Raw genomic sequence first — 57,671 nt, 5'->3', positions numbered from 1 at the left:
TGTTTACAAATCCAAACTCATCAGCTAAGTGATTTATATATTTTTTAAAGTCAAATGATATATCACTGTTTTTTTTTGAAAAAATATGAGCTGAGATTCAAGTACTAAAGTCAACTGCCCAAATCATTAGTAACAAGTGTTGGCAGATCGTTCTTGTTTTTAAGTTACTTTTCAATTCCTAGTATATTTTTTTTATTGTCAATAACAATAATTTCATTGTCAAACATTCTATTTCCTGTTATTCCGTAAATTATTGATGAAGGAATGTAATCTATAAAATTTAGTCTAAAAAATCCATAAACATATTCCTCTTTTTTGATGTTATTTCCGATTTGAATATTTTCAGTTATTTGTTTTCTGTAAATTTCATAATCTTTTCCACCGCTACTTATACAACAGAGTTTTTCTATCTTCTTCTTACTTTGTAGTTTTGCTAACCTTTTTTCACTTGTTAGTAGAGAAAACATACTTGAACCTGAATCAAAAAATAATCTTGTGTTTTCTTCTCCGATTTTTGCAGGAATTAATAATGGAAATTTGTCTACGCTTGAATTTGCAATAAAATCAAATGATTTTCCTAATTGATTTATATTTTTTTCAGTTATCGCAATTTTATTTTTTTTGAAATCTAAAATTAAAGTTCTACCAACTATTGCATCTAACCCAATACTTCCGATAATAATAAATGAACTATCAATTTTTTCAGAACCTCGTTTTAACATTTCTATTTTATCAGCCTTGAGTTTCATTTCTCCAATATTTAATACTGGATTTTTAAGAAATTGAATACTATCTTTTGAATATTCCGTTTTCATAGATGTATTACTTTCAAGCAATTTATTTAATGTTATTCCGTAAAAGCAAGTTTCAGGAATTCCAGTGTCAAATTGCATATATAAGTTTTCTCTAATTCCTTCAATTTTTACAGGAACAAAGAAAAATGCTTTTTCAACCAGCATGTTTTGAATACTATCGCTTTTCCAAATTATTTCACTTTAAACAATTTCTTTCGGTTCGCTGAAAACTTTAAACGTTTTTATTGTTTTACTATTTCTCCAATAATTGTAATATATTGGGATTGAAATCGAGATTATGAGAATTAAAATCAAGAGTGTTTTGAGAGATATTTTTAAAATTTTCTTCATATATATTTTCTTCTGATATTCTTTTTTTTCTTTTTTTTTTCATAAACTTCCGCTAACGTTAATTCGTCTAAAACCTCTAAACGAAATCTATCCCTTAATTCGTGAGCAAGTATTTTTGATTTAAACTATAACAAAATTCTTTTTGAGAAAATCGTTTTTTAAATCCCTCTCAAAACTTTACGATAGGTTCATCAAAATTACCGGACTTGCAAGCGGCTCCGTTCAATACTAGTTTAATTGTTCGTGCTGCGTACGCAATGAAACAAAAGCTGTTAGCGTAGTTTTAGTTTGATTTTTTATAATTCTTATTAATTAAATTCCAATATATCATATCACTTTCTATTCTTATCTGTCTAAAATTAATTTTATTCAGAAGATTTATGGAACTAATATTTTGAGTTAAACAATTTGCTGTAATTTCCTTTATTATTTCATTTGATAAAGCCCATTTTATTATTTCACTTACAGCTTCTTCTGCATAACCTTTTCGCCTTTCTTCTTTAATTATACCGTATCCTAGATCGATATTTTCCTCTTTATCATTAAATCCCTTAAATCCTAAGTCTCCAATTATTTCCAAAGGGTCTTTTTTGATTATCATCCAAGATTCATAACCCGTTGGAGAATCAACTTTAGTTAGGTTATTAATTATTTTCGGTAAGGTTTCTAATACATCAATATCTGGCCAACTTTTTCCTTTTTTAAAGTTCCATATTTCTAAATCACTAAAATCATTATTTAAGAGATTTCGACAAACTTGACTTGTAAAAGGTTTAAGTATTAATCTTTCAGTTACAAGAATCTCAATTTCCAGTTTTTTAATTTTCATTATTTAAGTAATTAATTTTTATTCATAGTTGATTTTATGATTTCAGAAAATTACCGGTAATAGCAGTTCATCTAAAAACCTCTGAACGAACTCTATTTGGTTTATTAGTCAGCAAAAATTTGTTTTAAACTACAGTTTAAATTCTTTTTGACAAGAGTATCATCATGATTTTAAAAAAAACGGCGAAATTAATTTCAAAACTTCGCTCATAAGGGATGGGGTATATTTATTCTTCTAGAATTTACACATTCCAGATCTGTTTTTTATTTTATTTTTAAGATTTTCTCTTTCATTGAAAATACAAATCTAACTTCCATTTAATTTCTTACCCATATCAACTGCAGTAACTGTTGACAGCTGACTTTACAATTTAATTGTTAAGTAGTATTCTGTAATTCTCAATATCACAAAACAAATAAAAGCAATAACTAATTTAATCATAAATTTATATTTTGGTTGTTGAAATTTGTTGGTATTTATTAAAGCCTTAATGCTTTGAACAACTTTATCTTTATTTAACCATACAATCATTAAAACTAAAAATTGATATAGAATCGCTGCTTTGAGAGCGCCAAGATGCACTTCGAAATATATATCTTGTAAAATAACATTTACTAATATTGTCGATGTGAATAGACAACCAATAATTCTCGTTTTTTTAATTAACATCAATGTTCCTCCAATTATCTCAAAAAGACCTAAAGTCATAGCATACGCTTTGGAATAACCATAGAAAGCCCACATCAATTCCATACCACTCATTTCTGAAACTGTTTTGTTGATTTCAGAAGCTCTATCAAATTGTACTATTTTTCCTCCTCCATAAATAAACATTGCAAATACAACAATCCAAGTAATGGCATTTTCAAAAATTTCTATTTTATCTTCTCTATCGAATTTCATTCTTTATGTTTTTTCTTTTTCTTGCCAAACGACACTTCGCGGTTCGTTGTCTTTACTTAAATAATCTTTCTCTTTTATTTATTTTATAATCATTATTCCATGTTACAATTAAGACAATTAATATACTAGCACAAATCAAAGTCGCATAATTTGTTTTACAGAAAAGAGCATGAATAGATGCAGCTACTAAAACAGAATTAGTCCTATCTGTTGCGTACGCAATTATTACAGATAAAATAATACAGAGCAAAATAAAAATATGTAATCCCCCAAATTGATTGAAGTTTTCAAATACAAAAAGATGCCAAAGACCCCAAAAAACCCCTGTAATAATGCCTTTTAACCAAAAAGGAATAGAATTTAAGTTATCATTTAAAAATCCTCTCCATGCTGTTTCTTCAAATATGTTATATATTAAAGTTAATAAACAGAATATAAACGCCCATAAATGTTGGTTAATACCATACTCATTTGAAATCCCATATAGCGTGTATGTAATTAAAAATATTAGACTAAAAAGAATACTTTTCTTCAAATTATTTCCAAAAAAACTAGTTTTTAGTTGAAATTTGAATGCCTGATATCCAAATAAACTTGTGATTAATATTGCAATACCATGATTCCAGTTAAATGGAATATTGAAATTAAAAAGATTGATGCTAATTATTTTGAGAACGTTTGGAAACTTAAGTACTAAATAAGTAAAACTGCACGCTAAAAAATAAAATAGTAAAATGTTAATCCATTTTATATTTTTTAATTTCTTAAATAATTTCATCAATTCTGTTTTATTTTTTTCCTTGAGTACCAATGTATTCTCGCTGGGCGAAGTTATTGGACTGCCTTTCAAAGTAGGAAACAAATTTGTAATAAAGCGAAAACCTTAATCTTGCGAAACTGCTTTTGTGCTATCGCCATGTTATTTATAGGTATAGAATTCAATTTCTTTTGAAACTTTTTCTAACGTCAAACCGTATTCTCCAATATCTTTCATTAGCTGCTCCAAATTAGCTTTTCTAATAATTAAATCTAAATTTTTATTTAAACTCGTTTCGTTAAATATTATTATTTCATGATAATCACCAATTTCTTTAATCAGTGTTTCAATTCTAGAATTAGAAAAGATAAAATGAGTATCATTATTCCCATTATGACTTTCTCCATCTTGATCTATTGAAATATTTAGTTTATGAGCATTTTTGATTTTCAAGTTATAAACTTGTACTTTTTTTATTTCAATATTTTCGGTCAAATTTAGCGAATTTAGCAAATTGCTTTTCAAGCTTTTAGTATGAAAATCAACGTTAACTTTATTTGAGTTTTTATATATCAGATTATACTTGTTTTCAGTTAATTCTTCGGGAATAATTATTTGAGATTCAGGCTTTTTAATAATCTTTGAAAGAATTGTTTTTATATTATTATTTAGATCAATGTATCTTCCTTTCCACAAAGCTTCCATTGCCATTCTATCGTCGTCTTTTTTTGCATTAATTAAACTAAAAAAATATTGAGTATTTTTATCATTTAAAAAAGTTAATGCAGCATCTGCATTGTGAGTAGATTCTTTATTTTCTGCTACTATTTCCCCTTTTCCTTCCAATTTTGATCCAATGCTATCAGCTAAAATATTTTCACCTATTAAAAACTTTTCAATTATAGTACTATTTAATTCATATGGTTTCCCAATCCATTTAATGACTCCTTTATTATCTATTAAAACAGTATGAGGAATTCCATCAACATTAAAATTAGTTTCAGTTTCTTTTTTTTGGTCCGAAACAACTATTGTTTTAAATAACACTTTTTCCAGAGTCCTTTTTGTCTTCTCAGGTTTTTCGTAGGTCAACGAAAGAAAAATTAAATCCTTCCTATTTTTAAATTTGTTCACTAAGTCATTTAAGTGAGGAACAGACCCCAAACAAGGTGCACACCAAGTAGCCCAAAATTCAAGAATTACAAATTTGCTTTCAATTTTTTTATCTTTTGGTGCATTTAAAAGATAATCAGTGATGTTTATTTTTGGAGCTTTATCTCCAACCCTTAAAGTATCTTGTGAAGATAAAATTCCAGTCAAAAAAATAAAGAGAATTAAAAAATTGATTTTTTTCATAAAAATAAGTTTTAGTATTTAGGTTTTAGTATCTCAATGTTCTTGCACAAAGCAAGTAGTTTCTCAAATAAGTTTTCATCTATAATTATTGGTTAGTGGGTACTTTAAATTGAGTTCTTTTACGAAACTCTAAATGTCATTTGCCGTTTTTCTTTTGGTCAATATATTTGTCATCAAACAAACGATTTGGTTTTAAGTAAATAACATTGTTTTTAAAATCCAGGAACATGTTAAATCTTTTTAAAACTTCATTACCCAAAATATGAATTTTTTTGTTTTTCAAAGGTTTGCTTATCGTTAACTGTTGAATAGGAATATTTTTTAGTTTATACTTTCCAATTTTCAGTACCTTTAAATTTGAAGTAATCACAGGAATATCATTTCCTTGAGCGCCTTTCAGTATTGCCTTGTTTATGACTTCCATTTTTTCGGTTGGAAATTTTCCTTCTTTTAATAAATCGTTATCCAACATTGCTGTTCTTTGATAACCGGTATCAAATAGAAAAAGATCTTTATTTTTAACACCATATTGTTTGATTTCACTTTCAACCAAAAAGAGATCTTCGAAAAACTCCATTTTAAGTTTTGTGAATTTTTCGTTTGTAGCTACGCTTTTAGGCAACATGTTATGAACGATCATTATGCTTTTGTCATAATTTAGTTCAACAATTTTGTTTTTGAAAAAGTCCCAGCCAAACCTACCATCTGTTCCGTGTCCTGATAATTCTGCATCATAAACTTTGGTTTTATAATTTGTGCTTCCAATTTTTAATCCGTAAAATGTATTATATAATTTAGGTGAAGATTTTAGTTTGTTCTTTAGAACATAATTAGTTAATACCAATTCAGTTGTTCCCGTATCAAAATTTAGATTTAGCGTGTCAATTTCATTGAAAATTGCTTTTACAACAATTGTATTTTGACCATTAATTGTCAAATAAATACTATCACTCAATGTTATGTTTTGAGCAAAAACATTAATTGACATAAGTAAAAAAGTAATAAATAAATTCCGTTTCATAATGTTGGTTGGTGGGGTCTAAAATGGCAACTTATAATTTCCTCGAGCTTTAGCTCGAATTTCGAGATAAAATTCAGATTTATTTTTTCGGTTAAATAGTAATATTTCAGGTGCAAAGCCAACCTTTAAACTGAAACCTAAATCCTGAAAAATTGATTTTATGCTATCGTATTTTCTATTCTGTTGGTTTTGCCCAAAATAAATTTGAATTATTTGTTACATAGTGAATACTTAATATTTCTTTTTGACTGTTGGTGGTTTCTGTTTTGTCTGGTTTTTGCTTAAAATAATGTAGAGGCAACAATTCTATATAAGTCACTGATTTTCCAGTTTCAGTTGTTTCGGAGTTGAATTCACTACTTATGGGACATTGCATTCTATATAAATTTTTCGCCATATAAGTTTCGAGGTAATTTTCTTTTGTCTGTTTTATTTTATTATTCCAATTTGCATCAGGATTTAGTACTAACGGTTTGTTTAACACCAAACTTTCTCGAACTTCCTGAATACTTAACATTTCACCATTTTCGTTCATAACATATGCATTAAAGGTTGGGTCAATCCACAGCCATTTTTTTAAGTCTCTTGAATAAACCATATTAATTACATGACAATCATCAAAATTTTCTTCTCCCGGCATACAAGTAATATGTCTTGATTTTATTCCGATTGCTAAGTAACATTCATTTAAAACTGTCGACATCATTCTACAATTTACGCCCCTATCCTCAATTTTACATATAGATATTATGTTTGTCGCATTTTGTAATTTTGGATTTTCACTTGCACCATCGTGTCTTACGATATTGTGAACCCAATGCATTAAATTTAAAATTTTTGAAGTTTCAGTGCCATTTCCAGCGATTGAATCCAAATTATATTCTTTTCGTAAACTTGCTAAATTTTTATTTTCCTTAGATTGATAAGTGAATTTTGGAAGCTCTCTATTATCTTCAAAATTGTATTTTTCAGCTTTCTTAAGAATTGTTAAATGATATTTTTTTAAAGGTTCTACTAGAGCCTTAAATTTTCTTTTATTGCGGATATTATCTAAATCTGTGTCATTTTTTATATGTTCATAATCAAAATATCCAGCTTTTATTGACTTTTCTAAATATGAAAAAGCCTTTTTATTGATATTTTTTAGTGAGTAAATACGACTTAAATTATATAAATAATTGTATTTATAAGATTTGTAAGATGAAAATGCATTCTTATAATTATTAGGTAATTTTTCATATTTTGTAAAAACTTCATCCAAAAGTTTTGTGTAAGTTGCGGCATCATTCTTTTTTAACGCTACTGATAATAGACTGTCTTGTTTTATGAAAAACGCATTAAATTCTGTTTGGAGTTTTGTTTGTGCTTTAGAGATTGAAACGTAAAAAATTAATAGACAAAGAAGTAATTGTTTTAATTTCATAATTATAAATATATTGTTTATTATATAGACGTAAAAAATTTAGAAATGTTGGTATCAGGTTCGACATAGGTTCATTGGTCGTGCTGAGTACGCCACGAAACTATAGCTACTACCAGCCGTTTATTTCATTTTACTCAATTTTTCTTCCCATTTACTATCTACTAAAAACTTTTTATAGTCTTGTATATTTAGCATTTCTTTAATCGCTTTATTTTTTTCGTTTGCATTTTCGTAATAGGCTTTACAAATTTGATAACCTACCCAATATCCTTGGTCGGGTAAATTGTCTGGAGTTGCTTGGTTACCGTTTGCTATCCAATTACTGTATCGGTTATAATAAATATCCTTTTTAAAATTTTCCCAAATTTTCTTTTCTTTTCCTACAGTCCACTCCATTAATTTTTCATTGACTGTACTACCGCTTATTAATTCTCCTATAAAATCTGCCATTCCCTCTTGAATAGCGTAACTTAATGTAGTTGTATCTTTTTTCATACCACGTTGTTGAAAATGAATTAATTCGTGGGCAACAGTATTTGGAACATATTTAATTTTGGATAATCTTGTTTGGAGTTCGAAATTCAATTCACCAATTGGTGTTTTCTTTGTTTGAGAAGCTTGATTTAAAGCAATTAAAAGTCCTGCATCTGTTGCTGTTCCACCACTTGTAAACGCACCAATTATGAAATAAACATTTGGAAACTTAGCATCAGGATATAAGTTTTTTAGTTTTTTGAAAGAAGTTGTAAAGTCTTTCTTTTTATTATCAATATTTAGAGTAGATGTTCGTATTGACTTATAAAATTTTGGTGCTGATTGGATATGTTTGATAAAATAGTCAATACTACTAACTTTAGCACTCATATAATAACTCATTCCTTTACTTGCTTTTTCAAAATATTCTTTTTTGAAAATTGCTTTAAAATTTACTGTGTCAGCTGTTGCTTTGTCATACGCCTTCCAGAATCTATGTACATCTTCTGTAATGAATTTGGCTTTTGATGGGTTAGCATTTAAACTTTCTTCTTTAATGCTGTTTACTATATTTTGCCATTGTTGGTTACTATGTAGATTTAAAAGGTCTTTGTCAATTAGTAAATTTTTCTTATCATCGTACCCTAATAATACAGCTTTTTCTAATACCCTAATTGCTTCGTCAATTTTATTATCTAATGATAAACAGCACGATGCATTATAATGAAGCTCTGCTTGCTTCACTTTGAACTCAGCAATTGTTGCGGATTTTAAATAGTATGTTGATGCTTCTGAATACTTTTTTGCATAATATAAACTGTCTCCTGCTTTTTCTAATCTTTGCGCGGAAAGAACGGGCTGTCCGTAAACTATCGTAAATACACACAGATTAAAAAATATAATAAATGTAAATTTAATTTTCATGTTTTTGAATTTGTTTAGTTATTGGTTCGTTACATATTCAACTGTGTGCCGGAGCTACATTACAGCAGTGTTTTTTGGGCATAAATTAAGCTTCAATTTTGATTAGAACTTTCAATTTGTAGAAGATTCAGCGCTTTCAATTCCACTATTTTGTTTGATTATTTTTAACAGTTTTTCCAAATCATTAATTTCAATGTTATGGATTTTGAATATTGTTTCGCATCCTGATTTCTGAATTATATTTAAATTATTTTTTTCTAATTTTATGACATTATCATTTTTATTGACTTTGCAACTAATCTATTTATTTTGATATTCATTCCAGTTTTATTCTATTCAACATAATTTTTATACCAAAACATTTTGCTGTAATATATTGTTTTTATTGAAAAACCAATTGAAGCCAAAATTTTATTTGTTTTTATACATTCAAAGTCAATAATTTCAAAAGTACCTATACTCATAAAAACCAATGAGAGTAACAATAAAATTGATGTCCAGTTTTTAAGTGTTAATTGATTGAAGTGTGTTTTTTTCTTGTTTTTTCAATTAATGTTGTTGTTACCGCCACCGCTAAGTAAGGCCGAGACTGAATTAAGATTAATTTTTCATTTTATTGCTAATTTTTAAAAGCAAAACAAACTTTAAATTAAGACTTGAAACCCAAATCATCCCGAACCTGTGTAGGCGGTTCGTTGTTTTTTCTTAGATAATCTTTCCTTTATATTTAAAATAAGAACTAACGCAATAGTACTTTCTTCAACTTAATAAAATATGATTTTTCTGAAGGCAAAACTAACCGAAAGACCGTAGCCACACAAAAGACACCAGTCTAGATTTATAAATATCGACTCACAATTTATAAATCGCTAAAAGTAAATATTGTAACAAACTGATTATTAGAAATATTATGATTTTATTTTTTTTATAAGTTTCGCAAGGGTTTTAATCAAAATAGAAATTTATTTCTAAAATAATTAACTAATTTTGGCGGATACAGTCTCACCAGACACCGTTTTTTATTCTTTCTGTACTAAAATGCAAAATAACTTAATGTTCCTTTACTTACTTGATAATAAAAACCCCTGGAAATCCGATAACCCCCGAGTAATCAATCTTGATAAATGTTAGTTGAAACCTAAAAATAAGACACAATTTGTCTTGGAAGAGTTCTTGTTTCCTTCAAGTAAAGTAGTTATTGGAAAACTGGTTTTTAGGTGAATCAATCTATTGCAGGACTGAAATGAAATAAAGATCAAGTGAAAGATCAAGATGTGAATATTAGACAAAGTGTATAGAAATTAAAGATCTGAAATTTCATTGTTTCGGATAGAAAAAAAGGACCACAATATTTAAAAGGACTTCATGAAATATAAAAAATAAAAGATGAGATTTTGAGATGTTCCCAAAATTAAGAAAACAGCAACTTTATGTACCGTGAATTGATTGACCAAAAATGAAAAACACAATTATCTATTTTTTATTATTGATTACAACAACCCTTTTTTCTCAAAAAAAGGAATATTTTGTTATTCCAGATTCTCTAAAATTGATGAGTTTTGAAACCTTGGAAAAGCGTTTTGACAATTCTCTTATGAATAAAGTAAAACTCCATCTTTATGCTAAAACCTATTATCAGAAATCTAAATTACAAAATGATAAAATAATAAAGGCAAACGGAATGTATATGGCTGCTTATATTGCTGTAAATAATACAATTTCATTACAATATGCCGATTCCATCATAGCATTAACTAAAAATGGTAATGATTTTCAATATCCAGCTAAAGGGTACATCTTTAAGAGTAATGTATTTTTCACTAATGATCAGTTAAATAAAGCATTATCTAACATTTTAGAAGCAGAAAAATATTCTAATAAAACAGGAAATCCGAAACAGAAAATATTGGTAAAACAACAGATTGGTTTGATCAAAATAGAATTAGGTAAACCAAAAGAAGCATTACCTTTAATATTAGAGAATTACAACTATTTTAAATCACAATATATAAACTCTCCTGAATTTATATATTCTGCTTGGATATTATCCGATATATATAATCGACTAAAAAAACCTAACATTGCTTTATTTTACATAGATGTAATCTTAAGAGATATTAAAAAAGATAATCGCTATTATAAATATTTCTTACTGAATAAAGGAGTTTCGTATCATCTAAAGAAAAAATATATAGAAAGCAATTCATTATTAGATAAATCAATACTGCTTTTAAAGAATGATAAATTAAATCTAGCAATCAGTTATTATTACAGAGGAGAAAATGTTTTACACGGAGAAAAAAACATACTTAAATCAAAACAATATTTTGAAAAAGTGGACTCAATATTAGTAACTACTAATGAATTTTCAACTCTTTTGCGAAATAATTATATCAATTTAATTGAAATTTCTAAAAAGTTAAAAGAGGACAAGCAACAGCTGTATTATTTAAATAGGTTGATTGAAATAGATAAGAGATTAAATAGAAATAATATCATCCTGACAGAAAATATAAATCACAATTATGACACTCCGCTTTTATTATCTGAAAAAGAACAAGTAATTGATAAAATAAATCGAGAAAAATTCATTTACATTTTATTAGCATTTACTGTTTTAATTGGTTTGGCGTTTTCACTCTATTATCTATCTAAAACCCGAAAAGAAAAAAAACTTTATGAGAAACGATTTTATACATTGATAAACCAACATACAAGTGAAATAATACTGGAGACTATAAGTGCAGAAGACAACAAAACAAAATCATTCGATTTACCAAAAGATATTGAAAAAGATTTATTGCAAAAGCTAGCAACATTTGAAAAAGAACAAGGCTACTTAGTAATAAATTTAAAACTTACCGATCTTGCAAAACAGTTTGACACAAATAGCAGCTATTTATCAAAAACCATAAACCATTTTAAAGATAAAAATTTTAGCCAATATCTTAATGATTTGCGGATTACATATGTCGTAAAGCATTTAAAAGAGGATAGAAAATATAGAAAATATACTATAAAAGCAATTTCCCAAGAAGTAGGCTTTAGTAATGCAGAATCATTTGCCAAGGCTTTTTATAATCAAACGGGGCTACAACCCTCCTATTTCATTAAAAAATTAGAGGAGAATAATTAATTATTTTTTTTGACGTCATTAAAGTAGCATACATATTGTTATTGCTAATCCCATTACGAAGTTTGGAACTGAATTATGATTTATTTTTCAATTTTTAGCTAATCTTTCTGATATAAAACCTCTTTCCATTAAGCCAATAGTCTAAATCCGTTTTAATAGATTTTATATACCGTCTTATTGTCCGTCATCAAGTTTGTATAATAAAATTCCAATTAATGCTCCGCTTTAAAGTCCACCAATATGAGCTGCATTGTCAATCCCTCCTGTCAAACCCCAAAGTAAATTTATACCTACATAAATCCCAATCATTATTAAAAGACCTTTTTTACCACCCTCTGGAAAAGCGTTAGTTATAAGAAGTCCCAATATTGCTCCATAAAGTCCAAAAATTGCCCCTGATGCTCCAACACTTGTTGTGTTAGAATACCACAAAATACTAGCTAGACTTCCACAAAGTCCAGAAAGAACATATAAGATGAAATACTTTTTTCGACCAAGTACAGGTTCTAGAAAAATTGCTGCAAGTACAAGTCCTGAAATATTCAGAATTAAGTGCATAATACCTCCGTGCAAAAACATACTAGTCAATAATCTCCACCATTCTCCACCGGTAGTTTCAAGTCGTCTATTTCCACCCCATTCGAGTAATTCCATTCCGTTTGGAGATATTATATTAACTCCAGAGAAAACCATTAATAGAAACACAAGAATATTTAAGTCTAAAATTACTGAGGTAGCAAAATGGTCTCCCTTTGGGACAAGGTAATTAAGCATATCAACCAAGTCGTCTTGCTTAGGCTTTTTACCTGATAAAAACCTTTTTCTTTCTGTTTCACTATAACGAGGCCAAATTAAAGAAAATAATAAAACACTTAGACCAATTCCAAATGAGCCAAAAATCCACGCAAATTTGTTTCCATTTCTTTCTTCAAAATTTTCTTTAACTGGCTCTAAGACAATAAAATTTTCATCAGCTTTTTGATTTATTCTCGAATCAATAGCTTTTAAATAATTTATTCGGTCATTAGATGTTGGTATTCTTTCAAAATGATCTAATGAATGAAAATTATATTTATTCATTCTTTCAGTGCATTCAGCATAAAACTCTTCATATTTGGTTTCTTTTTCTTCACTACTGATTTTATTGCTAATTTGTTCGTGAAAATCAACGCCATACCAATATTTTGGAATTGTCTTGATTTTTTCCAGTGTATCTTGAATTATTGGTACAACGAAGAATATGTGAAAATTAAGATTTTGATTTTGTTTTCCACTTTGTCTGAAGTCAGTATATGAACCGCCATAATATTTTGCAACAGAAAATTTTTCAAACTTATAATATCTTGATTTTTCTACTTTACCTATATCGGTAATTGTCGGCAGCTTTTGGAGTTTCCCAGTTGCAGTTGTTAAATAATTTTGTGAAACCATAAGACAAGCAATGATTGTTCCACCTGATAAAAATTGGAAAAAGAAACGCCCATTATCATTGTCTTTTTTAAAGGTTAGGATACGAAATCTAGGTCTTAACCAAATTAAAATTGGAAGCCAAGGTAATCCCATTGGAAGCCATAAACTATGCTGTACCCATTTTTCAAACAGAAATCTCAACGATTTAAGATAGGTTTTTAGTTTAATATTCTATTTTTTTGGTTAAAATTGGAGATAACTTTTTAGGCTCTTTGAAAGCCTAAAAAAAGTTATTCTGATTTTATGCCACTTCTTTTTTGTAATAATTCTCATATGGCGTTCTATAGTCTAGTGACTGATGAAGACGCTTTGTATTATAAAATTCAAAATACTCTTTGAGTCCTTTATAAAGACTGATTCCATCAGTATATGCTTGTAAATATACATTCTCGTATTTCACTGTTCTCCATAATCTTTCTATAAAAATGTTATCAATAGCTCGTCCTTTACCGTTCATAGAGATTTTTATTCCATTGTTTAATAACACATTGGTGTGAACCTCACTGGTGTATTGACTTCCTTGGTCTGTATTGAATATCTCTGGTGCACCATATATCTGGATGGTTTCTTCCAAAATATCCGAACACCAATCAGCACTCATTGTGTTGCTTACGCTCCAGTTCAAAACAAATCTTGTATGCAAATCTATAATCGCAGCCAAATACATAAATCCTTTTGCCATAGGAATATAGGTGATATCTGTTGCCCAAACCTGGTTTTTATGGGTGATTTTCAAACCTTTGAGTAAATAAGGGTATTTCTTATGTTCTTTATTACTCATTGTTGTTTGAGGTTCTCTATAAATGGTTTGCCAATTGATGATTTTCATCAATCGTTTTACCCGTTTTCGATTCACTTTAAAACCTAAATCCTTGAGCCAGAAAGTCAGCTTCCTGCAACCATAAAATGGAGTTTTAAAATACTGTTGGTCCAGTAATCGCATTATTTTCAAGTTCTCTGAACTTTCCTGTTTTGCTTTATAATAGAGTCCGCCACGATGAATTTCTAATAATTGACATTGTTTGACAATGCTCAATTTATTTTGGGCATCGACCATTTTAACTCGCTCGCTGATGGAGACTAACCCAGATTTTTTTTTAGAAAGTCATTCTCCAAAGTCAACTGACCTATTCGAGCGTAGAGTTTCTCTGTTGGAATTTCATCTTTGGCAACAAGCGTTTTTTCTGCAGAAAAAACCGCAGAAAGATTCCTTATGGCCTCCGCCTTCCACATTGAAATTTGGTTGGGCAGCAACTCATATTTTTTTGCTAATACCTCGATGGTATCTTTCTCTTTTAAAGCTTCCAAAACAACTTTGGCTTTGAAGTCTTTCCCGAAGGTTCTTCTTGTTCTTGACATAATAGTGCTAATTTAAGGTTTTTATTCCTATCTAAATTAGTCTTGATTTATTGTCCGAATTTTGGGGGTCAGCATAATATCAGGACGATAATTACACTACATATAATGCTGGCGCAATATTGATGGGAAGGGATTTAAAAAAGCTATTTGCAGGTCACACCGAAACCAAAAATGAAATCCTTACTATTATTGAAAGTGAACTAAAAGAAGCAGAACACAGCACTCTAATTTCACACATTATGAAATCAAACTCCATATTAAATTATGATCAAGTTTATCGCGCATTAGAAAGTATCGTGAATGAACTAAGAAAAGAATAATTTGAAACCAATACCAACAAACATGATCAATATTGAACATTTTAAATTTTCAAGCAAAGGAAAACAAGAAATAAATGAGGATTATATTGGAACTCTTTCAGCTGAAAACCTTGGCCTATATTTCATTTGTGATGGAACCAGCAATTATGGACATGGAGAATTGGCCGCACGAATGATAGCAGCGGAAATCATAAATTATACCAATAAAAATCATAAGGAGATACAACCAGTAAATCTTATTCAAAGTGCTATAAATGCAGCCAATGAATCAGTGTGGAACAAAAGAAAAGAACTTAAATCAAAATTTGGAGCAACACTTGCAGGACTCTACATAAATGACAAAGTAATACATGCATTCTGGATTGGGGATGTACGAGTTTATCAAATACGAAACAGCCAAATTATATTTCAATCTACTGATCATTCCCTCACTAATAAACTAAAACAAGAATTTCCAACTACATCTCAGAAAATAAGCAATTACAGTAACATTATCACCGCTTCATTATCAGGGAAAAGTATAGAAAAATTATCTATCACCGAGCTTCAACCATTGCAAGGAGATATATTTGCAATATGCTCAGATGGTTTATGGAAAAACATTCCCATGAATATAGAAACATTGGCAGGCTTAAATAATCAAGCATTGAAAAATACACTTACTACTTACAATGAACACTTTCCTGATAATTATTCTATCATAAAACTATTGTGTACTAAAATTTAAAGAGGTAGCTAGTGGGATAATACTTTACTCCAAGAAACATGAAATCAATAACCAAGATATAAAATGCTACAATAACATACCTTTTGAACTTACACACTTTACTATGTCAAAAAAAACTTCAAAGTTTATTAACTATTTAATCTTCTAAAACAATTCAACATCGCGGACCACACTATGTAATAATTTAGAAACACTCAAAAAAGAAGGATAATTTGAACGCGAAGATACTTAAGGCGGCATTTGGATTTCACATTATGCAAACCCTAAGGCGGGTGAATAAATTATTGAAATAGTAGAAAATAATTTAATAAGAAGATCTTTTATCTCGTCAATATATTACTTCAAAGCACTTTTTTCAAATATGTCAAGATACATGCATGCAATAACTTATATATGAATCAAAAAAACTATACAGACAATTGACCCCGCCTTAGATCATTCTCTTTTTTAGTTCAGCTGGGTTACTACATCCATAATAAAGCCATAGTTAACAGAAAACTAAAGACAACATGCTCAAATCATCTAAAAAAAGTTCGAAAATTGTACAAACTAGGTCATCATTGAAGACCGGAATTTTCATAAAGTTATCCACAAAAAAATATGCATTTAGTGGGGCGAATACTTGAGAATAGTTAATTAATTAACTATAAATCATAACACACTTTTTATTCTTCAAATCGAATTCTACTCGTTTAAACTTAGTATCAACAATTCTTCCATCATGATATTTTACTTTGACTGTGTCATTTCTGCTAAATTTAGTTTGAATATAACCTTTCTTTATTTGGATTAATTGTTCTTTTATTGAATTAATACCTTTCTCATCTATCACGGATGTATTTGTTTTCGCTGAATTATCAATTAAATTTAATGTAATATCTGCATATTTTATGGCGTTGTCTTTGTCTAATAAATTATGATAAACAATTGCTAGCCAAAAATATATTATTACTGATTCAAATTTTAAATTTTCATCTACAATATTGTTAACTCTTTTCTCAATTATTTTGCATAAATCTAATGCTTCTTTTACTTTACCTTCTTCTACATTTTTTTGAATTCCTAATGTAAAAATGTAAATATCATCACTTTTTAATATTGTGTTTTTATTAAATAAAACCAAGTATTTAAAAAAATATGCATAAAACTTCAGTCTTTCATTTGTACTTATAATTGCTAATTCTTTATAAAGATTCAGTAAAAGGTCGTCACTCATCTCATCTTTATAACCTTCTAAGTACTGTAATAAAGTAGATTTGTTTTCAGTTTTTAGAGAAATAACAGCTAAAATCAATTCAAACTTATTGGAATTTGGCAGTAAATTTAATGTAGAATAAGCTACCAAATTTTCAAAGAGTGCAGTGTCTGATATATCAAATACAAAATCTAAATAAGAGTATAACGATTTCAGATTGAAATTAATTGGATAGCCTATTTTATTATCTAAACTTAAATTATTATCAATTATGGTATTTACAATTAAATTCTTGATTGATTCATCTTTAGCTTCACTAAGTTCATATTTTAAATGATTTAAACCAAGTGAATCTGATAAATCACCAAATTTAATTGCATCATTTATTCTGATTAATGCTTCTTCGTGATTATTGTTTTTTAAACAGATATTGGCTTGGTAGTACAATGAAAGAGTTCTAAGTCGATTTAATTCTCCTTCTTCAACTTCCTCTTGTTCATCAGTAATTTTTAAAGTGGAATCAAATAATTTAGTTAATAGATTAACAGCTTTAACATCATCCTTAGTATTTACTGCAAGATTTAACATTGCATTGCGGAATGCAAAATTATTCCTTTCATGTTTTATAGTTTCCTCTAAAACTTTAATTCCATTTTCTTTTTCACCAATAACTATTTTACATATGCCTAAAAAACATTGTGAATCAAGCAAATAATCTTGTATTGTAAATTTGTTTTCAAAATATTTTATCGCCTCTTCATATTTCTCTAATTTAAAGTAACTTAAACCAATAAAATATATTGAAGCTTCAATATCGTTTTTAGATGAATTTGAATCAATTATTACATTTTCTAATATATCTATTGCGTCATAATATTTTTTACTGTCATATTTTGCTAGACCATAAACAAAGCTTATTTCCTTTTCTTGCTGTACAGATTTAATCCACTCTGGAGAAAGGCTTAATTCAATTATTTTATTTTTTATTTTAGTTTTTTCATCAAATTTAGAATTAATAATTCCATACAAATAAAGTTTATTTTTTATTTCATCACTAATCTCATTACTACTTTTTTTATAAATTAGATTTATAGACTTCCTAATTTCTTGATTAGTTTTTACTAACTCCCTAATATGGTCAACCGGTGCAATATCAAATGTTGTTAAGTACTTTTTTTTAATAATTGAATCTAACATTTCAATATTTACATTTTCATTTTTCATAATTGAATTTTCAATTTCTGAACAGATATCAAATGTGAGTCTCGGATTACCGTTAGCCCAATTAAAAATTTCATTTGAAATTTCTGGAGAAATAATCAGTTTACTTTTGATAATAAAATCATCATGCTCCTTTTTAATAAAATCATCTAAATAAATTTTATCTCCAATATTAAAAGGAGATTTATTTCTGTCTTTTATTAATTCTGAAGGTTCAATAACTCCAGATAATACATATGTTAGTCTTTCGAATACAGGAAAGTTTGTTCGAGAAAAATAATTACTCCTAATCTGAGCAAAAATGTTATCTGAATAATCAGCGCTTTTAAGAGCATCAATTTCATCTAAAATAATAACTAAATCTCCTTTGAAAAAATTTAATATAATTCTGAGACATCTAGAATATTCATTATGAGCAGGGAGATTTTTTTCTCTAATAATTTCAATTTCTGTTTCAATGGAACCTAACAATTCTATATTAGGCTCAATAATATTATTGATGATATTTCTATAACAATCCCTATCATTGTCATATGGATTTGATAAATCTACGTATACAAACAGTCTATTTGGATTTTCCAGAGTTCTTTTAGCATGAAATAATAGATTAGTTTTCCCCATTTGTCTTGCTACTAATACATATCCTGGACGTTGCATTTCTTCAATAATTCCTCTTAATTGAAAGTCTGCTCCTCTTTCTACATATAACTGCTTAGGTATTGTAGTATATTTTTTTAAAACCTTTTCCATTAATTGACTATTTCTGATATTGATATTTTTATTGCAGTTTCAATTGTAGTTGAACTCAAATCATCCAATGCAACAATTTTTCTAAAGATATTTTTTAGAATTCGGGGTGAATATTGAGAAGAATCTAGAATTACTATTTTGTATTTTTCAATCAAGTTGATGTTCAAGGAGATATTTAATATATCATACAATCTTTCTAAATCACTTGACCAATCATCACAATTTAAATATTGAAAATGTTCTGATGCTTTAGATTTGTTTTCAATTATGTCCTTTGGATTTGATATTGTGGAGACGACAAATTTTAAATTATCATGCTCGGAAAAACTACTAAAATGAGTTACGAGATTTAATAAATCCTTAGCAATATTTTTTAAAATAGACTTATCATCTACTGATAATTCATCAATAACAATTATTATTTTTCGCCTACCTGCCAGACGTAAAATCTGTGCTATCTGTTTGATTTTATTTTTTTCATTGCTATTCCTTTCTAAAATGAATTGTTCTTCGATTCGACATAAGATTTCTTCCAAAACATCTTCTGAAGCAGATATCGTAACAGGGCTTAAATCACAATAACAATATTCCACATTATTATTTGTTAAATTTCTATTGACTAATGCCGTCTTACCTAAGCCAGAGCCTCCTGACACCCATAAATTAGATAATTTTAGTGAATTTGTAAATTCAACATCTAATTCCCTTTCTAAATAAAAAGACTCACATTTTTTGGAATAATTATTAAATAATACAATCTGTGGATTTATTTCAGTTGGAAGTGCTATTTTTTTGGGCATTAAAGCTTTGTGAATTTCATCTATTTTTAATGAATCAGCAATATTAAATATTTGATTATATAAATCCTGTTCTTTAAAGAGCGTTATAAGTTCATTTCCGTTTTTTATGGTTATGAATGTTTTTGATTTATTATGTTGTTTTATTTTTTTGTCTTTCCATTTAAACCACCAAGAATGTTCATCAATATCGATAACCCTAGGAATACATAAAATCCATTCCTTTAACTCGTACTTTGTTGAAGTGATTGCGGTATCAAATGAATCTCTAATTTGGCTTTTTTGACTATTTTCAAAAGATTCCAAAAAAAATTTGCATTGAATAACTGTTATGGGTTCAATTCCTAATTCTCCAATAAAAATATCAATTCCTCCATCGCCTAATTTTACTTTTACTTGACTTACAGATTTATCACTATGGATTTTACGAAATAACATTTCACACGCATTTTCAAATGATTCTCTTGCGCCTGCAATATTACTATGCAGTGATTTAAAGTCTATCCAGTCTCTATTCATTAATTTTTTATGAAATTCTATTAAAATTCTATTAGTTTTGTAAACATAATCAAATAAATGTAATTATTTCAAGCTTGTTTTTTAAATACCTTTTTTCTTATTTTTTGAACTTTTTATATGAAATATTTTTTTTTACATATTCCTCTATTTAATTAATAAAAGTTCTGTTATAAGTCTTGCTAAAACAATTTCAGGGCTATCATTTTGTTAATTTAAAAAATATTGGTGCAATTAGCTACTAAATAGTTAATACAACTAACTATCACAAGAACTCTTCTGCATTTGATAGCAACAATTTGAATTATTTGAAAATGATGAAGAAGGTTTCTGAGATGTTAATTAAGATTTAGGAGAATGACCTCTATGGTGATTTCGCTTTCGATAAACTTTAGGAAACTTCATATTGCTGACCAAACCTCAATTCTGAAACAATCAGTTTTGAGGATTTATTTATAGATTTAAAATTTTCTATTTACAAACTTTGAAACAATACAAACATTTCCTTAATCATTAGGTTTATGTTTGTGCGGTTTTAAATCAGGATGTTTTTCCTTATTAGGAGGATTAACTCGGGGTCTTTTATCTGGAGTTCCATCTTCTTTTTTTGGTTTTGGACCAGGTTTAATTGCTTGAATGCTTTCCATAATTAAGTGTTTTTAAATTAAGATTAATTGTCTGCAATATATTGTGATTAATATTACGGAACAATCACTAATTTTAGTGATATTTAATATAACTGAAATAAGTTAAGTGATAAATAATCAATTCTACGATGAAACATATATTATCCTTATTTAGATCATTTTTTAAAACATTTGACTACCCTTTTCTAAATGAACTTAATATGTGCTCATTTTTGGAGTCAAGCTTTACTAATAAAATGTACTTTAATTCCTTATGTTTCTTTAATTTCTAATTTATTTCTTAAAAATACACGTTTAAGATCATTTCCTGTAAATGTTAAGCCACCTTCGATATTAACAATTTCATTACAATTAGTCAATCTTTGACTATCGATAATAGTGAAAATAAGACATTCAAATTGTAGAAATTCACTTATTTAAAGACTATCACTACCCGAAACTATTTTATAATAATCTTCAATAAATTCGATAGATTTTTCAAGATTACTCGCTACAAAGAAAATTCATCAATATTTTGATGATTTTTTCATTTCAGACACCTCCTTTAGCCCTGTAATCATTACGATTGTGTAAAAAAATCTTTCAATTTTTTGAATACAATGTTTTCGGATAAAATGGACAAGCCTTCTGGAAACAATAAATTCTTATTTCTTAGTTACTTTTTTAGTTTTTTCATTTTTTCCGAGTAATTTACTTACTTACCTTCTTAGTCGTCAGCTTGTTGTTACTTAGCAATGACTTACTCTAAAGTATATGTTAAATAATAATTTAAGTACATCCTCTAATACTAATGATTTATAAAACACATATTTTACTCAGTTATTTTCTACAGAAAAAACACTACTTTTATCAAAACCAAGTAAAGAGATAAATAACTTATCATAAAATTTTTATATTAGCTCAATATTTAATTTTTAAAAGATGAAAAAAAAAGAATCCTTACTTTCAGGCTTAAGCGATGAACAGATTCTTAAAGAATTTGTTAAACGTTTTGAATGTGATGGTGCAGTTTTGGTTTATGTTGAAGGTACAACAGAAGCTGGACTAGGAAGATGGAACAGTCCTCTCGGCAGAAAATGGGTTAAGGATACATTTACTAAAATTAAACAAGATAGTATCATTACAACTCCAGAAGAAATCGAAGTCGAAGATGCTGTGGAGCTTTGTGAATTTTAATTAATAAAATTTATACATTATGAAAGGAGGCGGAAAATCTTATTCTAACTACACTCGGGAAATAGGTGGTGATTATGGCTCAGTTCCTGCGTCAGACAACTGTGATCTTATTAATTTCGCTACAGAACTGCAAAACCTTCAACCTGCAATGTCAGAATATGCTTTAGGGGATATTTTGAAAGTTGTTCTACTTCCCAATGACAATGTTGGAACAGAAGGCGATCACGGTTTTTGCGGTTATATTACGGCGATGGAAACCACAAAACTAATTACATGCCTAAAAAAAGGAAAAGAATTTAAGGCTGCTATTCAAAAGATTTCACCAACTCTTTGCGAAGTAAGAGTTAGACCTCTAAAATAACCCTAATATGATTACAATTATAGGCGGAACATATCTAGAAATCTGTATTGACCCACCTTATGAAGAACTTTATGGTAGTGGTCTACGTGCAGCAGCAGCTCTCTCTAAAAAGGGGATAAATATTAATTTTCATACTTTTATTAGTAGTAAGTATAAAAACCTTTCGGAAATTAAGGCTTCAACGTTTGGATATACATTTATACCTCAAGATATTCCTCAAAATGTGACTTTCGAATATTATCATCCCCTATCACCTCCGCTTACTTTTAACAACAATAAAGAGCAAATCTTCCATATGAATGGAATAGAAGCTAACAATGTACTTTATTATGGTATGATTGAAGGAGATGCTTGCGTAAAAGCAGAATATATGGTATATGATCCTCAAAATCACAAAAGCTTAAAAGAAAGTGGATCGACTGCAAAGCACCTCGCCTTAATTCTCAACAAGCGAGAAGCTATTCTATTATCCCAATCGAATTCTGATAATCTTGCCGATATAGGGCGAAGCCTGCTCTTGTCAGAAGGAGCGGAAGTAGTAGTTATAAAAAATGGAGCTCAAGGTGCATTGGTAATTGAATATAACAATGTCTCCGAAATACCTGTATTCAAATCAGATTCTGTATGGCCTATAGGTACAGGAGATATATTTTCTGCCGTTTTTGCATGGAAATGGATGACTGAGAAACTATCAGCTTACGAAGCAGCCTTATCTGCATCTGAATATACTGCAATTTATTGCCAGTCTCGACATTTACCGCTTCCCAAAAAGGAACTAGGATTAGATCCACTCAATATTCAGAAAAAACAGAATAGTATATATCTTGCTGGTCCATTTTTCACAATTTCCGAAAGATGGCTCGTAAACGAACTCAGAAGTGTATTACATGAATTTGGTAATTTAGTATTCTCACCCTATCACGAGATTGGTCTTATTCAAGGAGATATTTTATCTGAATCAAAGGAAATTGCTACAAAAGATCTTGAAAATCTTTTAAATTGTGACACTGTACTTGCTATAGTGGACGGTCTTGATGCAGGCACTCTTTTTGAAATTGGCTATGCTGTATCCAATAAAAAAAAAGTAGTGGTGCTCGCTGAAAATGTAAGCAACGAAGATTTAGTTATGCTCTTTGGAACAAACTGCATTATCACAGATGATTTTTCAACCGCAGTATATAAAGCATCGTGGTAAAAAAAAGTTTAATTGTTATAGGATTAGGTTATGGCGATGAAGGAAAGGGTATTACAACAGATTTTTTATGTCAAAAGTATCCTAACTCGATCGTTGTACGTTTTAATGGCGGACATCAAGCTGGTCACACAGTTTATACTTCCTCAAACACACACCATGTATTTTCAAGTTTCGGATCTGGAACTTTAAGAGGAATTACAACGTATTGGTCTTCTTACTGCACTTTCTCACCTATCCATTTTTTAGATGAGCTAAGGTCACTGATCAAAGAGCCACAAATTTATATCGATAATAATTGTGCCATAACAACACACTATGATGTTTTGTACAATAGAGCATTAGAAAGCAGTCGTGATCTTAATCGAAATGGAAGTTGTGGTGTAGGCTTTGGTGCTACAGTTGACCGTCAGAAATCTGGAACAACATCTCTCAAGTTTTTGGATCTCCTAGGTCCCGAAGAGATCTTAAAGAAAAAATTAGCTCAAATACGGGCATACTATCGGCTTAAAGTTAATATTGAGACAAATTACAATTTCGATAATTTCAATAATGATAGTGAAGATAAAGTTTTTTTTGATGCTATTGCACAAATCAAAAATCTACTAGGGAGGATAATTTACGCGACTGAAGAACATGAAATTTTTCGAAATCACAATCAATGGAATAATTTCATTTTCGAAGGTGCACAGGGCATCTTACTTGATCAGAATTATGGAAAATCTCCCAACATAACCAAAAGCAACACAACTTCCAAAAATGCACTAGAAATGCTAAGGAGACAAGAGGTAACTTGTGACATTGAAATATATTATGTAAGTCGTGCCTACCATACACGCCATGGTGCAGGTAAATTCCGTGATCAAGGTTCATTACAGCTTGTGAAAAATGAAACAGAAACTAATAAATACAATCCTTATCAGCAAGATTTTAAAGTAGCATATCTAGATATTGATTTACTTAACTATGCTCTCGAATGTGACAATAAACATTCTCTAGGTATTAGTAAATATTTAGTTCTGACTTGTGTAGATCATCTTATTGAAAATGTTGTTCTATGCTATTTAGCAGATGAATTAAATCAAATCACTTATGATGAATTGCCTAAGCATTTAAAATGTAATTTTAAAGAAATATTCATCAGTCGTAGTGTTCATTCTGAGAACTTCACTATTTTAAGAAAATAAGACATGAAAGAGTTACTACCATTAACCAAACAATACAAATAAACTTTTACATTTAACTTAAATTGAGTCACTTGCGATAGGATATTCCGATGCAAAGTTGGACTTCACTTTTTTTAAAGATCATCATTATTAACACTAACTATTTTATAATAATCCTCTAGAAATTCGTTAGATTTTTCAAGATTACTCGCTAATAAGAATGACCCATCAACATTTTGATGGGTTATCCACTTTTAATACCTTCCTCACTCCTTACAAAAACTGAGATTAGCTCAAAAATCCCATTCACTTTTTTGGTTAGATACTTCCTATTTTTTGCCCTAATTAACAAACCTTCCGGAAAAACTAAATCTCGAATCCTTGTTTTGTCTTCCACGTCCCCTATCCCCAACAAACTCTGATTATTTATTAACTAAAAATTATAATTATATTAATCACCCGTTCAAATTTAAAGTGAGAAACCTTGAATTTACTTTGTAAACATCATATAGACATTTTAAATGGTTATTATTTTTTAACTAGGCAAGATTCAGTGATTGGGAGCTTTTAAAACTATTGCTTTTTTACAGGGTGAACAGTTACAATTAGTTCATTTATTTTTTTAATTTAGCTTTTTCCAAAACAGCGAGTCATTTTATTTAATGAAAGAAATAAATCATAGTGAATTAAATCAATTCAAAGCCTTTAAGGAAGGTGATGATATTGCTTTCAATTTTTATTTCAACAAGTACTATAATCGTGTTTTAGGTTTTAGTATCCAATTTTTATACGATAAGGACGAAGCTAAAAATGTAACCCAAGAAGCTTTTTTGAAATTATGGATTAATAAAGATAAAATCCAGACTGAAACTGGGATTCAACCTTTTTTGTTCACGTATGCAAAATCGATATGCTTAAACCTTTTAAGACATAATAAAGTAAAAGATAGATTTAAAAATGACTTATTAAATCAAAAAGAGAGACAATTAGATACTCAAATTTTGAATTCAATGCATTTTGATTCCCTAGAATTAACCGAATTAGAAATGTTAATCAATAAAATAATTGCGGAACTTCCTGAAAAAACAAAACAAGTATATCTGAAAAAACGTTTTGAAGATAAGAAAAATGAAGAAATTGCTGCAGAAATGGGTGTAAGCCAAAAAGCAGTTGAAGCCCATATGACAAAGGCTTTGAAGATTCTTAAAGAACAATTGTCAGACTATTTACCTTCCATACTTATTATCACTTTACTAAATAGTTAAAAAATAATTAAATTTTAACATAGGGTATTTCAATTGTTAAGTGTACTTACTTAGACGATTGAAGTATTGCTTGCGAATTTTTTTGATTCTTTTCTCTACAATAATGATTATCGCAGTTTCTAAAAGTTACTTACAATAGTATTTGATTAAATAAAAAAAATATGATTTCTGAATTGATTTATAAATATTTAGATAATGAAGCTTCTGAAGAAGAGGTTCTCATTGTCTTTAAATGGATTGAAAGTTCCGAAGAGAATAAAAAACAATTTATAGCTTTAAAAAAAGCGTGGGCTTTCACTGAAAATTCAATCGACTCTCCAGCAATGGCGCTTCATGAATTTTACAAGAAAAAACAAAAGAAAAGTAGCGGTAAATGGTATAGATTTTTACGTTATGCAGCTATTGTTCTTGTATTTATTGGTTTGGGAAAGACAGGTACACAGCTGTTTGTACCAAATTCAAATCCTTCCAAAGAAATTGTTCTGGAGTTAAGCAATGGAACTATAGAATATATTTCGATGGATAAAACGAAAAACGTTATCGATGAGAAAGGCAATGCAATAGCGAAACAAAGTCAGGATTCTATTGTTTATTACGGTCATGCAACCAATAATGAATTGGTTTACAACACACTTAAGGTGTCTTATGGCAAAACGTTCAAAGTAACTCTTTCAGATGGGACTATGATTCATTTGAATGCGGGAAGTACACTGAAATATCCGCAACAATTTAGATTAAATACCTCCAGAGAAGTGTATTTGACCGGAGAAGCTTTTTTTGATGTCACCAAAGATAAATTGCATCCATTCATAGTGAATGCTAATCAGGTAAGTATCGAAGTTCTGGGCACAAAGTTTAATCTTTCGGCATATCCGGATGAAAAACAAATTCAAACTGTTTTAGTGGAAGGCAGCGTGAGATTTTCAGAAAACGCAAATCCTAAAAATAGTACCGTCTTATCACCAAACCATCTAGCAACTTGGTATGATTCCTCTAATAAGTTTGTAACTGAACCAGTAGATGTCGCTTTATTTACAGCCTGGGTTCACGGCGAACTAATTTTCAAGGATGCTTCTTTTGGTTCAATTTGCAAAAGAATGGAACGCGCCTTCGATGTCACGATTGTAAACTCAAATAGCAATTTAGTCGCACAGAAATTCACAGGAACAATTAAAATTAAAGAATCTAAGGTGGAAGATATTCTGGACTTACTAAAGCTGGATACTCCTTTTAAATATTCCAAAAAAGATGGCATTATAAAAATTACGAATTAATCAACAACTAACACTAACCAACCAAAAACCAAAATTAAATGACGTTTACAGAACACCCTTATTGGCAAAAACTCTTACTGACTTTTGGGATATTCTTATTGAGTATCAATACTTTTTCCCAGTCAAAAGATAAAACGATTACTTTAAGTTTTAAAGAACAACCACTAAGTCAAGTATTAAAATCTATTGAACAACAAACCAATTTCCGAATTATTTACAATGCTAATAAAATTGACGTAAATCAAAAAGTTACTTTATCTGTTAAAAACAGTACACTGGAAAATGCGTTGACGAAACTCTTAAAAGACAGGAAAATATCGTTTTTTATACAAAAAGAACAAATATTATTATTGGAGATTTCAGATAAAACGGTTTCACAGGAAAAAGAGCGATTCATAAAAGGTGTAGTTTTAGACAGCAAAGGCAAACTTCCTATTCCTGGAGCAACCATTTTGATAAAAGGAACTTCAGCTGGAGCTATCAGTGACAGTAACGGAAAATTTGTTTATTTACTGAAAGGCAACGACATACAAAATACGGTTTTAAAAGTTTCTTATTTAGGGATGAAAGCGCAATCCGTTCGTGTGGGAAACTCTTTTGATTTTATTTTCAATATGGAGCAAGTCACAGATGAATTAGAGCAAGTTGTGATTACTTCCTCTTACGGAACTAAAAAATTAAAAGAGGAAATCGTAGGGAGTATCGCTACTTTGAACGCTAAAGATATTGCCGTGGAGCAAGCCTCTGAAAGTATCGATAAAATTGTGGGCGGTCAAATAGCAGGAGTATTGATTGAAAATACTTCCGGGATTGGAGGTCCTGTTAAAATTAATATTCGTGGACAAGGAAGTCTGAGTTCGCTGACTAATTCTAATTTAGGAACGTCTACACAGCCTTTAATCATTGTAGATGGAGTAATAATGAGTGAAGAAGTAGGTATTGATAGTCAGTTTTTTGATGCAAATGGTACTTTTTCTGAAAATTTGTCCAATCCTCTTGCCCAAATTTCACCGGAGAATATTGAAAGTTTTACGGTACTAAAAGATGCTGCTGCAGTAAGTATTTATGGCGCTGACGGTGCAAATGGTGTCATTCTTATCACAACCAAAAAAGGAAAAAAAGGAAAAGTAAAATTCGGATTTTCTAACCAACTGGGGATTTCCTCAGCTATCAATCCTATTAAATATTTAAGTGGTTCCAAATACAATGATTTGAGGAATGAATACTTAAAAAATAGTCAAACAAATTACACAACGGTTCCGTATAATGGTATAAATACGGATTGGTTTGATTTGCTGAACGTTGCAGGAATTTATAACAAATATAATTTTAATGTTTCAGGAGCCAACTCTAAATTGTCGTATCGCACTAGTTTGAGTTACCTTACCATTGATGAGCCGCAAAAAGGGAATAAGACAAAACAATTAAACGCCGGTATAAATCTGGGTTACCGCTTGGATAAATTTGATTTTGGCCTGTCATTGAACCCTAGTTACATTCAGAAGGATGCACCAAATATTTATTACAGTTATGCTTTTGTTCCTACTATATCGCCCTATAATGCGGATGGAACGTTTGCAACTGTGGGTGTTTTAGGTTTAGGAAATCCATTGGCAGCCATCGAACAAAATAAAAATATTACCGATAGTTACGGTCTTTTAGGAAGTTTGAATGCCTCTTATGAATTCAGCGATTTTTTACGTTTTTCTACGCTTTTCGGAATAGATTACAAAGACAAAACGCAGGACAGGTACTTTTCCGGTGCCAATGAAAGCGGACAATACAACGGTTCATTTACCTTGGAGGGGATGCAATACCCAAACTGGGGAAGACGTCTTTTAAACGAAAGAAACTCTACTAAATGGAACTGGCAAGGACAAGCTTTATTCAATAAAACATTGAATTTAGACCATAACATTGATGGGATTTTGGGTTTCGAATTGTCCAATGACAAAGCTAATTTCAGTTATTCCTCCGGTAGAGGTTTTGTCAATCCAAATGGGATAAATAATGTTCAAGATGCAATTCGAGATGATGATCCGTTGACAACCGTTGATGAAACATTAGCTAATCAGACGTTTGGCGATGATATCAGTTATAGTTCAAGAGTCTCTTTCTTTTCACAGTTTAACTATAATTACAAAAAGAGATATTACTTTTTAGGGAATTTCAGGAGAGATGAAAGTTCCGTTTTTGGTGATGATACCAATGTTGCTTTAAATGGTGGAGCAGGATTGAGCTGGATTGTCAGTAATGAAGATTTTATGAAATCGAGCAAAGGTATTGATTTATTAAAATTTAAAATCAGTTATGGAACAACCGGGAATTCAAGAATAGGATCGTATCGTTCAAAAGGGCTTTACATTTTGAGCCAAAATGGGTATAATGGTGCTGAAGGTTCCTTTCCAAGTGAAGCGCCAAACGGGCAACTGAGTTGGGAGAAAAATACAAAGTTTAACGCGGGTGTCGATTTTAATTTCTTAGGAAGAGTAGAATTGTCCTTGGAATATTTTTATGACGATTTAAAAGATTTGATAACCAGTAGAGACATCCCAACCGAAACTGGTTATAGTTCCATTCAATTAAATGCAGCCAGTATGTACAATAAAGGAGTGGAATTTTCAACTCGTATTAAATGGTTGCAGAGCGATAGTTTTAAATGGACAACATCCTTTAATATTTCTACCATTGAAAATAAAGTAACGCAACTTGTAGGTTTAGGCAGTGAATTTTCTACTTCAGAAGTTGCTCTTGCTCAAAAAGTAGGATACAGCACCTCAACAATTTGGGGAATAAAATGGGCAGGTGTTGATCCTGCAACCGGTAGAGATTTGGTAGAGAAAGACGGGCAAATATACGATGCGGCTACTTATACAAGCTTATTTACTGCGGCTGATTGGGTGCCTATTGGAAATAACCAACCTAAAGCTTACGGTGGTTTTAATAATAATTTCACCATCAATAATGCGATTGTTTTATCCATAAGAGGAGCTTTTCAATTGGGGGGAGATTATTTAGTGGATAACAGTCTGATCTCAAAATATAACATTACCTCTAATAGAAACCTTTCGGTAAATGCGTATGATTATTGGAGAAATCAAGGAGATGTAGTTTCACAGCCTTTGGTAATCAGTAATACAACGCTGATTCCAAATTTGAGCAAATTTTTATATGACGCCACTTATTTAAAAATCAGCAATATTAATTTAAGCTATAATGTTCCTATCAAAAAGACTTTTTTAGACGCATTATCTGTTTTTGTCGATGTTTCGAATGTGGTATATTGGTACAAAGACAAAAGCCCGGCCGGAAGGAACGGTATACGTGAATTTAACTTTACCTATCCACAAGCACGAACAATTTCTTTAGGGTTTAACACTAAATTTTAATACGATGAACTACTATAAAACAACATATAAGTATCAATTAGTAATGGTTTTATTTGTTCTTTTTGCATTGCAGAGTTGCAGTGATTTTTTAGAACAAGAACCCGGTTCCCAAACCTCGATTACCGAACAGTTATCCACAAAAAAAGGGATGTTAAACGCTTTGAATGGTACTTATGGATCGCTTGAAGCAAATGTAAGAGGCGAACGATTTGCGGTTTATGCTGATTTACAAGGTGGGAATCTCAAGTTTACACCTACGATAACTGGTAACAGCAGAGGCCAGATTACTATACCAATAAATCTTGAAAATGTGTATTCGTTCCAAGACCAGGCGCTTGACAGTGATTTCACTACTTTTTATGACGAAAGTTATGATGTAATAAATCAAACCAATTTAATCTTAGAATACGTTGATGCTTTACCAGACGCAACTGATGTTGAAAAAAAACAAATCAAGGCCGAAGCTTTAGCAATAAGAGCCTATTCTCTTTATTTGTTAAGTTTAATTTACAGTCAGGCTGTAGGAAACACTTCTCCAGATGCACAATTGGGAATTGTCTACAACAAAACAAGTTTATCGAGTGGCATTACGTATCCCAAAAGAGAAACTTTGACAACCACTTATTCTCTAATTATTGAGGATATCAACGCGGCTTTGGATAATTTTTCGGATAAATCGCTGTTAACAGGACCATCATATTCCTTTTTCAACAGTACAAATGCGAAAGCATTATTGGCGCGAGTATATCTATCTAAAAACGATTGGCAGAATGCTTTTGCAACTGCAAACGATGTTATTTTAAATTCGGGAGTTTCATTAACGCCAACTGAAAATTATATCTCACAATGGGAACAAACTAATGTTCCAATTGCTGAAAATATGTTGGAGTTTTCTATTCCCAGAGATAGCGGTGGCGAAGTTGGAGGTTCTTTATCCAGTTATTTTGGGTATTTCTCCAATACAAATTACAATAAATACGTGGCTTCCCAAGATTTATTAGGACTTTATGAATCCACTGATATTAGAAAGCAATTGTTTTTAGAAAAAGCACTTCCTACCCTGATAAATGGCGTTTTTGTAAATGTCAATTATTCTTTTACCAAAAAGTTGCAGGACAATCCCGGATATTCCGCCTTTAGATTAAGCGAACTCTATTTAATTCGTGCTGAAGCAGCCTTTGAACTTGGAAATTTAGAAACTGCCAAAAACGATATCAATACTATTAGAGCTAGAGCAAAAGCGACTCTGTTGACCACAACTGATAATTTAGAACAAGCTCTGTTATTGGAACGAAGAAAAGAACTTTGCTTTGAAGGACATTTATTTTTTGATTTGGCCAGAAGAAATAAGTCTGTATCAAGAAACGACGGATGTTTGTCGCTAAACTGTAGTTTGGATTATCCGTCTCCAAAATTTGTATTGCCAATTCCAAGAAAGAATATTAATCTTAATTCAAACTTACAGCAAAATGAATCCTATTAAAATTATATCGATAGCCGTTTTGATCCTAAGCCTGTTTACTGCTTGCTCAAAGGATGATTATCAATTAAGTTCAAATGCTGTAGATCCATTTGTACGGTTCAATGTATTGTTGAGCAGCAACAACGTACCGCTACAATATCCTGCGGTGAACAGCGCATTAGTTCCGGTAAGCAGTTACAAGAATACATCCGTGAAAACATTGAAAATTCCAGTAACATTAACGTCGCCTACATTGAAAAAACCTGTTTTTGTGACCTATAGCATAACAGGAACAGGAGATAGCAATAGCTTTATTGTTAAGCCATTGGACCAAATCTCATTTATGGGTAATCAACTTACGGATACTATATATTTGTCTTTCGACAAAAGATGGAGTACGAAGCAAAAGATTACTTTAAAACTTGAAGAAAGCTCAGATCCCGCTATTACTATTGGAAATTTGAATACTGTAGCTCCCAATAATAGTTTCGAAGTAAATCTTGATGAGGTAAAAACAACCTACACTTTTCCGATAAACAGGTTTGAAATAAAAGGCGAAATAGGTGCAGAAATCGTATTTAAAGTCGATTTTCCTAACGGTTTTATACCTTCAGAGATTAATGATAATACAATGTTTGAGTTTTTAAATGGTTTTAATTATTCATTAACGCACGATGATTTTGGAGAAAATAGAAATAGCGTAACCTATCGTTTGAAACTTTTAGAAAATATAAAAAATGATGATGTTTTTTATCAAACTAATATTGCATTAGTCAATTTAGATATGTACACGACAACTGGAAATACGGTTCTTCAAATCGTGAAACCTATTAAATCAATCCGAGATACGGCGGCAAATACAGCTAGAAATTTTTATGATTTATCCAATCCATTTTACCTGACTTACGGAGAGAATTGGTTTGATAGAAGTGGCGTGTGTGCGTGGCAGACTTTTAATGCATTTACATTTCCTGTGGTTGTTCCTGCTGGTTCAGCAAACGCCATTTTATACAGTGATAAAGGAACTCCAAGTACAACAGATGATGTGTACCATCATGCTTTTAAAATTGGGTTTAATGTTACTACGGGGACTAATACAACGAATTCTTTCGGTTTGAAACGATGGTTCTCTAATGAAAGTATTTCAGCCGCAAATTCTCCGGGATTTAATATTACTTCGGCGCTTGAATTTTTCCCTGAAAATGGAAATAGTAAAACAAAAGGTGCTGTTTTAGTAATTCCGCAATATATTACCATTGCAGGTACAAACGGTAAAAATTACAGCATTGGTATTTCCGGTAGCGGAACATATAGAGAAGTTAGTGCCGGTTTATTTGAAATTTCATTCGAATTAAAAGCGACAAATTCGGCTCTTTTTGGCGGAACTGTTTCCTCACAATATAAGATTTTCAATAACAGAATATATCCAAAACCGGCACCAATAACTCAGAGTTGTCTCAAGGAAATTAGTTTATAAAATTTTTAATAGTAGTTACAAATGAAAATAAAACACATCATACTTCCGATCGCCTTGTTGATTTTTTTGTCCGCTTACAAAACAGACGAAGAAAACGAATATATTGACATACAAGATTTAAGGCAACTCTATTCCAGCGGAAATCCAGCGTCATGGCCAAAACCTACTTTGGACAAGAGTATAGACAAAACCACTTTTCAAGATATTGGACCACTACCAGAAATGACGTTTCCAGAGTACAATAAATACTCAAAAGAAAAGGCATTTTTAGGTAAAACATTATTCTTTGATCCCCGATTATCTGTCAGCGGACAAATCGCATGTGCTTCTTGCCACAATCCTGAATTGGGCTGGACGGATAATCTGACGCGCTCTTTTGGTCATAACCGACAAAACGGAAAACGAAATTCCATGACTATTTTAAATTCAGGTTATGCCAAAACATTATTCTGGGATGGGCGTGCTTCCAGCTTAGAAGATCAAGCGCAATTTCCTATTGCAGATCCATTGGAAATGAATGAAAAGTTGACCATTGCCGTAGATAAAATCGTTACTGTAAAAGGCTATGGTCAATTATTTACAGAAGCTTTTGGTGACGAAAAAGTTACTTTGCAAAGAATTCAATATGCGATTGCTACTTTTGAACGCACTATAAAAAGTCCAAAAAATAAATTTGACCATTTTGTCAGCGGAAAATCGGAGGCGTTTACGGATCAGCAAGTAATGGGATTGCATTTGTTCAGAACCAAAGCGCAATGCATTAACTGTCACAATACGCCTTATTTTAGCGACAATCAATTCCATAATGACGGACAATCATTGTTCGGGACCAAAGATGAAGATTTTGGTCGATACAATGTTACGGGAGACAAAAAAGATCTTGGAAAATTTAGAACGCCAACTTTAAGAGAGGTTGCCAATACAAGACCTTGGATGCATCACGGACATTTTCCTAGTTTACTGGATGTGGTTGAGTTTTATAATTTGGGAAATCCTGCTGCTATTCAAAAAAAATATTTAGGAACAGCACGCGATTCTTTGATTCCTGTTACTTCTCCAATTCTTAAAAAATTGGATTTAAACAGAACCGAAATCAATGCACTTTTAGCTTTTATTGAAACACTAAGCACACCAAACGGGCGCATTGCAACAACAAAAATGCCCGAGTAAGAGTTTATAAAAGTATATTTCAAAAATCATCATTAGCGCTAACAATTTTATAATAATCTTCAATAAATTTGTTAGACTTCTCAAGATTGCTGATTACGAAGAAGACCAATCTATATTTTGATGAGTCTTCTCATTTTTAATATCTTTATTAAGTTGGACATACTAAGTTAAACTGGTTATCTGCTTACGAATAAATTTAATATTGTCATTGACTTTATTAAATGGATGACAGCATACTCAAAAGCTTCAAATCTTTTAAAAAAAGGTTCGAAAATTGTCCCGACAGGGTCTCTAATTTACTTTATTTTTATATTGACCATGATTGGATTTGAACCAAATTAATTTGATTTACAACTTTCTCAATTTCTTCAAATCCTGCATAAAATGGTTCGTAAACAGTCCCGTATGGACCACCAAAAATTACAAACCTCCAAAGTCATTTGATTTTGGAGGTTTTTTTTTGGTTTGAAAAATAGACTAATATTTTATAAAATCGCTCAACACCATTGATTACTATAATGGTAGGTTCGAACTGCTTAAGATTCTAAGACATAATCCAATAACAATAATAGTTTTTTACCCCTACTTTTTTTTTGTCTTTTTAGGATTAATTCTTAATTAAGAATTAACTATCAACGAGACAAATCACAAAACTTGTTTTTTTCTCTTCATTATTAAATGCCAAATAACCACCATGCGCTTCTAAGATACTTTTGGATAATGTCAATCCAATTCCTGCGCCTTCTTTTCGAGTTGTGAAAAACGGAAGGAATATTTTACTTTCTATTTCTTTTTCGATACCTTTTCCGGTATCGGTAATCATGATAAAAATTCTCTTTTCTTTGACTTCTGCCGATATAATAATCTGTTTTTTTTCTGCGTTTGACAAAGCATAAATGCAATTCGTAAAAAGATTAATCAATACTTGCTCCATCTGTTGCGGGTCAATATGGAGTCTTCGGTCGAAAGTAATCGAGTTTATGACTTCAATTTGTTCTTTTTTAAACAACGGACTCATGATTTGAAAACTGTTTTCAATTAACTTTGACAGTTCAATTACTTCTTTTTTGGGAGAAGGCAACATGGCCAGTTTGCGATAACTTTCTACAAATTGCTGTAAATGGTCGCTTCGTCTCAACATTGTGGCAACACTGCTTTTCATATCATCTAAATCTTCTGCCGAAATGGTTTCCTGCTGTACCAATTCCTGTAAATTCTGTGAAAGCGACCGAATAGGAGTGATCGAATTCAAAAGCTCATGAGAAATGACCTTCATTAGATTGACCCATGCCTCTTTCTCTTTCTTCTCTATTACATTCTGAATTGAATCCAGTAAAACGATGAAATAATCTTGGTTGAAAATTTCACTTCTGGAAGTCTGCATCACAAATGTTTGGGTGTCTTGTTGATTAACACGTATTTCTAATGAAGTTTTAATTTCCTGAAAATCCTGCTGTTCAATAATTTCACATAAGGCAGACAAATGATTTTTTAAATACTTCCATTTGGAGACTTTAGGCACATCAAAATGCTTAGAAAAATAGTCATTCATCAAAAAAATATTCCAGTCATTTCCGTCTTTTTGCAGAATAATAATTCCTGTTTCGATAGTATTTAGAATAGAACGATACACTATATCTTTTGAAACCTGATCGTTTTCTTTGCCTTTCAGCGTTTCATACAACTTGAATAAACTAGAATAATTATGATACGATTTATGTTTCGAAAAATCCGATGTGAAATCATTTTGTAAAATAGAGGTAATCGTTCTATCATAAATCAAAAAGGCTTTTTTAATATAAAAATACATTTCGACTATGAGAAGAAAAAGTACAAGAAGCCCAAAAAGTGCTGAAAAAAGTAATCCTTTTTGAAAAATAAAGATGGAAATTCCAGCAACGGAAAGAATAAAAATTAGTCTAAGAAAAAGGAGTTGGTAAGTTTTCAAGGATCTAAACATATTAGTTGATGTTATATTTTTCTAACCGTCGGTACAATGCACCTCTGGATAATCCTAGTTCTTCTGCAGTTTTACTAATATTGTTGTTGTTTTTTAACAGGATTTTCTCAATAGCCGTTTTTTCTACCGCCGAAAGTTGAATATCATTTTGATTGTCTTCGTAAATTGTGATTTGCTCTAAATCTAAATCCGAAACGCTAATGTAATTGTTCTCACAAAGAATCACGGCACGCTCTACTCGGTTTTCCATTTCTCGAATGTTTCCGTTCCAAGAATGCTTTATTATTTGTTCCAATGCTTTTTCGTCAAAAATAATTTCGTCACGTCCATATTTTATGATCATTTTTTGCAAAAGATAATATGCCAAAGGGATTTTATCTTCGTCTCGTTCTCTTAATGGGGGCAAAACTATTTCCATAGTGTTGATGCGATAATATAAATCTTCACGGAAGTTTTTATCCATAACTTCTTGTTTTAGATTCATATTAGTAGCTGTGATTATGCGAACATTTAAAGGCCTTGCTTTTGATTCTCCTAATCGGGTTACCATTTTAGTTTGAATTACCTGCAAGAGTTTAGATTGTAAATGCAATGGAACGTTTCCTATCTCATCCAAAAAAATAGTGCCGTTTTGAGCCATTTCAAAACGTCCTGGAGTATCAACTTTTGCGTCTGTAAAAGCACCCTTGGCATAACCAAATAATTCGCTTTCAAAAATATTGGAATTTAAAGATCCCAAATCAACGTGAATAAATGGATTATTTTTTCTCTCCGATTGCAGATGAAGATGATAAGATAAAACAAATTTTCCGGTTCCGTTCTCGCCAAGAATTAAAACATTGGCATCGGTTTTGGCCACTTTATCAGCCAGAGAATAAGCTTTTTTTATAACATCTGAATTACCAACAAAAAATTCGTCTATAATCTCGATATTATTTGATTTTTTTTGCTCTTTCCGGCTTTTATCAACTGCTTGCTTAACAACGCTAAGCAATTTTTCATTTTCCCAAGGCTTTAAAATATAATCAAAAGCACCAGCTTTTAAACCTTCTACAGCCGTTTCTACTTTACCAAAAGCGGTCATCAAAATAACGACAGTTTTTGGCGAAAGCATTTTTATTTCTTTTAATAAATACAAACCTTCTCTGCCGTCCTCAAATCCTATTCTGTAATTCATATCGAGCAAAACGACATCAATATTGTTTTGTGATAATAGTTCGATTACATTTTTAGGGTTATTGAGCGTATAAATATTTTCAAAATGCTTTTTAAGGAGCATTTTGGAAGCAAAAAGAATGTCTTCTTGGTCGTCTATGACTAATATGGAGGCGTTGGTCTTTTTCATTCTAACGTAATATCTGTATTTTTTTATTCAGAAAATGGAATCATTGTTCAGTTTCGGACAAATAGTGTTCAATTACGGACACCGTATAAATTTTATTAAAATTAAAAACTTAATAATAAGGTCATTACATTTTTTAATTTTCTGGTACGATTATCCTAATAGACTAGACAAATAATAAATAATGGACACTACAATCATACGTAAAACTAACAAAAATAAGTATCTTTTAATTGCTTTGCCAATTATCTTACTCTTCGGGTATTTTGTCTTTTCATCTGCTACTAAAAAAAGAAGTTTAAACGTAAAAAAAGTTGAAATTACTATTAAGACCGTAGAAAATAATTTTTTCGAAGATTTTATGTCTTTTCAGGCAAAAGTAGTTCCTTTAAATTCAATGTTGATTAATATTATAGAAGGTGGAGCAGTTCAGGAAATATTTGTTGAAAACGGAGATATGGTTGTAAAAGGACAGCCGTTAGCGCGCTTGTATAATCCTAATGCAGAACTGGCATACATGCGACAGGAAACAGCGATTATCGAACAAATCAATAATTTGAATAAAGGTAAACTTGATTTAAGAAATCAGGAACTGAATTTAGAAAAAGACTTGATTGGGATAGAGCACGATTATCTTGATGCTAAAAACTTATTCGAATTGAACCAAAAACTTTTTGACAAAGAAATACTTTCTAAAAACGAATGGATAAAAACTCAGGAAAATTATCGTTTTCAAAAAGAGCGCATGAACATCATCAAAAAAAGTGTCAAAAAAGAAAAATTGGCAAATCAAGTCCAGATTGGACAATTGAATCAATCCATTGGTTTCATGAACAAAAGTTTGGATATTTTGAGAATGAATAAAAAGAATTTCCTAATCACAGCGCCAATTTCTGGAAGACTTTCTTCCTTTGAACCTATACTCGGGAAAACCTATGTGCAAAATACAAGTATTGGTTCTATTGATGACAGGAAAGGCTATAAATTGATAGCCGATATCGATGAATTTTATTTGGATAAAATTGAAGAGCAACAAAAAGGAACAATAGATTTTGAAAACAAATCCATCGTAGTTGAAATAACTAAAGTGATTCCTGAAATTAAAAACGGAAGGTTTCAAGTCGAATTGGATTTTGTTTCATCTGAAAAATTAGATTTAAAGCAGGGATTGAGTTTTGGCGTAAAATTAAACCTGTCAGAAAAAAATAAGACGTTAGTACTATCTAAAGGAAGCTTTAACGAAGAAACCAGCGGGAAATGGATTTTTGTAGTCAAGGGTAACAAAGCAGAGAGAAAAGCAATCAAATTGGGTCGAGAAAATCCATTATATTATGAAGTACTCGGCGGATTGAAAGCAGGCGAAAAAGTAATTACCTCATCGTATAAAGACTATAAAGAAGTCGAAGTTTTGAATTTAGAATAAAAAAAGTAGTGAATAATTAATTTAGATAAAAATAGCATCAATCAAAAAACGAATAGTATGATCACAATTAAAAATCTTTCAAAAGTATTTAGAACCGAAGAAGTGGAAACAATGGCATTGAGTGAAGTTTCACTTACCATAAATCAAGGTGATTTTGTTTCGATTATGGGACCGTCGGGAAGTGGAAAGTCCACTTTATTAAATATTGTTGGGTTGCTAGACAGTGCTTCGGGTGGGAGTTATCAGTTACTTAATCAAGAAATGATTGGGCTGAAAGAGAAAGAAAAATCGAAAGCCAGAAAAGAAAATATTGGCTTTATTTTTCAGAATTTCAACCTGATCGACGAATTATCAGTTTATGATAATATTGAATTGCCGTTGATTTACAGTAAAGTTCCATCCTCTGAAAGAAAGAAAAAAGTAGAAGCAATAGCTGATAAATTAGGAATTTCCCACCGATTGAAACATTATCCTCAGCAACTTTCCGGAGGACAGCAACAGCGTGTAGCTGTGGCAAGAGCCTTGATTAACGACCCAAAAATTATTCTTGCCGATGAGCCTACTGGAAATCTGGACAGTAAAAACGGAAATGAAGTAATGGAACTTTTAACCGATTTACATGCCAATGGAGCCACAATCCTGATGGTGACCCACTCTGATTATGATGCTTCCTTCTCGCAGAAAACGATTCTTATGAAAGATGGAGTTGTCATTTCTGAAAAAATAAATCAAAGAAATGTAGATGTTTTTAAAGTATAAAAATGATAACCATTCTCATATCAATCATCACAATCATTTTTGAGTTGCTTTGCAAAATAATTTTGTAAACGTCTCAAACTTCATCAATCAAAATTAAATCAATCAAAAAGTATGATACTCAATTGGATTAAAATATTTATTTATCACTTAAAGCAAAGTAAACTGTTTTCTTTTCTCAACGTTTTGGGTTTGAGCATTGGTATTGCAGGCGTGATTTTCGCCATTTTATATTGGAATGACGAACATAGTTACGATGCTTGGAATCCCAATAAAGAAAATGTTTTTTTGGTCGCTAATCAAATGAGCGAAAACACATTTTGGGCTTCAAGTTCAGCTCCAATAGGGGCTGCAATAAAAGAGAAAAGTTCAGAAGTAGAATCGTATTGTTATTTAAGTGGAAATTATGAAAGCGATCTAATTCGGTTTAAAAATAAAAAAGTGCAATCGAGTAAAATCGTATTAGCACAAAAGAATTTTTTTGAATTTTTCCCTTTTGAATTTGTAGAAGGAAACCAAAAATCAGCGTTATCAGATGAAAATAGTATCAGTCTATCGGAAGATTTAGCTTTGCAGCTTTTTGGAAAAGAGACTGCTTTAGGAAAAGAAGTTCTTTTTCAGAATAAAAAACTCACTGTAAAAGGCGTTTATAAAATGGATAAAAAATCTTCTTATAATCCTTCCGGTGTTGTTAATTTTATTGATTTAAGAATTAGAAAATCTATTGATCAATGGGGAAATTTTCAGTTTGTATTATTTCTTAAAGTTAAAAATCCTAGTAAAGTTTCGCTTATCGAAAATGATTTGCAAAAACTTTATTACGATAACATGACCGTTCGTTATGCTAAAGAAAACGGAATTACTCCAGTGCAATACATTGAAAAATATGGGAATACCAAACCCACTTTAGAGCCTTTGTCTACTATTCGGTTACATACTAAAACGGGTGGTCTAATTGAGGAAAATGGTAATTTTCAGTTTTTAATGATTGTGGTAGGATTATCTGTTTTAATTTTGATGCTTTCAATTGTAAATTACATCAATTCTGCAACAGCAAATGCTATAAAACGTGCCAAAGAAGTTGGCGTAAGAAAAGTTATAGGTTCCTCAAAAATTAATATAATTCAGCAATTTGTTTTTGAAACAGCAATACTATCGTTATTTTCAATTTTAATTGCTCTTGTACTTGTTGAACTGTCGTTACCTTATTATAATAATTTTTTAGATAAAACCGTTGTTTTACAAGGCAGTCAGTTTCATTTACAACTTATTATAATATTTATTATCACAGTTTGTCTGGCAGGAGTTTTTCCAGCAATATATGTTTCTAATTTTGAAACATTAAAGGTATTGAAAGGCAATTTTGGAAGAAGTAAAAGTGGCGTATGGCTACGTAACGGAATGTTGATTTTTCAATTTGCTGTTGCGACTTTTTTTATCATCGGATCCTATGTTGTTTATCAGCAAATAGACCATATTAATAAAAAGGATTTAGGTTTCAAGGCAAATCAAATTTTAAGTATTTCTTATCGTAATGTATATGGAGAAGAAATAACAGATAATTTTAGATTTGATCGCTACTTAACTATCAAAAATGAATTATTGCGCATTCCCGGTGTAAAACAAGTTGCAGCAGGTGGCTTTGCTTTTGGAGGATCTGCAAAATCAACAATAACATATCAATATAAAGATTTAAGTGTGGATGGAGACAATATTCCAATTGATTTTGGAATGTTAGAAATGATGCAAATAAAAATTGTAAAGGGGAGATACTTAAGTCCAAAATTTGCTCAGGATACTATTAATACGATGCTAATAAATGAAACTGCCGCACGACTAATAAAAGAGAAAAACCCAATTGGAAAAAAGGTAAATTGGAATGGTAAAGAGATAATTATCGTTGGAGTTGTAAAAGATTTTAACATAGGTAATCCAGCCGAAGCTATTCCTCCGATGTCGTTGTTCCATTTTAAAACAAATTCCTGGTTAACATTTGCTTTAAACAATATTTACATCGATGCAGATGCAAAAACTATGGATCAAACTTTGGCTGATTTGGAAAATTTTTGGCTAAAAAAAGTAGATCCTGATTATCCGTTTGCATTCGATTTTGTAGATAAAGAATACGAAAGATCGTATAGCAGTTATGTGAAACAAAAAAACCTATTCTCCATATTAAATATAGTGGTGATACTGATTGCGCTTTTTGGTTTATTCTGCCTCGCCTCCTTTTCTATCGAAAGACGCATGAAAGAAATTGCTATTAGAAAAACACTCGGTGCAGAAACGAATGTTTTACTAAAAGAATTATCTAAGCAATACATTGTTTATTGTGTTATAGGATTCTTGATTGCGGTATTTCCAACCTACTATTTACTTAATAAATGGTTAGAAAATTTCGCTTATAGAATTGACATTTCAATCTATCCATTTATTATTGGCTTTATTGCCTTATTGTCATTGACCTTACTTGTCGTTCTTTTAAGAGCGTTTCAAGCTACAAGAGTAGACGTTTTACAATACTTAAAATACGAATAATCATGTTGAAAAATTGGATAAAAATATTTATTTACCACTTAATGCAAAATAAATTGTTTTCTTTTCTCAACGTTTTGGGTTTGAGCATTGGTATTGCAGGATTGATTTTCGCCACACTTTATTGGAATGACGAACATAGTTATGACGAGTGGAATCCTGAAAGGGATAACGTTTATATGGTTATAAATACTTTGAACAACAATAAATGGCCTTATACAGCTGCTCCCATAGGACAATATCTGAAAAATGATCCTAATGTAGAAAGTTACAACTACAGCTATAATTGGTATGATTCAGATTTGTTTATTTACAACGGAAAAAAGCAAAAAATAGCGAAAGGATTTAATACTCAAAACAAATTTTTCGATTATTTCCCCTTTCCTTTTATTTTCGGAAATGCTAAAAATGCTTTAAAAGATGATTCTTCTATTGCTATTTCTAAGAAAATTTATAATACTTTTTTTAACAAAGAAAACCCAATAGGTAAGCAAATAAAATTTGGAGAAAACTTTTATACCGTTAGTGGTGTTTATAAAAATGAAATGAAAAGCTCTTTTGCTCCTGATGTTGTGTTAACAGATAACTTTAAGAAAGTTATAACACAGAGTTTAGACCAATGGGAGACTTTTAATTTTTGTTTGCTTATAAAACTTAAGGATAATTCTAAAAAAGAGTTAGTAGAACGAAAAATTGAGCAACTTTTTATTGACAATGTTATTAAAGCCGAAGCTAAAGATGCTAACATTAGTTTAGAACAGCAAATAAAAAAAGATGGGATTGTTGCTATAAATTTAGAACCACTTAAAGAGGCTCGTCTCAATTCTTCATTAGTAGGAGGTTGGGGATATCCAGAAGGAGTGGGAAATTATCAATATTTAATCATAATGGCAGGATTGTCTATTATAATAATGATTCTTTCCATTATTAATTATATAAATTTAGCTACTGCCAGTGCTATTAAGAGAGCGAAAGAGGTAGGAGTGCGCAAAGTATTGGGTGCAAGTAAAAAGAATATCATATTTCAATTTATCTCTGAAACACTAATAAGTGTTCTTCTTTCTATTCTTTTGGCATTAGTAATTGTCGAGATTTCATTGCCTTTTTATAATGAACTTTTGGATAAGGATTTGAAAATTTATGGTAGTCAATTCTATTTACAATTGTTATTTATTTTCGGAGTAGTGGTTTTATTAGGAGGATTTTTCCCTGCTTTATATATTTCAAGTTTTAAAGCACAAAAAGTCTTAAAAGGGAATTTTAACAGAAGTAAAACTGGAATTTGGTTGCGCAACAGTATGTTGGTTTTTCAATTTGCCATAGCTATTTTTTTTATTATCGGTACAACGATTGTCTACCAACAGGTAAATTACCTAACCAACAAAAACCTTGGTTTTAAAGGTGATCAAGTTATTGAAATTGATTTTCTGAAAAAATTTGATAAACAATCTGATGCAAGTTATAAGAACGATTTTTTTCAGAACTATTTGGCAGCGAAAAATAGATTGAGTAGAATGAAAGGTATAAATCAAGTGTCTACCGCAAATTTCTCTTTTGGAAATGGCGCACGTTCTTCACGAGATTATGTGTATCAAAACGCTAGCATTCAAGGGTTGAACATGGCTGTAGATTTTGGAATGATGGAAATGATGAATATCAAACTAATAGAAGGAAGGTATTTCAATTCTCAATACGCTTCAGACACCATTAATAATGTAATGATTAATGAAACAGCTGTAAAAATATTAGGAATCAAACAGCCAGTTGGAAAAGAAATTGTTTCTGGTGATGGTGAGAAATTCAAAATAATCAGCGTTGTAAAAGACTTCAATTTAAGAGGACCTCAAGAAAAAAACTCACCAATGGTGTTTACGCATTTAAAGACAATGCCGTTAATGTTGCAAGGAGTAAATTCAATTTTTGTAAAAGTAAAGGGAGAAAATATTGAAGAAACGATGAGCGATATTGAACAATTTTGGAAGACTAAAGTTGATACAGAATATCCATTTTCGTATGAATTTGTAGATAAAAAATACGCACGATCTTTTAAGGAATATGTAAAACAAAAAAATCTATTCTCCATCCTGAATGTTGTTGTTGTTCTTATTGCCATTTTCGGTTTGTTTGCTTTAGCATCTTTCTCTATGGAGCGAAGATTACGAGAAATCGCTATTCGAAAAACCTTGGGTGCCGAAACCAATGTACTACTCAAAGAATTATCAAAGCAATACATAATGTTTTGTGCAGCAGGTTTTGTCATTGGCGTTGTTCCAGCCTACTTATTATTAGAAAAATGGCTCGAAAATTTTGCGTACCGAATTACAATTCAAATTTTTCCTTTTGCAATTGCTTTTCTGTCTTTACTGTTCTTAACATTAATAATTGTTTTGGCAAAAGCTTTTCAAGTAACCAGAATGGATGTTTTAAAATATTTAAAATACGAATAATTAAATAGATCCATACTCTTTTTATAACTAACCAAAACCCGAATAATGTTATTAAACTATATAAAAATATTCCTCTATCATTTAAAGCAAAACAAATTGTTTTCATTTCTCAATGTTTTCGGGCTAGCCATTGGAATTTCAGGATTAATTTTCGCATTACTGTATTGGAATGAAGAACAAAGTTATGATGCTTGGAATCCCGAAAAAGACAATGTGTATCAGGTTTTAGTGCAGTTAACAGGAATGCCAGTTTTTTCAGATTGTGCTTTATTCCTAAAACCTATTTTAGATAAAGATACTAATGTAGAAAAGGTAGTTTATGCTGACAGCTGGTATCAAAAGGATAAAATTATCTACAAAGGGAAGAAAGAAATAGTTGATAAAATTATTAATGTTGAGCCTGATTTCTTTTCTCTTTTTCCATTTGAAATTATTAAGGGAGATGTGGTTTCGGCATTAAAAGATAATTCAAGTGTTGCTATTTCAGATGTGATTGCTAAACGAGTTTTTGGTGACGAAAATCCGATTGGTAAACAAATAACATGTTTGGATCAAATGTTTATAGTGCGCGCTGTGTATCATACTCCAGGGAACTCTTCAATTGCTCCAGATGTTATAATGAATAAAATGACGCAGTTCAAAAGTGAAAATACGACAGGACCTTTTATATTCAAGTTACTTCTTAAAATTAAAGATCCATCAAAAATTGCGAATACTCGAAAGAGTTTAGAGAAAACTTACAACCAAGATTTTGTTCGGAGAATTGCCAAGGAAGAAGGTTTTACTTTAGAAGAAATGGCTAAGAAAATGGGTGATTTTAATGTAGTTATAGAGCCACTTTCAAAAGCAAGATTACATTCTATTACAGATGGATATCCAGAACGGAGAGGAAATTATCAGTTTTTGTTGATTATGGTTGGGTTATCTGTTTTAATTCTCATTCTTTCGATTGTAAATTATATCAATTTGGCTACAGCGAATGCGGTTAAACGTGCTAAAGAAGTTGGTGTTCGTAAAGTTGTGGGGGCTTCAAAAGGTACTATTGTTATTCAATTTATTTTTGAAACTGCTCTAATAAGTTTGTTTTCGATTTTACTAGCATTAGTTATTGTTGAGTTGGCTTTGCCGTATTACAATGATTTTTTAAATAAGAGTTTACGAATAGTTGGTAGTCAGTTTTATCTGCAATTAATTCTGATTTTCTGTATTACAGTTTTGGTAGCAGGAATACTTCCAGCCGTTTACGTTGCTAATTTCGAAACTTTAAAAGTTCTCAAAGGCAATTTTGGAAGAAGTAAAAACGGAATCTGGTTGCGTAACGGAATGTTGATTTTCCAGTTTACGGTGGCTACTTTCTTTATTGTTGGTTCTTATATTGTGTATCAGCAAATCGATTATCTAACCAATAAAGATTTAGGTTTTAAAGGAGATCAAGTGATTGAAATTAATTTGAATTTTCCGGATTCGGATTATGAAGTGGAAAACGTAGGGCAAAATATCTACAACAAATACAGTATAATAAAACAAGAGCTGGCTAAAATAAAAGGGGTAGAACAAGCTTCCACAGGATTGATTTCATTTGATGGTTCAGATGATTCATTAGGAGGTGTATTGTACAATGATGAACTTTTTAAAGCACGAACAATTGCAGTTGATTTTGGTATGTTCGAAATGATGAAAATAGAAGTAGTGAAAGGAAGGTCTTTTGATCAGAAACATGCTTCGGATACTATTACTTCTGTGGTGATTAATGAAACAGCACAAAAGTTGATGAACATGAAAGAGCCTATAGGAAAAGAACTAATTATCAAAGAACGAAAATTAAAAATCATAGGAGTTGTAAAAGATTTTAATTTATTAAGTCCTGAAGTTGAGGTGTCAGGGATGTATTTCTATCATCTTAAAACGGTAGATATTGCTCAAAATATTAATAAGGTTTTCGTGAAACTAAAATCGGATAATATTGAAAATACAATTACCGATATCGAAAAATTATGGACAAAAATGGATACTGAGTATCCTTTTAAATATGATTTTGTCGATAAACAATATGCAAGAACTTATGAATCGTATGTGAAGCAAAAGAATCTATTTTCATTGTTGAATGTAGTGGTAATTCTAATCGCTCTTTTCGGGTTATTCGCCTTGGCTTCGTATTCAATTCAAAGACGCATGAAAGAAATTGCAATCAGAAAAACGCTTGGAGCAGAAACCAATTTATTATTGAAAGAACTCTCTAAACAGTATGTTTTATATTGTGTCATTGGGTTTTTAATTGCTTTGTTTCCCACCTATTATTTATTGAATATGTGGCTTGAGAATTTTGCTTTTAGAATTGAAATGACCTTGTTTCCATTCTTTTTTGGCTTTATAATATTATTGGTTTTAACGTTAATCATTGTTTTGTCAAGAGCCTATCAAGCAACAAAAACAGATGTTTTGAAATATTTAAAATATGAATAAAAAAATTGTTTTTACGGTTGTCTTTTTAGCCTTTTGTGCATTGGCAAGTGCTCAGAATACTTCTTGGTCGCTCACACGTTGTATGGAAACGGGATTGCAGAATACTATTGAAATAAAAATCAGACAGCTGGAAATTAAAAGAACACAAAAATCACAAAATTCGGTTTTAAATCGAATGTTACCTACTGTCGATTTGTATGGACAGCAAGGTTATAATTTTGGTAGCACCATTGATCCTTCTACTAATGGAAGAGTAAGTTCTAATATTGAAAATGATAATTTCTATCTCAATGCCAAAACGAATCTGATTGATTTCAGTGCTTTTGCGAATGCTAAAAAAGACAAAATTAATATTGAGCAAGCCAAAGCCGAGAAAGAAGTTGCAGAAAACGAATATAAATTGCAAATTTTGGAAAGTTATTATCAAGTACTTTACATAAAGGAATTATTGAAAATCCAAAAAGAGCAACTCAAGCAAGCTTCTTTCAATTTAGACGGGGTAACTAAAGAAGTTGCTATTGGAAGTAAACCTCAAAGTGATTTGTATGATATGCAATTGAGCTTTTCGGAGGAAGAAAACCGAAATATGGAAACCGAACAATTGTATGATATTAAAAAAATACAATTGTTCCAGTTGATGAATATTACGGATGTGGCGACAGATGAAGTAGTATTAGAACCTTATTTAAAGGAACGAATTAAAGATTCTTTTAATGAGTTGTATAATCCTAAAATTAAACTTGCCGAGCTCAATTATCAAAACAGTTTGAAGTTGATCCGTTTAGAAAGAACAAGCAATTATCCCATATTGTCAGCCTATTATGGGTATTCCACTTTTTACTATAAAAATATTAAACAAGAAAATGCCAACACAGATTCTTTTTTCAATCAATTAGAAGATAATAAAAGTCAACAAGTTGGTATGCAGTTGAGTGTTCCAATTTTTAATGGCTTTAGGAACAATAAAAAAATCAGTGCATCAAAAATAGTAGGTGATAAGGCAAAACTAGTCATAGAACTGGAAAAACAATTATTGGACAAACAAGTTGTGTTAGAAGAACGAAACAAAAGGAATTATTCGCAACTTCAGCATAAATTGATGGAGAAGCAAATGTTTGCCAAAGCTTCTTTAGCCACTACAGAGGCTAAATTTATAAGCGGTAAAGTGGAAGCTGTTTTATATTCCTCAGTGAAAAATCAGTCACTTTCAGCTGATTTTGAAGTGTTGAAAAATAATCTTCAATTACAATACATTGACTTGAAAATAAATTTGTTAAAAAAGAATCAGTTGTAAAAATAAAGACTAATATTTAAAAGAATTTATAATCTAAAATAGTAACGATAACTTCTTCAAATCCTGCAAAAAATGGTTCGTAAACAGTTCCGTATGGACAACCAAAAATTACAAACCTCCAAAATTATTTGATTTATAAAGTTTTTTTTGGTACGAAAAATTGACAGATTATTTTATAAAATCTCTCAAAACCATTGATTACTACAATGGCAGGTTCGAACTGCTTAAGGTTCTAAGACATAATCCAATAACAATAATAGTTTTTTACCTCTACTTTTTTTTTGTCTTTTTAGGATTAATTCTTAATTAAGGAATTAATTATCAACCACACAAATTACAAAAGCGGTTTTTCCATAGTCATTTCTGCGCGCTAACTAGCCATCATGTGTTTTTACGTCGCTTTTGGGTATTGACAATTCAATTTCTACTACTTCAATATGGCTAATTGATTTTTCAATTTTCACATTTTTGATATTTTACGATCCAGAAGCATACCTTTTTTACTAATTCTTTCTCTATTTTCAATAGTGGAAAAATATATTCATATTCTATCTCAAAATTTTGCTCTATTTCATTGGTGTTATACCAATCTTATTAGTTTTTATTTCCTTTATATTCAATTTTTGACGAATCCCTTTACCAATTGTCGAGCATAATTTGAAAGATTGACAGTGATGTCTATCTAAAAAAATGCAAGTAATGTTTTCAAATTTCTTTTATTCTCCGCATTTATCACTGTTTTTCCATAATTCATTTGAAATTATAGTAAAACAATTAATATTATAAATCCATTAAGCTATTATTGTTTCTGTTTATTTTGATTTCTTTTAAACAATTTTCTAATAACATTGAGCAGCTTATTATAATAAATCCTTTAATGCAATATTTCTTTGAGGAAATACCATATATAATAGCATCTGATTTTGGGTCGGGGTCCTTAAACTGGTAAGCGTAATCAACTTCAATTTCATTATAATCGATTTTATATTTATGATTTCTAGCAGTTATAAAATCTTTTTCTGCAATAAAACTAATGTTATATCCTTGACAAATGAGTCCTTCCAGAGCTTCTGTCAAATTTGTATATGGATTCATGTTTGGTCGATTTTTCAAATTGATATGTCATTGAATTACTTCTGTAATCTCATTTGCATACAACTTTAAAGATAATCATTTTATCTACGTTGTGTACTTAAAAATCTATTAAGCGGCCCGTATAAGCAAACGTTTGGCTGGTTTAATTATCAGAAGAATCTTCCTGTCTAAAGAATAAAGTTTTGTAAAATCGGTAATTTTTCTTCAATATCAGCAATCATCAATACCATAATTTTCGAAAATTCAGCACCCTTTATTGTTTTTAATAAATTGGAATTTTGTATCACTTTGGGTTTAATTGTTGAACGAAGTTTTAAAGGTTTTATAAAAAAATAATGGTACAGCATAGTATAGTTGTGGTAAGGATTAGATTTGATTAACTGTATTTCTTCAGAATACATAACCAATCTGTCTTCCAAAAGCTTTTCTGTATCTTTAACATGTTTAATTAAATTATGATTTATAAGATAAAAAACTAATAATGAAACTAATTGATCCCATAATTGATTTTGTTCTTTGATATCGCATTTCTCCACAGTTATTAGGCAATTAAAAAAGAGAATTTCAAAACATCCTTTGGTACTTATTTTTTGAAATTTATTTATTTTTTCTATTTCGCCGAACGCAACGCAGAAATAAGACTGCGGGATATTATAAATTGAATTTAAATTTGTTAAAACTATATTTTGAATTATCTGATCGCTTTTATCAAACCATTTTTTTAAAACATACGGATCAAAACTACTATTTGAAATGGCCTCAAGATCCTTAACTATAGAATTAAAAATCAAATGTTGATTCATATTGTCTAAAAAAATCCATTCTTTCTTTTTATTACAATTTTCACCAGTCGTCGATTTAATTATGACTGAGATTATGCCATCATATTGAACAAAAAATACAGTGATAGAGTGTTTGATATTGGATCCAAATAATATTACATCATCTTTATTAGAACTTTCAATGAATAAATCTTTGTCAAGTTGTAAAAGCAAACCGATTAATATGGAAAATTTTGAAGTTATGGATGATTTTTTTTTTTAGTTTTATAGTAATTATTGTAAAAAAGAGTCATTAAAATGCCAATAATATAAATGATCCACATAATATTAAAATTTAAGTTTATAAAAGTAGTTTTTGAAATTAAAAAGGTGACGGCTGGTTTTTTGATACTGTCAAAATAGTACGATTAAAATAAGGAAATAGCGCTACTAGGAGGATTGTGAAAATCAAAAGTGTACAAATCATTTCATAATAGTCAATCGCATAACGGATGTGATTTTGAGCGTCAATAGCATTAATTAAAACTTTATTTGCAGCTTTGGCGGCATATCTGGGTGTTGCTCCATCACCTACTAGAATTTCTTTATATTTATTTACCGATTGCCAAGTGACTGGGTTTACATTAGAAATTTTTTCTTGAAAAGTATTGAAATGTTTGCTTTTAGAATATAGCTCAAAATAGTTCATTAATCCCACACTTAGATAAAAACCCAAACATCTCATAAATAAACATACACCAGCTGATGTTACTCTTAATTTTTCTGGTACAGATGAAACCATAAATATGATGGAGGGGGTCATTAAAATCCCCACTCCTAGTCCTTGAATCAATAAGGGAATATAAAAATTATTCTCATTAGCTTGTGTGGTAAAAAGAAAAATCATCCATACGTGATAAAGCAATAATAAACAGAATCCGTAAATCCATAATAGCCGAATGGGACGATGCTGCAATACAGAAACTGCTGAAATTATGACTCCAACTACAATTCCCAAAATATTTATTAAAGTGATATTACCTACATGAATTGGATCGAGTTTTAAGACTGTTAAAAAATAAGTGGTAGTAATGGAAAAAGCAAAGCGACAGATGTAAAAGATTGCAATTATTAAAGCCCCAACTTTAAAATTTCTATATTTAAAGACCTCTAAATCAAAATAGGGGCGCTTTAATCTGGACTGTCGCAGAATGAAAAGGCTGCCAAAGATGGCTATTAAAATGACACTCCAATAGATGCGGCTGTCTTCAATCCAATAATATTCCTGTCCGTAAACCATTATGAAGCCAATTAAACAAAGTGAAATGGCGTAATATAAAAAACTTGCCCAATCTAACTGATATAAAGGAAATTTAACATCTAATCTAACGTTATTCATGAATAATAACAGGAATACAAGACTCGGTAAGTAAGAAAAAATAGCGCATTTATAGAGCATATTAAAGTCAACGGAATCAATAATTTGAGCTGTGATAAAATTGTTAAATGGAATCATGCAGACCAGCATTCCGAAAAAAATAGAATAGCCAATAACTCTAGCTCTTTCCGTTCTTAAACGAGCATAAATTAGTGACAATGATAAATTTACGGTCATAGTAAATGCCATTCCCTGGATAAACCGAAATACAAACAAAATTCCTATCTCTTTTGTACCATAGCATATATATGAGCTAAGAATTTGAATTATCGTAATTGTAATAAAATATTCCTTTGCTGCCAAATATTTAAAAAAACGTCTTTCCAATGAAAAGAAAGAAACATAACCTGCATAAAATAAGGCTACTGAAAAATAAATGTCGTAGGTTTCGCCTCCCGTATTTCCGGCCGCTGCATTGATATTGGTCATTGGAAGAAAAAACAATACTAAGCTGGGAAGCAATACGATAAACAATGTTATTTTAATTAACCACTCCGGAACCCATTCTTTGAATAAAAATCCTTTTGGAAGCATTTTAATTTTGTTTTTTAGCAATAGAAACGTTGACATTCATTCCAGCCTTTAGTAAATCGGCTTCATTTTTTGAACTCGTAACTCTGATTCTAACCGGAACACGCTGCACAATTTTTACATAATTTCCAGTTGAATTATCAGGCGGAAGCAATGAAAAACTAGAACCTGTTGCCGGTGAAAAGGAAATAATTACACCTTTAAAAGTTTTATCGGGATAAGCATCAGCAATAAAACAAGCTGTATCACCTAGTTTCATCGATCCTATTTGCGTTTCTTTATAATTGGCAACAACCCATTTGTCTGTTTCTCCATTTACTATATAGGCCAAAACTTGTCCGACATCAATCATTTGCCCTTTTTCAATTGTCCTTCTACCCATAAAACCATCGTAAGATGCTGTAACTGCGGTATACGTAACATCTAATTTATGACGATCCAACAAGGCTTCAAGTCTTTTGATCTCTGCTTTGACAACTGCCTCCTGTGCTTTTGCATCATTAATTTCAGATAATGATGCTTGATATTTATCATTAGTTGCTTGTGTTTCTGCTACAGCAATATTGTAAGCTGCCTCAATAGTTTCTAATTTTTGCGGTGTTGCTGATTCCGCCTGAATTAATTTTTTGTATCGGCTGTAATCCAGACCTTGTTTTCTTAATTCGGCTTTTGCTACACTAATTTTAGATAAATTTACCTTAGCCGTTTTGTTAAGTGTCATGACTTTGCTTCGCCAAACTTCTAACTGTGCTTTTGCATTCAGCACTGCAGCTTCGGTTTGTGCTTCTTGAATTACATATTCTCTTTGGTCTATAACCAATAAAGTATCTCCTTTTTTAACAGGCTCATTTTCTTCAAATTTAATAGCAGTAATAAAACCTCCTGCTCTGGAAATTACAGGATTTATATATTCCTGAATCTGGGCATCATTTGTTTTTTCGTTCTTATAGATATCCCATAACGAAATGATACCCCAAATAATTAAAATTATGGTTATCATTATTGCAATCCAACCTGTGATTTTAGTTATTAATTTATCGGTAACGGTGTAAGTATTTCTGTTTTTCATTTTTATAGTGTTCCTAAAACGTTTTGAAGTTGGTAGTATTGAATTTGTGCTGCTATTTTTACTGAGGCAAAATCAAATTGACTTTGCAGTAATTTAATATCTGCATCTAATAAATCGGTAATGAGTGCCGCTTGATTAAAGTAGTTTTGTTTTACAATTCTTGCGTTTTCTGCTGATTGAGAAACATCATTTTTAGCAACATCAATTTTAATGAGTGATTCTTTAAAGCGTAAATAATTTTCATACACCTGTTGTCTTATTTTATCATCGGTATTGTGATGTTCTACTTCTTCTTTCTCTAAATTTAACTGTGCAGTTCTCACTTTTGGCTTGTTTATATAAAGCTCCGAAAGAGGTATCGAAGCTCTTACTCCAAAAATTCCAAGAGTATAATTGCTAGGGGAATAAGGGTATAAAAATATCTGAGGATTTGCCAAATAAAACTCACCATACATTCCAACTTTTGGTTTCACATTAGCTTTAATACTTTTAAGTTCTATTTTTCTTAAATCGACTGTCTTTTCTGAAATATGATAATCGTACGATTTTTTTTTTGCTGTTTTTAAATAAGTCTCATAAGACTGTAAGTCAAATAGGGTGGGATCTAATTCTTCATAAGGAGTTAAGATTTGCTGATCTGGCAACCCAATTAAAATATTCAATTTTTGATTGGCAATTGCAATATCGTTTTCAATTTTAACCAGCATCATTTTTTGATTTGATAATTTGAGTTCAACTCGCAAAACATCGCTTTTTAAAATCACTCCATTTTTATAAAGAGCCTTTATTTCAAGTAATTGTTTTTGCTGATTAAAAATATCTTTTTTCATTAATTCTTTAAAAACATAACTTCGTTGTAGATTTAAATAGTATACCGCTCCTTGTAGCTTTATCTCAGAAACAGTCATGTCTTGTTTTACTTTTGCAATATCGAATAGTGTCTTTTTCCTATCGATTTTTAAATTTAATTTCCCTCCATTATAAATATTTAGATACATATCAGTACTTACTTTATACAACCAGTGAATCACTTCATGCTGAGTTGGCGTACTAAAAAGACCATTTTCATAAACGGGAATGTTGGTAGCATATTCATAATTTCCTTTTAAACTAATTTCAGGAAGTCGCTCAATTTTGCTTTCTGAAATTTCTTCTTTAGCTATTTTTGTTTCCAAACTGTTTAAATGAATTTCCTTACTGTAAAGGATAGCATTTGTCCACATTTCATGAATAGATAATGATGTTGGTGTTTGGTTTTGAAGTAAATTATTCTGTGAAAAGAGAATTGTAGAATTTAATATGAATAAGAAGTAAATCAGTATTTTTGATGTATCGACAGGCATTATTATTGTTTATTTTAGATCACAAATATATAGACCAAAATGGCTTTACTGTTTATGTAAAATAGCCAATAAATTATTGATTCCAGCCAATTTTTGTTATTGCTTTTTTGATTTAAAAGTTGCGTTATTTTTGTCTATCTGAGAATATATCAAAATCAATTCTATTTGACAGCATTTTGTATATTTGCTGTAACACTTAGAATAAATAATTATTTTATGAGTCTAATAGCTTCTTTGCCCGATATTGATAATCTCGAATCTTCCGTTTTTGTAATGCATGAACGGTTTGAAAAATTAATTCCATATCATAGGCACACGAAGGGACAATTATCTTACGTAGAAGGTGGTTTGGCTTACCTGCAGATTAATGATAAACATTATGTAATTCCTGCTCGGCACTACTTTTGGGTCCCGCAAGGATTAACACATATTTTAAAAATTGGACATTCAGGTACTGTTTTACGCTCTTTATTTTTTTACACCCATGACGATGACAAACATTCTTTCTATTCAGAGGTCGGAATTTACCCCATCAACGATCTGTTAATGGAAATGATTAAATATTCTGAAACATGGGACGGTCATATCCTACCAGGTGAAAGCCAGTATAAGTTTTTATCTGTTATAAAAGACATTTTACCGGAAATCAGCGACAAAAGACTTCCCATTGCATTACCTTTTACTGACCATGAGCGTATGAAACCTATTTTAGAATGGATTGAAATTAATATAGCTGACGGCCATACGCTGCATAGTATTGGCAGTCGATTTGGTTTAAGCGAGAGGTCATTGTCACGTCTTTTTCAATCTACATTAGATACATCCTTTCTGCAGTATCTGAAATTATTGCGGATGGTTAAGGCAATTGAATTAATGTTACAAACAGATTTATCAATTAGCGAAATTGGATATGCCGTAGGATATGGCAGTCTGCCTGCTTTTAGCAATACTTTTTATCAATTAACTAATTTTAGACCTTCGGATTTTAAAAAGAATTTTTAACAAATTTTTAGTTTGCGAAAAAATGAATGAAATAGTTATCAAAAGAGTTTATGATTGGAAAGTAAAAGATGGAACATCGAATCTTAATAGATTGATTAGAGTTACGGTAGCATATAGAAAATTAATTTACAAATTGACGAATGGAACAAAGTAATATTACAGTCATCTACATTACCGAAATGGCTTGATCAAAAAGAAGAACGATTTGAAGAATTTAATACGTTAAATTCAGAAATTAAGCACCAGAAGAAGAAGTGAAACAATTTCGAATTGTAGCTCAAAAAAACCTCGGCCGCTAATATACTGGGCAAAAGAGGCAAAATTAATCGTATCATAATTTTAAAGAATTTTTTGTTTCAAATAAAATAAGTGGTTTAAGGTTTTAAAATAAATTAATTTTAAAATGATCTTCACTATTGTCCACTTAAAATAAGTTGAAAACCAGCTAATTTGAATCAAGTTCAATGATATTATTGTAATCTGATTTCATAAGCAATATATTTTTAGGTGTGTTAACCAGCAATAATACTGATAAGATTTGTAGAATTCCGTAGATTAAATAATTGATTTTTAAATCTTTTGCAATTATTGACACTAAACAATTAGATATTATTGCGATGTTAATTTGTATGCGCACAGCATTTTCTGTCATTCCCTAAAAGGTTTTAATCTTAAGATGTTGTTTAATGCATTTAAAGAATAAGATAATCGGCCAACGCTGCTTGTAAAGCAATGCGATTTGTTGAGCTGACAGGTCAAAACTATTACTCAAAAAGTTTATCATTTTGGAACCACTACATTTTTTTTGTTGGCTTTGTGTAATAATTTTCACTTTTCTTCAAGTGAAAATTAGGAATGATTTTACTAAAATTGGTTGACTTTTAAAAATGGAAATAAAAATCATTTCTTAGAGTTAACACATTAAAATTTTCTTCAAATCCTGCATGAAATGGTTCGTAAACAGTTCCGTATGGACCACAAGACAAACTCCATTAGAAATAATGGAGTTTTTTTATGCAAAATAAATGAGCTAAAAAGTACACAAATTTTATGTAAATGTAAGATAAGATCTTTTGAGCGTTAAGTTTTTTTCTTTCCAAACTTTTTGGTTACCATTGTTTTTTTACTTGTTCTTCGAACACCGACCTCTAGGCGAATTACTTTCATGAAGTACAGTCTCGGAATGTAAAAAATGTGCGGCGGCGGCTGAATCTTTCACTTTTACGGCACTGCGTTCTAACATTTCCGCTTCAAACTGAGTTAAGACACTTTCCCTTATTCCAGCTTTTTTCCATTGTGATACAGGTCGG

At 30.5% G+C, this 57,671-nt stretch carries 44 protein-coding genes (1 of these 44 running past the window's edge); 21 read left to right on the top strand and 23 right to left on the bottom strand.

Annotation, left to right across the window (positions count from 1 at the left end; all coding sequences use genetic code 11):
- Positions 1-164: 164 nt before the first annotated feature.
- The 8 genes from ACP7AV_RS06910 to ACP7AV_RS06875 form a co-directional block, all read right to left on the bottom strand.
- A complete protein-coding gene (locus ACP7AV_RS06910) occupies positions 165-959 on the bottom strand; it encodes a hypothetical protein (protein WP_426091316.1) in 795 nt (264 codons plus the stop codon).
- A gap of 469 nt (positions 960-1,428) precedes the next feature.
- Positions 1,429-1,974, bottom strand: a complete 546-nt coding sequence (locus tag ACP7AV_RS06905; RefSeq protein ID WP_426091315.1) for a GNAT family N-acetyltransferase — start codon at positions 1,972-1,974, stop codon at positions 1,429-1,431.
- A 363-nt stretch (positions 1,975-2,337) separates the two neighbouring features.
- Entirely contained in the window at positions 2,338-2,877 is a 540-nt protein-coding gene (locus ACP7AV_RS06900) for a hypothetical protein (RefSeq protein WP_426091314.1), read from the bottom strand.
- Between the two features lie 52 nt (positions 2,878-2,929).
- Positions 2,930-3,655, bottom strand: coding sequence for a CPBP family intramembrane glutamic endopeptidase (locus ACP7AV_RS06895; protein WP_426091313.1), 726 nt, complete (start codon positions 3,653-3,655; stop codon positions 2,930-2,932).
- Positions 3,656-3,796: 141 nt separating this feature from the next.
- Entirely contained in the window at positions 3,797-4,990 is a 1,194-nt protein-coding gene (locus tag ACP7AV_RS06890; protein ID WP_426091312.1) for a TlpA family protein disulfide reductase, read from the bottom strand.
- A 136-nt stretch (positions 4,991-5,126) separates the two neighbouring features.
- Positions 5,127-5,978 (bottom strand): aspartyl protease family protein, encoded by an 852-nt coding sequence (locus ACP7AV_RS06885; RefSeq protein ID WP_426091311.1) that lies wholly within the window; start codon positions 5,976-5,978, stop codon positions 5,127-5,129.
- A gap of 208 nt (positions 5,979-6,186) precedes the next feature.
- Positions 6,187-7,434, bottom strand: a complete 1,248-nt coding sequence (locus tag ACP7AV_RS06880; protein ID WP_426091310.1) for a TPR end-of-group domain-containing protein — start codon at positions 7,432-7,434, stop codon at positions 6,187-6,189.
- Positions 7,435-7,554: 120 nt separating this feature from the next.
- Positions 7,555-8,832, bottom strand: coding sequence for a TPR end-of-group domain-containing protein (locus ACP7AV_RS06875; protein ID WP_426091309.1), 1,278 nt, complete (start codon positions 8,830-8,832; stop codon positions 7,555-7,557).
- Between the two features lie 1,456 nt (positions 8,833-10,288).
- Between ACP7AV_RS06875 and ACP7AV_RS06870 the strand changes: the two genes are divergently transcribed.
- Complete coding sequence (locus ACP7AV_RS06870; RefSeq protein WP_426091308.1) at positions 10,289-11,968, top strand: helix-turn-helix domain-containing protein; 1,680 nt, start codon at positions 10,289-10,291, stop codon at positions 11,966-11,968.
- Positions 11,969-12,193: 225 nt separating this feature from the next.
- Here ACP7AV_RS06870 and ACP7AV_RS06865 read toward each other — a convergent pair whose 3' ends face one another.
- From ACP7AV_RS06865 to ACP7AV_RS06855, 3 genes are all read right to left on the bottom strand, one after another.
- Positions 12,194-13,579 (bottom strand): rhomboid family intramembrane serine protease, encoded by a 1,386-nt coding sequence (locus ACP7AV_RS06865; protein WP_426091307.1) that lies wholly within the window; start codon positions 13,577-13,579, stop codon positions 12,194-12,196.
- Positions 13,580-13,679: 100 nt separating this feature from the next.
- Positions 13,680-14,495, bottom strand: a complete 816-nt coding sequence (locus ACP7AV_RS06860) for an IS3 family transposase (protein ID WP_426091306.1) — start codon at positions 14,493-14,495, stop codon at positions 13,680-13,682.
- A 23-nt stretch (positions 14,496-14,518) separates the two neighbouring features.
- Entirely contained in the window at positions 14,519-14,797 is a 279-nt protein-coding gene (locus ACP7AV_RS06855; RefSeq protein WP_426091305.1) for a transposase, read from the bottom strand.
- A gap of 122 nt (positions 14,798-14,919) precedes the next feature.
- Here ACP7AV_RS06855 and ACP7AV_RS06850 point away from each other — a divergent pair, with 122 nt between their 5' ends.
- Together ACP7AV_RS06850 and ACP7AV_RS06845 are read left to right on the top strand one after the other, a co-directional pair.
- Complete coding sequence (locus tag ACP7AV_RS06850; RefSeq protein WP_426091304.1) at positions 14,920-15,117, top strand: hypothetical protein; 198 nt, start codon at positions 14,920-14,922, stop codon at positions 15,115-15,117.
- A gap of 22 nt (positions 15,118-15,139) precedes the next feature.
- Positions 15,140-15,844 (top strand): PP2C family protein-serine/threonine phosphatase, encoded by a 705-nt coding sequence (locus ACP7AV_RS06845; protein ID WP_426091303.1) that lies wholly within the window; start codon positions 15,140-15,142, stop codon positions 15,842-15,844.
- Between the two features lie 640 nt (positions 15,845-16,484).
- Here the strand turns inward: ACP7AV_RS06845 and ACP7AV_RS06840 are convergent.
- The 3 genes from ACP7AV_RS06840 to ACP7AV_RS06830 all read right to left on the bottom strand — a co-directional run bounded on the left by ACP7AV_RS06840 (position 16,485) and on the right by ACP7AV_RS06830 (position 20,970).
- Positions 16,485-19,010 (bottom strand): tetratricopeptide repeat protein, encoded by a 2,526-nt coding sequence (locus ACP7AV_RS06840; RefSeq protein WP_426091302.1) that lies wholly within the window; start codon positions 19,008-19,010, stop codon positions 16,485-16,487.
- Complete coding sequence (locus tag ACP7AV_RS06835; RefSeq protein ID WP_426091301.1) at positions 19,010-20,326, bottom strand: hypothetical protein; 1,317 nt, start codon at positions 20,324-20,326, stop codon at positions 19,010-19,012. Before ACP7AV_RS06835 ends, ACP7AV_RS06840 begins: the two co-directional genes overlap by 1 nt.
- A gap of 503 nt (positions 20,327-20,829) precedes the next feature.
- The gene (locus tag ACP7AV_RS06830) at positions 20,830-20,970 is read right to left on the bottom strand and encodes a hypothetical protein (protein ID WP_426091300.1); all 141 of its coding nucleotides are present in this window, start codon (positions 20,968-20,970) and stop codon (positions 20,830-20,832) included.
- 921 nt (positions 20,971-21,891) lie between these two features.
- On the opposite strand from ACP7AV_RS06830, the gene ACP7AV_RS06825 reads away from it, so the two are divergent.
- The 10 genes from ACP7AV_RS06825 to ACP7AV_RS06780 all read left to right on the top strand — a co-directional run bounded on the left by ACP7AV_RS06825 (position 21,892) and on the right by ACP7AV_RS06780 (position 34,902).
- Positions 21,892-22,146, top strand: coding sequence for a hypothetical protein (locus ACP7AV_RS06825; protein ID WP_426091299.1), 255 nt, complete (start codon positions 21,892-21,894; stop codon positions 22,144-22,146).
- Between the two features lie 19 nt (positions 22,147-22,165).
- Positions 22,166-22,507, top strand: a complete 342-nt coding sequence (locus ACP7AV_RS06820; protein WP_426091298.1) for a hypothetical protein — start codon at positions 22,166-22,168, stop codon at positions 22,505-22,507.
- A gap of 7 nt (positions 22,508-22,514) precedes the next feature.
- Positions 22,515-23,702, top strand: a complete 1,188-nt coding sequence (locus ACP7AV_RS06815; RefSeq protein WP_426091297.1) for a PfkB family carbohydrate kinase — start codon at positions 22,515-22,517, stop codon at positions 23,700-23,702.
- The gene (locus ACP7AV_RS06810) at positions 23,696-24,886 is read left to right on the top strand and encodes an adenylosuccinate synthetase (RefSeq protein WP_426091296.1); all 1,191 of its coding nucleotides are present in this window, start codon (positions 23,696-23,698) and stop codon (positions 24,884-24,886) included. The genes ACP7AV_RS06815 and ACP7AV_RS06810 overlap by 7 nt, the downstream gene beginning before the upstream one ends.
- Positions 24,887-25,527: 641 nt before the next feature.
- Entirely contained in the window at positions 25,528-26,130 is a 603-nt protein-coding gene (locus ACP7AV_RS06805; protein ID WP_426091295.1) for an RNA polymerase sigma-70 factor, read from the top strand.
- A gap of 161 nt (positions 26,131-26,291) precedes the next feature.
- Complete coding sequence (locus ACP7AV_RS06800) at positions 26,292-27,404, top strand: FecR family protein (protein ID WP_426091294.1); 1,113 nt, start codon at positions 26,292-26,294, stop codon at positions 27,402-27,404.
- Between the two features lie 38 nt (positions 27,405-27,442).
- Positions 27,443-30,793 (top strand): SusC/RagA family TonB-linked outer membrane protein, encoded by a 3,351-nt coding sequence (locus tag ACP7AV_RS06795; RefSeq protein ID WP_426091293.1) that lies wholly within the window; start codon positions 27,443-27,445, stop codon positions 30,791-30,793.
- A gap of 4 nt (positions 30,794-30,797) precedes the next feature.
- Positions 30,798-32,276: a RagB/SusD family nutrient uptake outer membrane protein gene (locus ACP7AV_RS06790; protein WP_426091292.1), complete on the top strand. Its 1,479-nt coding sequence runs from the start codon at positions 30,798-30,800 to the stop codon at positions 32,274-32,276.
- Positions 32,263-33,732, top strand: coding sequence for a hypothetical protein (locus ACP7AV_RS06785; RefSeq protein WP_426091291.1), 1,470 nt, complete (start codon positions 32,263-32,265; stop codon positions 33,730-33,732). The genes ACP7AV_RS06790 and ACP7AV_RS06785 overlap by 14 nt, the downstream gene beginning before the upstream one ends.
- Positions 33,733-33,753: 21 nt before the next feature.
- Positions 33,754-34,902, top strand: a complete 1,149-nt coding sequence (locus ACP7AV_RS06780) for a cytochrome-c peroxidase (protein WP_426091290.1) — start codon at positions 33,754-33,756, stop codon at positions 34,900-34,902.
- 625 nt (positions 34,903-35,527) lie between these two features.
- Here the strand turns inward: ACP7AV_RS06780 and ACP7AV_RS06775 are convergent.
- Together ACP7AV_RS06775 and ACP7AV_RS06770 are read right to left on the bottom strand one after the other, a co-directional pair.
- Complete coding sequence (locus tag ACP7AV_RS06775; RefSeq protein WP_426091289.1) at positions 35,528-36,685, bottom strand: sensor histidine kinase; 1,158 nt, start codon at positions 36,683-36,685, stop codon at positions 35,528-35,530.
- A 178-nt stretch (positions 36,686-36,863) separates the two neighbouring features.
- Positions 36,864-38,207, bottom strand: a complete 1,344-nt coding sequence (locus ACP7AV_RS06770) for a sigma-54-dependent transcriptional regulator (protein WP_426091288.1) — start codon at positions 38,205-38,207, stop codon at positions 36,864-36,866.
- Positions 38,208-38,388: 181 nt separating this feature from the next.
- Here ACP7AV_RS06770 and ACP7AV_RS06765 point away from each other — a divergent pair, with 181 nt between their 5' ends.
- From ACP7AV_RS06765 to ACP7AV_RS06740, 6 genes are all read left to right on the top strand, one after another.
- Positions 38,389-39,627 (top strand): efflux RND transporter periplasmic adaptor subunit, encoded by a 1,239-nt coding sequence (locus ACP7AV_RS06765; RefSeq protein ID WP_426091287.1) that lies wholly within the window; start codon positions 38,389-38,391, stop codon positions 39,625-39,627.
- A gap of 57 nt (positions 39,628-39,684) precedes the next feature.
- Positions 39,685-40,386 (top strand): ABC transporter ATP-binding protein, encoded by a 702-nt coding sequence (locus ACP7AV_RS06760; RefSeq protein ID WP_426091286.1) that lies wholly within the window; start codon positions 39,685-39,687, stop codon positions 40,384-40,386.
- A gap of 111 nt (positions 40,387-40,497) precedes the next feature.
- Positions 40,498-42,921 (top strand): ABC transporter permease, encoded by a 2,424-nt coding sequence (locus ACP7AV_RS06755; RefSeq protein WP_426091285.1) that lies wholly within the window; start codon positions 40,498-40,500, stop codon positions 42,919-42,921.
- 2 nt (positions 42,922-42,923) lie between these two features.
- Positions 42,924-45,365, top strand: a complete 2,442-nt coding sequence (locus tag ACP7AV_RS06750; RefSeq protein ID WP_426091284.1) for an ABC transporter permease — start codon at positions 42,924-42,926, stop codon at positions 45,363-45,365.
- Between the two features lie 96 nt (positions 45,366-45,461).
- The gene (locus tag ACP7AV_RS06745) at positions 45,462-47,828 is read left to right on the top strand and encodes an ABC transporter permease (RefSeq protein ID WP_426091283.1); all 2,367 of its coding nucleotides are present in this window, start codon (positions 45,462-45,464) and stop codon (positions 47,826-47,828) included.
- Entirely contained in the window at positions 47,821-49,122 is a 1,302-nt protein-coding gene (locus tag ACP7AV_RS06740; RefSeq protein WP_426091282.1) for a TolC family protein, read from the top strand. The genes ACP7AV_RS06745 and ACP7AV_RS06740 overlap by 8 nt, the downstream gene beginning before the upstream one ends.
- A 780-nt stretch (positions 49,123-49,902) precedes the next feature.
- On the opposite strand, the gene ACP7AV_RS06735 is transcribed toward ACP7AV_RS06740, so the two are convergent.
- The 5 genes from ACP7AV_RS06735 to ACP7AV_RS06715 all read right to left on the bottom strand — a co-directional run bounded on the left by ACP7AV_RS06735 (position 49,903) and on the right by ACP7AV_RS06715 (position 55,359).
- Positions 49,903-50,217: a hypothetical protein gene (locus ACP7AV_RS06735; RefSeq protein ID WP_426091281.1), complete on the bottom strand. Its 315-nt coding sequence runs from the start codon at positions 50,215-50,217 to the stop codon at positions 49,903-49,905.
- A 167-nt stretch (positions 50,218-50,384) separates the two neighbouring features.
- On the bottom strand, positions 50,385-51,212 hold the full coding sequence (locus tag ACP7AV_RS06730) for a hypothetical protein (RefSeq protein WP_426091280.1): 828 nt from the start codon (positions 51,210-51,212) through the stop codon (positions 50,385-50,387).
- Positions 51,213-51,360: 148 nt separating this feature from the next.
- On the bottom strand, positions 51,361-52,950 hold the full coding sequence (locus tag ACP7AV_RS06725; RefSeq protein WP_426091279.1) for a beta-carotene 15,15'-monooxygenase: 1,590 nt from the start codon (positions 52,948-52,950) through the stop codon (positions 51,361-51,363).
- A 1-nt stretch (position 52,951) separates the two neighbouring features.
- Positions 52,952-54,016, bottom strand: coding sequence for an HlyD family secretion protein (locus tag ACP7AV_RS06720; RefSeq protein ID WP_426091278.1), 1,065 nt, complete (start codon positions 54,014-54,016; stop codon positions 52,952-52,954).
- 2 nt (positions 54,017-54,018) lie between these two features.
- Entirely contained in the window at positions 54,019-55,359 is a 1,341-nt protein-coding gene (locus tag ACP7AV_RS06715) for a TolC family protein (RefSeq protein ID WP_426091277.1), read from the bottom strand.
- A gap of 216 nt (positions 55,360-55,575) precedes the next feature.
- On the opposite strand from ACP7AV_RS06715, the gene ACP7AV_RS06710 reads away from it, so the two are divergent.
- A complete protein-coding gene (locus ACP7AV_RS06710; protein WP_426091276.1) occupies positions 55,576-56,361 on the top strand; it encodes a helix-turn-helix domain-containing protein in 786 nt (261 codons plus the stop codon).
- 22 nt (positions 56,362-56,383) lie between these two features.
- Positions 56,384-56,515: a hypothetical protein gene (locus ACP7AV_RS06705; RefSeq protein ID WP_426091275.1), complete on the top strand. Its 132-nt coding sequence runs from the start codon at positions 56,384-56,386 to the stop codon at positions 56,513-56,515.
- A 501-nt stretch (positions 56,516-57,016) separates the two neighbouring features.
- On the opposite strand, the gene ACP7AV_RS06700 is transcribed toward ACP7AV_RS06705, so the two are convergent.
- Complete coding sequence (locus ACP7AV_RS06700; RefSeq protein WP_426091274.1) at positions 57,017-57,193, bottom strand: transposase; 177 nt, start codon at positions 57,191-57,193, stop codon at positions 57,017-57,019.
- A 291-nt stretch (positions 57,194-57,484) separates the two neighbouring features.
- Positions 57,485-57,671, bottom strand: the 3' portion of a protein-coding gene (locus tag ACP7AV_RS06695) for an FAD-dependent monooxygenase (RefSeq protein ID WP_426091273.1). 1,265 nt of this gene lie beyond the right edge of the window; the window shows 187 of its 1,452 coding nt (coding positions 1,266-1,452); its start codon lies beyond the right edge, outside the window; the stop codon is at positions 57,485-57,487.

The sequence above is a fragment of the Flavobacterium sp. DSR3-2 genome (genome assembly GCF_049896525.1).
Classification (GTDB): domain Bacteria; phylum Bacteroidota; class Bacteroidia; order Flavobacteriales; family Flavobacteriaceae; genus Flavobacterium.
Note: the sequence above shows the minus strand (reverse complement) of the source record. Positions and strands in the feature narration are given on the sequence as shown.

What these genes read in the sequence shown, in the direction of transcription:
- ACP7AV_RS06780 (WP_426091290.1), top strand. Translation starts at nt 33,754, where the DNA reads ATGAAAATAAAACACATCATACTTCCGATCGCCTTGTTGATTTTTTTG.
- ACP7AV_RS06825 (WP_426091299.1), top strand. Translation starts at nt 21,892, where the DNA reads ATGAAAAAAAAAGAATCCTTACTTTCAGGCTTAAGCGATGAACAGATT.
- ACP7AV_RS06800 (WP_426091294.1), top strand. Translation starts at nt 26,292, where the DNA reads ATGATTTCTGAATTGATTTATAAATATTTAGATAATGAAGCTTCTGAA.
- ACP7AV_RS06850 (WP_426091304.1), top strand. Translation starts at nt 14,920, where the DNA reads ATGGGAAGGGATTTAAAAAAGCTATTTGCAGGTCACACCGAAACCAAA.
- ACP7AV_RS06845 (WP_426091303.1), top strand. Translation starts at nt 15,140, where the DNA reads ATGATCAATATTGAACATTTTAAATTTTCAAGCAAAGGAAAACAAGAA.
- ACP7AV_RS06770 (WP_426091288.1), bottom strand. Translation starts at nt 38,207, where the DNA reads ATGAAAAAGACCAACGCCTCCATATTAGTCATAGACGACCAAGAAGAC.
- ACP7AV_RS06860 (WP_426091306.1), bottom strand. Translation starts at nt 14,495, where the DNA reads ATGGTCGATGCCCAAAATAAATTGAGCATTGTCAAACAATGTCAATTA.
- ACP7AV_RS06875 (WP_426091309.1), bottom strand. Translation starts at nt 8,832, where the DNA reads ATGAAAATTAAATTTACATTTATTATATTTTTTAATCTGTGTGTATTT.
- ACP7AV_RS06755 (WP_426091285.1), top strand. Translation starts at nt 40,498, where the DNA reads ATGATACTCAATTGGATTAAAATATTTATTTATCACTTAAAGCAAAGT.
- ACP7AV_RS06760 (WP_426091286.1), top strand. Translation starts at nt 39,685, where the DNA reads ATGATCACAATTAAAAATCTTTCAAAAGTATTTAGAACCGAAGAAGTG.
- ACP7AV_RS06840 (WP_426091302.1), bottom strand. Translation starts at nt 19,010, where the DNA reads ATGGAAAAGGTTTTAAAAAAATATACTACAATACCTAAGCAGTTATAT.
- ACP7AV_RS06805 (WP_426091295.1), top strand. Translation starts at nt 25,528, where the DNA reads ATGAAAGAAATAAATCATAGTGAATTAAATCAATTCAAAGCCTTTAAG.
- ACP7AV_RS06710 (WP_426091276.1), top strand. Translation starts at nt 55,576, where the DNA reads ATGAGTCTAATAGCTTCTTTGCCCGATATTGATAATCTCGAATCTTCC.
- ACP7AV_RS06725 (WP_426091279.1), bottom strand. Translation starts at nt 52,950, where the DNA reads ATGCTTCCAAAAGGATTTTTATTCAAAGAATGGGTTCCGGAGTGGTTA.
- ACP7AV_RS06880 (WP_426091310.1), bottom strand. Translation starts at nt 7,434, where the DNA reads ATGAAATTAAAACAATTACTTCTTTGTCTATTAATTTTTTACGTTTCA.
- ACP7AV_RS06735 (WP_426091281.1), bottom strand. Translation starts at nt 50,217, where the DNA reads ATGAATCCATATACAAATTTGACAGAAGCTCTGGAAGGACTCATTTGT.
- ACP7AV_RS06890 (WP_426091312.1), bottom strand. Translation starts at nt 4,990, where the DNA reads ATGAAAAAAATCAATTTTTTAATTCTCTTTATTTTTTTGACTGGAATT.
- ACP7AV_RS06720 (WP_426091278.1), bottom strand. Translation starts at nt 54,016, where the DNA reads ATGAAAAACAGAAATACTTACACCGTTACCGATAAATTAATAACTAAA.
- ACP7AV_RS06785 (WP_426091291.1), top strand. Translation starts at nt 32,263, where the DNA reads ATGAATCCTATTAAAATTATATCGATAGCCGTTTTGATCCTAAGCCTG.
- ACP7AV_RS06885 (WP_426091311.1), bottom strand. Translation starts at nt 5,978, where the DNA reads ATGTCAATTAATGTTTTTGCTCAAAACATAACATTGAGTGATAGTATT.
- ACP7AV_RS06765 (WP_426091287.1), top strand. Translation starts at nt 38,389, where the DNA reads ATGGACACTACAATCATACGTAAAACTAACAAAAATAAGTATCTTTTA.
- ACP7AV_RS06835 (WP_426091301.1), bottom strand. Translation starts at nt 20,326, where the DNA reads ATGAATAGAGACTGGATAGACTTTAAATCACTGCATAGTAATATTGCA.
- ACP7AV_RS06790 (WP_426091292.1), top strand. Translation starts at nt 30,798, where the DNA reads ATGAACTACTATAAAACAACATATAAGTATCAATTAGTAATGGTTTTA.
- ACP7AV_RS06830 (WP_426091300.1), bottom strand. Translation starts at nt 20,970, where the DNA reads ATGGAAAGCATTCAAGCAATTAAACCTGGTCCAAAACCAAAAAAAGAA.
- ACP7AV_RS06900 (WP_426091314.1), bottom strand. Translation starts at nt 2,877, where the DNA reads ATGAAATTCGATAGAGAAGATAAAATAGAAATTTTTGAAAATGCCATT.
- ACP7AV_RS06870 (WP_426091308.1), top strand. Translation starts at nt 10,289, where the DNA reads ATGAAAAACACAATTATCTATTTTTTATTATTGATTACAACAACCCTT.
- ACP7AV_RS06815 (WP_426091297.1), top strand. Translation starts at nt 22,515, where the DNA reads ATGATTACAATTATAGGCGGAACATATCTAGAAATCTGTATTGACCCA.
- ACP7AV_RS06905 (WP_426091315.1), bottom strand. Translation starts at nt 1,974, where the DNA reads ATGAAAATTAAAAAACTGGAAATTGAGATTCTTGTAACTGAAAGATTA.
- ACP7AV_RS06740 (WP_426091282.1), top strand. Translation starts at nt 47,821, where the DNA reads ATGAATAAAAAAATTGTTTTTACGGTTGTCTTTTTAGCCTTTTGTGCA.
- ACP7AV_RS06820 (WP_426091298.1), top strand. Translation starts at nt 22,166, where the DNA reads ATGAAAGGAGGCGGAAAATCTTATTCTAACTACACTCGGGAAATAGGT.
- ACP7AV_RS06895 (WP_426091313.1), bottom strand. Translation starts at nt 3,655, where the DNA reads ATGAAATTATTTAAGAAATTAAAAAATATAAAATGGATTAACATTTTA.
- ACP7AV_RS06750 (WP_426091284.1), top strand. Translation starts at nt 42,924, where the DNA reads ATGTTGAAAAATTGGATAAAAATATTTATTTACCACTTAATGCAAAAT.
- ACP7AV_RS06715 (WP_426091277.1), bottom strand. Translation starts at nt 55,359, where the DNA reads ATGCCTGTCGATACATCAAAAATACTGATTTACTTCTTATTCATATTA.
- ACP7AV_RS06705 (WP_426091275.1), top strand. Translation starts at nt 56,384, where the DNA reads ATGAATGAAATAGTTATCAAAAGAGTTTATGATTGGAAAGTAAAAGAT.
- ACP7AV_RS06910 (WP_426091316.1), bottom strand. Translation starts at nt 959, where the DNA reads ATGCTGGTTGAAAAAGCATTTTTCTTTGTTCCTGTAAAAATTGAAGGA.
- ACP7AV_RS06795 (WP_426091293.1), top strand. Translation starts at nt 27,443, where the DNA reads ATGACGTTTACAGAACACCCTTATTGGCAAAAACTCTTACTGACTTTT.
- ACP7AV_RS06855 (WP_426091305.1), bottom strand. Translation starts at nt 14,797, where the DNA reads ATGTCAAGAACAAGAAGAACCTTCGGGAAAGACTTCAAAGCCAAAGTT.